Below are 51,867 nucleotides of genomic sequence, written 5' to 3'. Positions count from 1 at the left end.
ATCCTTGGTAAAAAATCTTAGCAACTTTTTCAGAGTCCTTCCGATACTTCCCACGAATCGCAAAAAAAAATTTCGAAGAGGACAAGGGGGGGGAAATGGATCCACTGGTACTAGATGCCCGAGATCTCACTGTGCTGATTTTGGCCGGCCAATATGCCCCCGAAATGCTTGCCGCACATGATCGCGACCCGCTCGACAGATATCCCGCTGAAGAATTTGCCTTCGATCGAGAAGATTTTATTTTCAATTATTTGAATCGCAGTTCCCTCACCGCTCATCCCAGACACACCCAAAACCATGTTGAAATTGATCAACGCAGCAGCAACGTTCCAGTGGATTCTGCTTTTGCTGAGTGTCTGAGAACCCATTTCACTCAAACAAATCCTGCACAAACTCTCAGAGAAATCACCCAATGTATCAATCAAACTAATCAAAGATTATGGACAAACCCGAATCCGGAAGCTGTTCGTGCGCAAATTTGTTTTGAACCCAACCTAGACAACCGTTTGGTCCCTGACACCGTACCCGCGGCCCATCTTTCGCGACACAATTGTTTGGTCACCCGGGATCAGAATGACCCCATTCAATATGAGGTAAGCGAAACCCCTTCCCATTTCAGTATTCCCAACCTGGATAACGAAGGACAACGTACCCTCACTACTGACCTTCAAGCAATTCGAGACGAATCGGAAAGGGCCCTTCGGGCAGATCAGGACAACCGTCTTCCTACCGAGCAACAATATCAAGACTGGATGCATCCCTCTCATGCGCAAAACCCCTTAAATGTTCGTGAGGCAAATGCTCACCTTTTTAGTGAAAGGATGCAACGACGCTTTAATCAAGACCTTCAGAGAGATGACACCCTTTCTCTATTTTTGGACAGCATCATCCAGTTTTATGCGCTGCGTATCAGTGAAGGACTCACTTATCCTCATCAACCATTCAATATGACTGATCCCCACCACCCCCTTGCCGTCACTGCCGGACCGGATGAAAGTATGGAGGTCTATTTTACAGCAGGTCACAATTGGCCTGTCCGATTTCAAGGAAATATGACCAACAACACCTGGCTCGCGCGACCTGCAGACCTCGCAGAGAATAGCCATGCCAGACGCTGGAATTTTTTGGGTTACGATGTGGCGGTGGCCACGAACGGAAGAATAATTAATAGTGCGATGTTGGGAAGCCTCAACTACAACCGATTTGATGGCGACAGTCTGCTTGCTTTGGGGGGCATCGGAGCAAGTGTGAGAATTTTCAGCGACCACACCCATCTTCGTGCGAATGTTTTAGCGGGAAGCTATTTAAACTCTGCGCAGGAGCAAGGAGACCTTATTTTGAATGGGGCCTTGGAACTGCTGGTCGACTCCAATCAATCGCTTTGTTCTCCGCTTTCTCTGACTGCCGTCTCCTTCTTGGCCTTGCCGCACACTGCTCGCTGTCTCAACAATGGTGATTATCACCCGAACTATCCTTCTCTAAACAGCGTGGCCAAATTGGGATTTCTCTGGAACACCCGTACTCAAGAAGTAATACCGACTTTTTCTATCAGTATAGAAGGCACTTTGCGAGCCCTTGGAGTTCGTTCGCGCGTGGCAGAATTTTTTGGCCCTCTTGATCTCAGCTTAGGTCTTTTTGCAGGATTTTTTCCGCCGAGCGGGAGATAAAAGGAGGATATTCATATGGGAAACAGACCGCTCTTTTCACTCACAGGCGACTTGGGATATCACTTAAGATTAGACGGCCCATTCTTGGCTTATCCTGAGGCTGGAATTACCGCGACCGTGTATCTTCCTGTGGGAAGCACTGCCCCTGCCTATGTGCCTGATTTGCCCAATTCGGGTAGAGCAGCGATTCCCCATAACACAGGACTGGTTTGGCAACCTTATTTGGGAGCCTCGTTCCTTACCAGCCACAATAGTTTTGCCGCGTTTGGAGCGGTGCCAGCAGAGGGCAGGGCTGGTGCAGGTTTCTCAGCACATGCTGGTGTAGCCCTTTCAGAATGCGAGGGTACCAATCCCGATCAGCCTTATGGAGCAGACTCTCAAGGACATGGGCATCATTTCAAAACCCTGTGGACTTACCGCTTGGGCGCTCGATTCGATTTTTTAAGTTTAAACCGAATGACCCTAGGACCTGAACTCACTTTTCAGGTGGGTCTTGGAGCCGCAAGCCCCAACCAATGGATAGGGGGATTAAACGTGTATATGGGCGTGATGGACATGAATACTCTTCGTCCAAACATAAGTGATATTCCCATTAATATATTTTTTGGGAGATTATTTTAATCTATGAAACTCTGGGATGACATTCTTCGCCATTTTATTTTCGGACACTGTGTGCCTGCGCCCGCTGGGCCTACTACCGTGGAACACAGGGCGGCAGCTCCAAACCACAATCCAACCCCAAGTCCCGTGCAGCCAATGGCTATCCCTCCCTGGTTGTCAGAACTGCGAACACGCATGAATAGCCATCACGATCAGCGCCTGGGCGAATTGGATAGCTGGCTAAACCGCTTGAGAACAGCAAACGAGGCCCGAGCCAGCCAAGACCGACCCAATCGGCATTTGATGTTCTCGCTACTGTATTACAGTTTATCCACTTATGTGGATGTAAACCGCGATGAGATTCCCTGGGGATGCCCGTCTCCCCGTTTTTATCTTCAAGAGGACACAGGAATTACTTTACGTCTGTCGGGGCACAATACTCAGTTCAACCCACAAAATACTTCTTCTCTTTCACAGCTGCCCATTGCACCTCTTTACTCAGCTTACTCAGCGGCAGAAAATACTCATGATTCTTTATTTCTAGTCACCCATGGAGTAGACACTATAAGCGGCGGGGATGGCTATGCGGCCATGGAAAATGGGCAAGTAACCCTTTACAAGCAGGATTTTTGGGATCTTCTAGAAGATCATGTGGCTCAAAATCTGGATTTTTTTATCCGAAGGAATTTTCACTTCACCCAACAGGACCTGGCCCATTTCTTGGGAACCTCGCTAGGAGAACAGGTCCTTTGCCAAGAAAATAATTCTCAAAGCAGCGCCTGCATGCTGAGTTGCGAGATGACTCAGAATCACTTCCAACATCCTGTGACAATAGACGACCTTGCGGATGAACTCCTTTATGAAAATCATCCCCACCCCACCCCTCTCCTGAGTCCAAGTCCAGCCTCCCAGGAAAGTGGCATTTTGAGCCGCATTATCAATTCTGTCTGTAACAGCAATGATGAACACCCCTTCGACATCACTCGCTTCTTTTCCCACATTCGGGAACAAATTGAATTGGAGAGCAGCGATGTTTATTTTGAGGATCTGCTCCTGCTGGCGCAAGGGACAAGAATCAACCACACAAATTTCAATATCGATTTTGATCTCCAAAATATCTGGCAAAGCTTCAGTGTAGAAGGAAACAGTGCCTTGAATTGGGATCTGCTCACCCTTTCCCCCGATTTGATCCTGGGCCCCGGAGGCCTGCGGCTCAGTGGAGAGCCTCATCAGCTCAACCTCAATATCAGTGATATTCAATTGAATATAGATCCTCTGCTCACTCCGCCAGAGGCCCTTCTTAGAAATGCTTTTCTTTCTACCGAAGACTTACAAAATATAAGCCTGACAATGAATACAGACCACAGCATTGAAATTGCCCCAGGCATTCATGTGAGACGCTTGTCAGAACGCTATCCCCTGGCGGACCCTTCTCCTCATGCGGTGCTGGAAGTGACGGGCAATCTGGCTTTTAGCCTGGAAGGAGGCTTCGGTCAAAGCCATGGACAATTGGTCTTTGCGGGCAGGCTGCGCTGGGATGCGCAGGGAATTGAACTCATCCCCGGTGAAACTCGGGTGGAGCTGCACCAATTTCACTTCAACACCCCCGGGCATTTCCCTCAATTTTTACAGTTTGATGGATCGGATTTTCTTTTGACCGACCTCCCCCATCTTGTTCAACAATATCAAACCGTAGAAAGCAGCAATTCTGCTCACACGCAAAACCAGAACCTCCCCAACACGGGTTTTCTTTTTCAGATCAACGACCGCGGACGCAGACTCAACACCTTTCTTCCAATGCATCTTATTCCGGATGAAAATCCTGCAAGAGGAAATTACTACAGGATTTCAGAGAGCTTTAATCCAAGTTTTCATGCCAACATCAATGCCATGTTGAACCCTGGTTCTGACACCCGAAACTTTGATCTTCAGATCCAATCCGACTTGAACTCCAACACCTGTAGTCGTGATTCCACGCTCACCTGGCTCAGCCGACAGATTGTATTCAGCCCTCGTGTAACTTTGGAAAGTGGACATGCCTCTGCCCATTTAAATCTGAGCTTGCTGGAAGCCGGTTTGGTAAACGCGGTGCTGGACGCCAATTTGCAAGGGGTGTTGTCAGGGCCAGGTTTCAATATCATTACCTCCCTATCCAATCTGCTAGGAATGAATATGAGGATGGGCTCCATCTTGAGAAACAATCGCTATGAGGGAACTCTTGGCATTCAAGGACAGGCCCGTATCAAACCTGAAACCTACGATATCCGAGGCGCTGCCGCTGTAAGACCTCGGGGAAACATCGTTATTCGGGATACACACGAGGGAAACATTCCTGTTTTCACCCCCGCTTCTTTCTTTCACCCAAGATTTTATGGACACCATATCGTGGAGGATACCGCTCTTATCGTGGATCCTCGCGGCGTAGAAGCCATCGCGAGACCCACTGGGGATTTTGCAGCGCCCAGCCCTCTGCCCAGTGTGCCCGGAATAGCTACTGTTCGAAACCTTCCTCTAACCAGCTGGCGGGGAGGACAACGATGATTCCTTCCATCGGCTTTATTCGAGGGGCGTTTCAAGTTCTTGGAGCAAGCCCCATAAATCTACCTGCTCGTGCAAATACAGCGGCCAACCCTGCGACAAACGTTTCGGCCAGACCTGCCCCCTCTGTTACAAATGCAAGCCGAGACGAAAACACCGCGCTTCAAAATAATGCCCGACGCTTCTGTACCCCCAGTCCCATGATTCTGGAAAGCTCGCGCCTGCCCTGGACTCCACTTTTGGCGGAGCATGAAGAAGCCTGGGTAAGACCCGTTCTTCGCCTCGCACAAAATATTTCGGGCTTGGATTTTCATGCCCTGGGGGTCTCTTCCAATGAGGGCAACCCCGGTTGTCGCTACAGTGAATTTCGCTACGATGGAACCGCCAACCACGATGGTGCAACTGTTTGCTGGCAAGCAAGAACACGGGCCGATGTCTCGGTGGGCGTTCGCATGAATCGCTTTGGGCCTGGAATTCCGGATGAAGCCATTATTTACCCCCACTTTCGCGTCCGCTATGTGGATGAAAGAAACCCGCCTACCATGGTTTTAGGCCAACGTCCCCCTCTCGACCCTTCAGGAAGAACTCCCCTTCCCATAGGGCCCTCGGTACTCAGCGTTCCAGGTTTTTGTGGACAGCTGGCGGGGATTCCGATTCCGGATCGGGAAACTTACGATCCACTATACCCCCCTATCACCCCTCTGGAGCAGGGAGTCTCCATCTGCCATGACCTGAACAGCTGTGTTTGGGCGCTACGCTATTCCTTTAATGGTGCCATCGAGGCCTTTGCCCGCGAGACCCAAGCCAGCTTTATCGACAGTTTTTGGGAATCTTTGGGTTGGGATTATGAAAATTTTTATACCCTGGCAGGCCTGCCTCGAGACACCATCGACATGCGTCTGGGATTGTTTATCGATCGCATCATCCGCCCCCTTATCACTCAGGAATCAAGAGATTATCTGGCTTCTCATCACCGAACCTGGACTCCCAATCTTATTTCCCTTTTGGGACCCGATTTCCAGGGAATAAACCTCGATTTTCAAAACCGCCCCGATACCTATACCTTCCCCAATTGCTCTCAGCTCACGCTTCATGCTGCCCAGCCTGTTCAAAATTTTATCCGTCAAATCCGCCATAACCCAAGTGCCTTGTTTCCAGAGTCTGCAGCGGCTGATCCCAATTTGGCAACGATACGTCCCGCAGATGCCCAGGCGTTTTTTGCTGGCCTGGCAGAGGCCTATCAAAACCCCTCGGAGCTCAATCAGATTCATCTTGAATCGCGAGATGACCCAAATGCATTGAGGGAATTAAGCAATCGCCAAAGGCTGGAAGGCATAGGCAGTGAAAGTGGCCCCATACGTGGACATCGATTGGAATCCCAATTGCAAATTCATGCCCCTGCCCTCAGTTTTGACTCCCCAAACTTTGGCTTTTCCAGATTCTTGGCCCGCCAGATTGAAGTGACTGGTCCCAGTCTTTCTCATATTATTCACAACCTCGCTTCCGGAAACTGGAACGATACGACTCCCATTCGAATTCAGCTGGATCACCCTTACTTTTCAAATCTATCCATGGATTTTGGAAATTTTTCCATGAGCCTTCCTCAAGTCTGGGCCGACCATTTGGAAATCACGCTTCCCTCTTTATCCGAGCTCGGACAAATCTTGGACATTGATCCGGACACCGAACTTTCGCTCAGTTTATTTGGCCGCTTGCTTGGCAAGCACCACGAGGAAATTTTGAATCGGATCCGAGTGAATGCCCAGGGGCTCAAAATAGCAGGGCATTTTACAGTCGATTACCAGGAAAATGAATCTCATCTTGAAGGAGATGGCGCTCAGGTGGAACAACTTCTCCTGGAAAGCCTTATCCCTTCTGGTTCTGCCAGTAATATCCCCCCGCACCCTGAAATTCCTGCACAGGCCTTTCATTCTGAACTGGAAGAACTGGGACATTTACGTTCAATGATTCCAGATTATCAAAACCGAAGCAATCCACAGCGCCCGATTCCCCTACTCTATATTTCGGATGCACGATTTCACCACGTGAGCAGCGCTTATCAAACCTTGGGGGCCCTGGTAGCTGTGGGCACTCGTATCCAAAATTTCCGTGCTTATTTCCCTTTGAAGCAACTCGCATTTTCTTCAGGTCTCATTTCAAATGAGGGCCGCTTTAGTTATCAAGGAATTCCTGCCGATCTGGAACACGTCCGATATTATAATTCTCCGCGTTCTCTCCATCCATCGATCCACACTCGTCTAAGGCCAAATCCTGTACCCCATCCACATCCTTTTTTTTCTGATCACCTTTTTCAAGGGGAAGAAGGCCTGAATTTAAATCCCCTGCCTTTCGTCCGTCCACTTTCGGTTTATGACTCTGCCCTGACCTCCTTGAGATTATTACTAGATCCTGCCCAGGCCCTGCAAAATTCTCTTCTCCAAATGCTTCATTTGCAACACAACGACTTTAACCTCGGCCCGAACTCCCAAGTGGAAGATTTAAGACTTACTTTTGATTTACGTACAGAAGAAGTCGCCTTTGCCAGACTGAGAAGAACGCGACTCAGTGGAAGCGTTGAGCCGGGTTCTATTGTCTATCCTTCTGAAAATATAAGGGTTGGATTTGGCCCCGGTACTTTTATTAACGGGGTTCAAATTGATGCCGATATTCAATATGGAAGAGGTGAAAATGGCGCAATGCCCAAGCAATTTGAGTTCACCTATTTTGGGAACATGTCCCTCAATCTCAATAATTTTGTCTATGGTCTCGAAGACCATTCCCCTTATTTGAGAATAAGCGAGGTCCGTGGAGGATCCCAAAATGCCTGCATTCGCGCGAACAACCGACAAATCTCTATCGTCAATCATGAAGCAACAGACAGGCCCTGTAACCTCGAAAATGGCCCTCTAAGTCCCCCTTTGGAGATGCCACAGATACTTCATCCTCCTCAAAGCGATCCTCGTCGAAACCCCATTGCCTTGAGCGTAGAAATAGCGAGAGCAAGCTGGGGGCTTGATGTCGATGGATTTCACTTTGAACACGATGGAACTGCACACCTGTCCGCAGGACTCCGCTATTTTCTTTTAAACAATTCTTCGGATGGAGCAATCACCTTTGCGATAGACATTCAAAACCCAACGATTAGTCATTTACGAGGGATCATTTCAGGGGTCTTGGGAGACAGGGTGTATAGAACTTTACTGGAAGCAGAGTCCACGGTAGACAACAGTATCCGCGCAGACCGCGCCTATTTAATGCTAAGAATTCCTCCGCAGGGGGAGCGTCATAGCCCCCCACCCATCCAAGAACTTCGTATCGAAAATTTCTTTGGCCACGTGAGTAACAACCAGCCAGGAAGAAATCTCAGGCTGCTCCATTTGGAAACCCCACTCTATCTCTTGTGGTCTCAAACTGGACAAGCCCGTTACTCCTTCTATCCCAATCTGATTGGAACCTGGCTTCAAGCCCGCTATCCTAGACTACCCGAAGTTGAATTGGACTTCAGGAGAAGCCGATAGATGGAGTTAAGCTTAAGGCATCATTCAATTGGACAAATTTTAAACCCCTTTGGTAAGTGCTATCAATATTTGACATTAAACGTAGAATAGTTACACTACTTCAATGCCCCATGAGAGAAAAAGACATGCATTGAAGCTTTTGCAGAAGTTGAGAGCCTTTTGGCCTGTAACCGGAATACTCGGACTTCGTCAGGTGGGAAAAACCACACTTTTAAGAAAATTAGCGGGGGTTGAAAATTTTGTTTCTCTCGACGACGAAGAAGTGCGCGAAGAAGCCCTGCATTCCTCAAAAAATTTTTTATCCAAACTCAAAACACCTGTCCTGATCGATGAAGTTCAAAAAGCCCCGGCCCTCTTTGATGCAATCAAATTCAAAGTAGATCAAAAGAAAATCCCCGGCAGCTATTTTTTGACAGGTTCTTCTACCTTCAGCTCCAAGTTGGGAATTCGCGAATCCCTCACAGGCCGCATTGGGCTGCTGCGGCTTTACTCGATGACTCTTTCAGAAATTCATCAAAAAAGTTTTGAAGCCCAAAGAGCCTCTTTATTTCACACGCTGCCCGTTCGATTCTCTATAGAAGATATATTACACCATCTCCCCGAAGGAGGGCTGCCCGTCCCCGTTTTTACAAGGGATGCTGCACAAAGGGAGCTTTATTTTAAAAGCTGGCTGGAAACCACGATTGTTCGCGATGTGGCGCGTGTTTATGGAAGGGCTTATGACCTGGATGTGAGTTGGTCCCTCTTGAGACAATTTGGACAAATTCTAAAAGAAGGCGAATGGGCCACGTTGCGTTCGTTTAAACAAAACTCTCGCGTTTTGCGAAACTACCTCAGCGCTTTTGAGGATGTGTTTCTCCTACGAAAAATCCCCGCTCATGAAGAAGCCTTGGGAGGAGATGCCTGGATGTTTACCGATTCGGGTATTGCCAGAGCCATTCTCGGTACCGAATTTGGAAAAGGCGTCACCCTTTCATTGGCTCGTATTTTTGTGATGAACGAAATCTGTGCCGCTTTCGAATATGCAGGAAAAACGCTGCATCCGGTTTATTACAAAAGTGCCCGCGGTTCTCCGGTAGATCTTGTAGGGCAAGACGTAGCCATCAAAATTACCAGCGAAACCAAAGGAGCTCTCAGCTACGAAGAACGGGCCTTGGCGGCCGCTATGAAGAAACTCAAGATCAAAAAAGGACTATTGGTAGCACCCATCGAGAGATTTGATCCCCCGGCGGGAAAAGGAATTTCATTAGTACCTTGGGGCTATTGGAGTTGATCTGAACTTACCCAAAAATCTTCTCCACCATCCGCTTAGTCAGCTCTCGTCCCACTTCTGCAATGGACGTGGTGAGAGGAATCTCTTTGGGACAAGCCTTCACGCAATTTTGGGCATTGCCACAATCGGCCAGACCTCCAGGGCCCATGAGGGCATCCAGGCGTTCGTGTTTATTCATGGCTCCCGTGGGATGCATATTGAAAAGACGCACTTGGGAAACGGCTGCTGCACCGATAAAATCGGAATGCTCGCTCACCTGAGGACAAACTTCCAGGCAGCAACCGCAGGTCATGCAACGTGAAAGATCATAGGACACCAATTGATCTTTTTCGGCCTGGCGGGGACCCGGGCCTAAATCGTGGGTACCATCCAGAGGCACCCAGGCTTTAACGCGCTTGAGTGCGTCAAACATTTGAGTGCGATCGACCCGGAGGTCTCGAATACAAGGGAACTTGCTAAAAGGTTCCAAAACAATAGGTTGTTCCAGTTGCTCAATGAGCGCCGAGCAAGCCTGCCGGGCCTTTCCATTGATAATCATCGAACAGGCACCGCAGACTTCTTCCAGGCAGGAAGATTCCCATACGACAGGGCGAGTCGTTTTCCCTTCGGCATTGACGGGATTACGGGCAATTTCCACCAAGGCCGAAATTACGTTCATGGAAGGCTTATGTGGAATTTCAAATTCCTCCCAATAAGAATCACTTTGAGGGGAATCTTTGCGTCTAATTTTTAATCGAATGGTGTTGGACATAATTTATTGTTCCCCCTCTTAAGCTAAGAGGGGGTTAGGGGGCGTTATGTCACTCGGGTGTACTTAGAGTGTTCTCATAACCCCTCCTGCCCTCCCCTTAGCTTAAGGGGAGGAAAGATTAAGAAGCCATATCGTATTTTCTTGGACGAGGCTTTATATGCTTCGGTTCCACCGGCTCATATTCAAACACAGGCCCCTTTGGCGAAAACTTCGCCATCGTTGTTTTCATCCAGTGTTTATCATCGCGATCGGGATAATCGGGTTTATAATGCGCCCCTCGGGATTCGTTACGATTCAAGGCCCCTATCGTAATGACACGCGCCAGCTGCAACATGTTATAAAGCTGACGACCAAAAATCAATTCCTGGTTGGCCCAGGGCCCCGTATCCGTAATCGTCACGCGGGAGTAGCGATCTAACAACTCCAATAATTTTTGATCCATCTTTTTCAGGCCGTCATTTTTACGAATGACCGTCACATGTTCGGTCATCCACTCGCCCAATTCCTTGTGTAACGTACGCGCGTTCTCAGTACCGCTACCGCTGAGCAGTTTTTGATTGAGTTCTTTTTGACGCAACACTTCTTGAGCGTAGAGACTCTCGCTTACATCGCTGGCTGTTTTTTTGATGCCTTTTGCGTAGCTCACCGCACTGTTACCGGCCAAGCCTCCTCCGAAAATGCAAGACACGAGAGAGTTGGCACCTAATCGATTTGCACCATGATAGGCAAAGTCACATTCTCCGGCAGCAAACACACCGGGGATAGTCGTTTGGTGACTATTGTCAATCCAAAGACCTCCCATAGAATAATGCACCCCAGGGAAAATCCTCATGGGAATTTTTTTAGGATCGACCCCCACAAACTTTTCGTAAATTTCCAAAACCCCGCCCAGCTTCACTTGAAGCTTATCGGGGGCAATATGAGTCACGTCCAGATAGACCTGCGGCTCACCATCAATCCCCAGGCCCAGTTCATAGACGACTTTAAAGATAGCCCGAGTCGCAATATCCCGAGGCACCAGATTTCCATATTTGGGATACCATTCTTCGAGGAAATACCAGGGCTTCCCCTCTTTATAAACCCAAACCCGTCCGCCCTCTCCGCGAACCGATTCCGAGATAAGGCGCAGCTTGTCTTCGCCGGGAATAGAAGTGGGATGAACCTGGATAAACTCACCATTCGCATAAGTGGCGCCTTGCTGATACAGAGAAGAGGCGGCTGAACCCGTGCAGATCATGGAATTGGTCGATTTTCCAAAAATAAGTCCCGGCCCGCCCGTGCAGACGATCACGGCATCGGCACGAAAGGCACGGATTTCGTTGGTGTCCAAATTGATGGCTGCAATTCCCTTTGCAACGCTGTCTTCATCCAACACGGCGGAAAGAAACTCCCAACCTTCGTACTTGGTGACCAACGATTCAGTTTCCTGACGTCGTACCTGTTCATCAAGGGCATAAAGCAATTGCTGTCCTGTGGTAGCACCCGCAAAGGCGGTGCGATGATACAAGGTTCCACCAAAGCGCCTGAAATCAATCAAGCCTTCGGGCGTACGGTTGAAGCGAACTCCCATGCGGTCGAGCATGTAAATGACCGCAGGCGCTGCTTCGCACATCAGTTTGGGCAGTTCCTGATCGGCTAAAAAATCTCCCCCGTAAATGGTATCGTCGAAGTGTTGCCAGGTGGAATCGCCTTCGCCTTTTGTATTCACCGCACCATTGATGCCGCCTTGGGCACACACCGAGTGAGAGCGTTTTACAGGCACCACCGAGAAAAGATCCACCGCATATCCGGCCTCGGCAATTTTAATCGTCGCCATTAAGCCGGCAAGCCCTCCACCCACCACAATGATTTTTGCTTTATTCGCCATATTAAAACCACCCTTTAAAATTTGCGATAATCTGTATCCACACCGAGCTAAAAGCCAAAAACAAAGCCCCGCACACGATGCCTGAAACTTTTTGAGCTCGGGGGGACACCGTAGCTCCCCAGGTAATCAGAAAGGTCCAGATCCCGTTGGTCAAATGATAGGTCAGGGCAATTGTCCCAATCAGGTAAACCAGGGCCATGTAGGGCTCATTGATTTCATTCTGCATGCTGATGAAGCTGGGGGGAATACCCGAAACCAGTGCTTCTACTCGCGTCGCCCAGACATGCAAGGCGATAAAAGCTATTCCAATAACCCCCGTAAGACGTTGTAAAAAATAGCGCCAGTTCGCGCAGAAAGGATATTGCACCACATTACTTTTGGCCGTTAGATAAATGACAATGCCCCAGAGGATGTGGAAGAGCAGAGGAATAGCGATGACACTAATTTCGATGGCGTGCAAAAAAGGCAGCTCGCCAATTCCCTTGATGAGGCTGTCATAACTTTCCGCGCCCAACAGAGATTTCGCATTGGCCATCATGTGGAAGGCAAAATAAAATCCTATGGGAAAAATGCCGGACAAAGAATGGAGGCGGCAAAGGAAAAAATATTTTTCGTCTTTTGTGAAAGAAAGTTTTTTAGATTCGGTCATGAGTCTGCTCCAAAAGATTATATTTTTACTTCAGCCACCAATTTCTTCACATGCTCCAAACTCTCCGCGATTAATTTTTTCTCATCTTCATTGAGTTTCAGTTCAATTACTTTTTCGATTCCCTGGGAGCCAATCACCACAGGCACTCCCATGAAATAGCCATTTGCTCCGTATTCGCCTTTTAAGTAGGCGGCGCAGGCCATGACGCGTTTTTGATCTCTGAGATAACTTTCCGCCATCGCAATGGCAGAGGCGGCAGGAGAAAAGAAGGCCGAACCGGTTTTGAGCAGGTTCACAATTTCACCCCCGGCCGTTTGAGTTCGTTTCACAATGGCCTCAAGTTTTTCTTTGGAGATGAGGTCCTGGACAGGAATTCCATTCACCGTGCAGAAACGGGTAAGGGCCACCATGTCGTCTCCGTGTCCACCCAGCACCAAGGCACTCACATCTTGCACACTCACACCCAATTCCATCGCCACAAAACAGCGCAGCCTTGCAGAATCGAGCACGCCGGCCATTCCGATAACCCGCTTGGGATCAAAACCGGAGAGTTTTTGAAAGGCATAGACCATGACATCCAAAGGATTAGACACAACGATCACGAAGGCGTTAGGCGCATTTTCTTTTACCCCTTGGGCCACCACTTTCATGATTTCCAAATTTTTGGAGAGCAAGTCATCGCGGCTCATGCCAGGCTTACGAGCCAAGCCGGCCGTGATAATTACCACATCGGCCCCCGCAATATCTTTGTAATCCTGAGTGCCCTTCAGACTCATGCTGGAACCATCCACCGGGGCAGTTTCCAAAAGATCCAAGGCCTTCCCCTGAGGCACACCCTCGCAAACATCCAAAAGAACGACATCCCCCAGCTCTTTCTGCATCACACGCTGGGCCAGTTCACCCCCGATATTTCCTGCTCCAATTAAGGCAATTTTTTTTCTCATACTCTCTCTCCTCTTATTAAATGAATGTTACTATTTTTCAAAAACTTCTTCCAAGCGAAGGCGAATGTCTTTTAAGAACGGCGAAGAGAGCGTTGCATTTCTTGGATAGATTTGCACTGTCTCAAAACCCCTTTCCGCCCAGGTCATCACTTCAATCACTTGAGTCTCCGGATTCACAATCCAATACTCTTGGACCGCAAATTTTGCGTAAAGGTGTTTTTTGACTATGAGATCCCGGTTTGAATTAGAAGGAGATAAAATCTCGATTACCAAATCGGGCGCTCCCTTGATGCATTCACGTTGGATGATGTGCTCACGCTCCCTGGAAATAAAGAACAGGTCGGGTTGCACTACATTTTCTTCTGAAAGATAAACGTCCATCGGGGCAGCAAACAATACCCCTTTTGCATGACTAAAAATGAAATTATTCAATAACCAACTCAACTTATTTGAGATCATCTGATGAATGGACAAGGGCGAAGGGGTCATAAAAAAATCTCCTTCAATAAGCTCATAATGCCTGTCCTCAGGTAAAAGCAGATAGTCCTGATAAGTAAGTTTTATTTGAGATTGACGCATCTGAGGAAGCATAAAATTCCTTTATTTCCCCTTCGACTTCTTTGCCCGCTCCGCCATCTTCATCCAATCTTCGGGGGTCATTTCGGTGAGCATATTCATTTCTCCTGCCCCCGAAATCCATTCCCCTCCATCGATCGTCACCACTTCACCATTAATATAATCGGCATAGTCCGAAACCAGGTAAGAGGCCAGATTCGCCAGTTCTTCGTGTCGACCCACACGCCCCAAAGGAATGCGACTTCTCCATTTTTCTTCAAACCCTGGAGGCACCAGATTTTCCCAAGCCTGCTCCGTGGGAAAAGGCCCCGGGGCAATGGCATTGAGACGAATTTTATATTTTCCCCATTCGACGGCCAGAGAACGCGTCATGGCCAGCACACCCGCTTTTGCACAAGCGGAGGGGACCACATACGCGGAGCCTGTCCAGGCGTAGGTGGTCACAATGCTTAAAACACGACCACCACTTTGTTGATTGATCCAGCGGCGACCTGCCGCCTGGGTGCAATGGAAAGAACCATTCAAAACAATACCGACCACGGAATTAAAGGCATTGGGAGAAAGGAGTTCGGTGGGAGAGATAAAATTTCCGGCCGCATTGTTCAGCAGCACATCAATGTGATCGAATTCGGATTCGGCCGCATCAAATGCAGCTTCCACTTCATCGTATTTTCGCACATCACAAGGCTTGGTAAAAACCTTCGCGCCCTTGGCCGCAATTTCCTTGGCTGCAGCTTTGAGGACTTCTTCGCGCCTGCCGGTAATCACCAGGTTAGCCCCGAGTTCGGCAAAGCGCAGGGCCATGGATTTTCCGAGGCCAGTCCCCCCACCGGTGATGAGGATGGTCTTATCTTTTAATAGATTGGGAAGGAACATTTAACGCCTGCCTTTATACCGCATACCGCTTACAAATTACTAATGACCGCATCGCCAAATTCCGAGCACTTCAGTTCCTTTGCCCCTTCCATCAAACGAGCAAAATCATAGGTCACTGTTTTATTCAAAATCGTCTTCTCGATCGACTTCACAATAAGATCGGCCACTTCCTGCCAGCCCAGGTATTCGAACATCATGACCCCTGAGAGGATCACCGAACCTGGATTGACTTTATCCAGCCCTGCATATTTAGGGGCCGTGCCATGCGTTGCCTCAAAGATGGCATGTCCTGTCTTGTAGTTGATGTTTCCACCCGGTGCGATTCCGATTCCACCGACTTGAGCGGCCAAGGCATCGCTGATGTAATCTCCGTTGAGGTTCAAGGTCGCAATCACATCGTACTCGGCGGGACGGGTGAGAATCTGTTGTAAAAAGGCATCCGCAATCACATCCTGAATCAGCAATTTTCCAGCGGGCACCTTCCCCTTGCATTCTTCCCAACTGACCACGCGATCGGCATATTCCTGCTTGGCCAATTCGTAGCCCCAACGCTGGAAGGCCCCTTCGGTGAACTTCATGATGTTGCCTTTGTGTACTAGGGTAAGATTTCGACGTCTATGATTCAGCGCATATTCGATGGCGGCACGCACGAGTCGTTTGGTACCTTCTTCGGATACCGGCTTGATGCCTATTCCAGAAGTTTCCGGAAAACGGATTTTTTTGACGCCCATTTCTGTTTGTAAAAAATGGATCACTTTTTTGACTTCAGGGGTTCCTGCTTCCCATTCCACCCCCGAATAAATATCTTCGGTATTTTCACGGAAGATGACCATATCCACTTTTTCGGGATGTTTCACCGGAGAAGGAGTCCCTGAAAAATAACGCACGGGGCGTAGGCAGACATACAAATCGAGTTCCTGCCTGAGAGAAACATTAAGGGAACGAATTCCCTTGCCCACAGGTGTCGTCAGAGGCCCTTTGATTGCCACCAAGTACTCCCGAATGACATCGAGCGTTTCTTGGGGAAGAAAATTGGGAGGACAGGTGTCGCCGTAGGTGGTCTTTGCTTTCTCACCTGCAAAGACTTCAAACCATTGAATCTGACGCTCGCCGGAGTAGGCCTTCTTTACCGCTGCATCGAAAACCCTTTGAGAGGCCCGCCAGATATCGGGACCGGTTCCATCGCCCTCAATAAAAGGGAGGATAGGTTGATGGGGAACTTGGAGTTTGCCGTCTTGAATACGGACTTTTTGCCCGCGTTGGGGACTTTTTAATTGAAATGACATAGCGCGGAGAAATAGCGAAGCTTTCTGCGCTGTGTCAAGTTGGAAGATCTTAATTTATATTTTTTGCTGCACAGTCGCATTAATCTGAGCCCAATGCGGATTTTGCGCAATCAGCTGAAGAATATCTTCTAAGTTGAAGAGAGGATTTTGAGGATAAATTGTAGAAAGAATTTTTTCGATCAGGCTAAAATCCTCCGGGGTATCCACGGTCCAACGATAATCACTGTGATTTTTGGGATAGGTCACCGACCCCTTGTGGGATAAATTTTTGGTGATATAGGGAGTCACATGTTCTCTTTCAACTGGATCTTTTGCGAGTTGATAGGCATTAACCAGGGCCTGATAAGAAAAGATTTCGATATCCATCCCTCGTGGAAAAGTCCTCGTTTCCACATTGGAGGCGTATTCAAATTGAGGGGCCTGCTGAACATAGTAACGAATCACCTGATCGATCACGTCGGGATCAATCAAGGGACAATCGGAGGTCACCCGCACCACCGCATCCGGACGATGTTTGACCGCCGCCTCATAATATCTGGCCAAGACATCCGACTCCGAACCCCGGCTGCACTCCACTCCCAGTTTGTTGCACAGGTCGACAATAGGTTCATCGGTCGCATGGATTGTGGTAGCAACAATCTGGCAATCGATATGTTTGACTCTTCTCAAACGTTCGATTTGATATTCCAGCAACGGCTTGCCCAAAACCTGTTTTAAAACTTTTCCAGGCAGACGCGTGGAAGTCATGCGTGCCTGGTTAATGAGAATAATTTTCATAGGCTTCAATAATAGACCTCTTACAAAACCGTCACCCTCAGCTCCTGGGGAAGCAATTCAAAACTGGCCGGCAAAATGCCCGGCTGCTCTCCATCGCAATCCAAAAGGATAGAAGGGGCTTGCAACGATTTCACTGAAATAAAACTACTTTGAAAAGAATGAATCCCTTTTACCGACAGCGCACGTCTTAAATAAAGTTGGGGAAGCAATTTTAGAAAATCCAGGGCGGCCATTTTTTCCACTAAAAGCACTTCAAATAATCCATTGTCCAATTTGGCCTGTGGCGCCACGCAAAGGCCGCCTCCGAAATAGCTGCCGTTGGCGATAATACCCAGAGTGATGTCGTGAAATTTCCTTTTTTTCCCTTCAAGGCTGGCTTCAATAGAGAAAGGTTTAAAATTCATTAAAGTTTCTAAAATAGAAGTCAGATAAGTGATTTTTCCACCGAAAAGTTTTGACGAACGATTTACCCGAGCCACCACTTCACCGCCCATTCCAAAATCACATATATTGAGGAAATAACGGCGAAGCTTTTTCCCCTTGAAGTCTTGATAATGTATCAAACCCACATCCACTTTTTGGCCTTGGTTTCGAAGGATCCCTTGCAGGCGTTGTTTGAAATCCTTGGGCCATAAAAGCGTTTTGGCAAAATCATCTCCCGAGCCCAGAGGAAAGAGACTAAGCGAAATATTTTGACGAATTTCAGCAGGCACTTGCATGATGCCATTCAGCACTTCATTTAAGGTTCCATCTCCACCCACCGATACAATTTGCCTATATCCCTGAAGGGCCGCCTTTTTGGCCATAAGCACTGCATCGCCTGATTTTTTGGTTTTATGAATTTGGGTGGAGGCAAAGAACTGAGGCAGCAAGGGTTCGATACGTTTCCATTCCCTGGCCGCTCGACCTCCTCCAGAATTGGGGTTGAGAATGAAGTAAGGGGTGTGGTTTGTTTTTTTCATAATCAAACCCCCCCTGTCTAACTCGTCTTCACCGACCACTCCGCCGTTCTCCACGACTCTTCCAAGATGTTTTCAGCCAGAAAACTGATCAAATCTTTCACAATCATCCCGGGCATGGCTTGCTTGAAATGATGCACGGATTTGGGGCAACTGCTCACTAAAATTTTCACCCCATTATCCAACATCTCCTGCAAATGCCGGGAAGAAATATGCTGGGCGTGCTCTGGCTCTACCAGGGCATAAGTTCCCCCCGCGCCACTGCATAGACTTTCTTTTTTATTCCATGAAAACTCGCAAGGTTCGAAACCCGTCACCATTTCCAATAATTCACGAGCCTCGTCATATTGCTTTAAATAGCGTCCCTGATAACAACTATCATGATAAAAATACTTGATGGGGGTCTTGGCCTTGGCCTTAAAGGGGGTGTTTTTGAGATAAGGGGCAAGAAATTCGCTCACGGTAAACACCTGGGCCCTGAGCGGAAAGCCTTGCTCCGGATAAAGATGTTTGAAGGCCCAGGCACATTCGGGGGAACCGACGATAATCTTTTCGGCATCTCTCAAGGCATGCCATTGCAATTCGGCAAGATCCAGAAAATCTTCCTTAAAGCCGGCATTCCACAAAGAAAAACCACAACACTGGATGTTCTCATTGAAAAGTTTTACATTCGAAATCCCTAATTTTTTAAACAATTCAAAATAAAGCTGCAGGGCCTCGGGGAGAAAAGCGGTAAGATGACAAGAAGGAAAAAATAGGATCGAGTCCTTCCCTGTTTCCAACGAGCTCGATTGAGCGAGCTTATTCAATTTTTCCTGCAAATCTTTTCCGTGAGGATTGGAGAATTTCTTAAACCGATCCAGAAAATCAAATATTTCTTTCGGCGCGGTGTGATTGGCAACCGACAACTCCCGCATTTCCTGAAGACAATCCGCCACCGGAATTTCATGTTCGCAAAAGCTTTCTGAAATTCGGCAACTCACACATTTAAAGGCAGGGAGAGCGGTTTGAGCGTTAAAGGGAAGCGCTTTTTCCAGGATGAGCTTGGCATTCTGCTGTTTTCCCCAGGGGGTTAGAGTTTCATTTTTTTCTTCCTCCGCCACGGGGCAAGAAAAATGACACATCTTGGGGCAGAAACTACAAAAGTTACGGTCTTGTGTGTGTGGACTCATTTTAATTCCATCCTTCAGCCAGTTTTTGTTTCATCTCTTTCAAAACAGGAGCCGATGGCTGGGAAATCAGCCCTCCCCAGGGAATTCGAGGATACTCTCGTCTCAAAAGTTTCGAAAAAAGTTTCTGGGTATCATAGCGTTCTATCTCCTGATAATTGGTATGCGCGGCCACACGATGGTTCCATTCGGCGCGAAGACGATTAAAAAATTTCTCACTCCCTTCCCACTCCAACACCAAAAAATATTCCCCTCGGAGAGAGCCATAAACCTCTTTTAAGTCCTGATACGAAAACCGCCCAAAGACCAAAGGCTGCATTTCATGACGTCTAATTTCCCGTTCGAGTTGATAGCAAGTTTCCAGATCGGGCAAAGCCACCAAAAAAAGGAGCGCTTCACTTTCTCTCAAAAAAACCTTGAGGGTAGCCTGATAGATGAGGCCCAGCTCGTCTTTTGCCCCCAGTACGATATTTTTCCAATTGGCCCCCGTCGCTTGCCTCGGAATCTTTTGAGTGCTCAAAAAGTTTCCAGACTTTGATTCCCAATCAATGGCCACACAGAGATCCCAGAGTTCCCCATACTTGAGGGCATACAAATTGGGAAGCAATTCAGAAAGGGCCTGTTTTAGACGGAGGGAGTTTTGCGGCGGTGAAAAATAGCCACAACTGTAGCCTAATTTTGCCAACTCTTGTTCGACTTCACTTAAAGTGTAATCGGTATCGAGAGTTAAGGTTTGAGAATAAGTATCGAGTGTAAACATATTTTTTACAGCCCCATCTTTCCTGGATTTAAAATTGCCTGCGGATCAAGCACCGCTTTTGCGTTCTTCCACCACGCATATAGGGGACCCAATTCTTGAACAAAGGCCTCTGCCTTAAGGGTTCCAATTCCATGATGATGGCTGATAGTCCCTCCTGCCTTTAAACTCGCTTCCATTCCCTTGTCCCAGACCCTTCGATGTTGCTTCAAAGTTTTTTCCTTACCAAGGGCATGACCCAAAAAAGTAAAATAGATGGAACATCCGTCGTGGTAAGCATGTGAAAAATGTGCCATGACCAAGGCCTCCTGACCAATGGCACTCTTAACCCCTTCATACAATTTGGCTAGATTTGTCCAGGAGCTGGCCACTTCCATCGTGTCGACAAAAAAACCTTGATTCACCAAGGGGGACATCTTGTAAGAAACGCTATAGCGACGTTTCAACCATTGTAGCCCCGGTGCTTCTCCCAGACTCTTTCCGCCTTCGCGTTTACAAATTTGCTGAACCCCCAACAACTCATGGTCCAGTTTCCAGGCGGCCCCTTCAAAACCTAAAATTAGCAAACTTTTCTTGAGCGCAAAATCAATGGCTTTGTTCAACAAAGAGGGTTGCAATAAAAGCATCTGCAAGGAATTCCATTTGGCGAAACCCAAAAACGAAAATATTTTTTCGGGAATGAAAGAAAAAGAAGAATTGTTTTTCTCTCTCGAGGGGTGAGTCGAAAAAATAAAACTGTCTAAAGGATCATATAAACGCACCACGGCCGGTCTAAAACCCTTTTGCATAAACAGTCGAATGGCTTCCAGGCCTTGTGCCACCGATTCAAACTGGAACCCCACATACTTTCTTTTCTCGGGCAAAGGGCGAACGTGAAGCTCGGCCTCAGTCACAACGCCTAAAGTTCCTTCCGAACCCAAAATCAGTTCCGAAAACCAAGCCTCTTTGTCTCTAGAACAATCCACTACCCCGCCCGTGGCGAGCACTACCTTCATCGAATGAAACAGGTCTTCAATTTTTCCGTACTTGGTCGAAAGCTGCCCTGCTGAACGACAGGCCAGATAGCCTCCCAAGGTAGCAGTATAAATGGAGGAAGGAAAATGCCCTAGCGTGTAACCCTTCCGATTCAGCTCCCGTTCTAAAATTTCCCCCAGTATCCCGCATTGAGCCCTCACCCGAAGATTTTTTTCGTCGAGGAATAAAATTTGATCCATCTTTTTTAAATCAAGCACAATGCCCTTGTGAATGGGAATGGCTCCCCCGCAGACACCTGACCCTGCTCCATAAGGCACTACCGGCATTTGGTGGGTATTTGCTAAAGCCAGCAAAGTAGACACTTCCTGATTATTTTTCGGCCAAACAATAATTTTAGGAAGTATTTCTACCTCCCCCCCCCTCAGGCGAATCATGGAAGCGCTGGAGCAATCGCGGGAATAGGCCAAGCGATCAGCCTCCGCCAAGCTATGCTCAAGGCCTTTATTTCGGATCTCTTTTAATAAATTGGGAGGGGGCATATTCTTAATTTCCTATTCACTCACTTCGACACTAGCCATTTCAAAGCCCTATTCAAGGGCACATTTTCCGGACACACTTTTTCACATTCCCCACAATCCTTACAAATATCCCAAGGAATCTGCACCTTATCTAGAAAATAAAGCGAGCGGGCATAACTTAAAGGCACCGCCATGGGGCCTAAAAAATGAATCTCATTTTTCTGTTTCAAGGCCGGGCAGATCTTGTCACAATCGCCACAAGCGGTGCAGCGTCCCAAACCCTGAAACATTTTTTTGTCTTCGAGACTTAAAATTTTAACTTCAAGATAATTTTTTTGGAAGCGCTGAATCCCTCCCGAACGAAGAAAAATTCTTCGCAACAGATGTAATAAAAAAAAACAAGCCAAGTTCAACCCTGAAATCATCTTTCGATGTAAATGATATCGGCTTTTCATCAAAAAAGTTTATGAATGATCCGCAAGATGTGCAAGATTATTCCTCTCACCTAAGAACCTACGCCAAAAACCTTAAAGTATCGGTTATCTTTCGTCTCATCGAAAAAAAAGCAGGAGGAAAACCACTCAAGATCCCCATCAGCAAAGCCAGCAGTACCACTGTTTTTAACAAACTCCAGTAAGGCCCAATCGCCAAGCCAGGACGGCCCTGCCCTCCGGGAATAGCCATGGGAATGAAGGTAAAAAGCAGACAGGCCGATATTGCCCCTAACAGTGCTCCAAAGAAAGACAAGGCCATCGATTCGCTGAGATACAAACGAAAGATGGCCCATTTCGAAAAACCCAGGGTACGCAGCACCCCCTGCTCCGTGGACCGTTCACGAATACTCATGGCCATGGTATTTCCTACCACCAGCAAGGTGGCCAGCAAGGTGACCCACGCGATAATTTTGATGGCCTCGCTAATCGCCGAAAGTTCACTCAGAATACTTTCTACAAAACCTTTTTCACTGACCGCCTCCACCGGGGGAGAGGAATTTTGAAAACGTTCTTCTATGATCTGAGTCACCCAAGGCACTTGATAAGGCGCCTCGACACGAAAAAGTAAGATACTAAAAATCCCCCATCTTTCATGAGGTCTTTCAAATAATCATAGTGGACTAAGATGCCCCCATTAAGGTCGGATCTCCCCTGGGGAACCCCGACAATATGGATTGGAAGATCGGGAAGACTTCGAAGCCCCTTCAAAATGACTTCGTCTCCCAGTTTCCATTCGTTTTCCTTCATCAGGTCTATCCCGACGAGGGCGGCCTTTCGCTCGCTCAGCATCTGATCCATTTGAAGGGGATCGACTCCTTCAAGATTCCTCATGTGATAAATTTGATCCACATAACTCCCCAGCACAAACACATTTTTTTCAGAAGATCGGCCGGTGCCTAAATAAATCTTGTAGGGGGCAATATATCGGATGAAGGGAATGTTTTTAAGCTTGTGAATAAAGGCCTCAGGAAGTTGCCCATCAATAAAGTTGCTCATGTAGGTGGGTCTAAAAAAAAGATTCACCTGAGCCGCCTCGCTCTTCAACTTGCTGTTAAAGGCCTCGAGTAAGGTAAAAATAGAAACAAAGAGAAAAAAGCTGATCACGATCCCCAACAAAGTGAGCAGGCTGCGCCGCTTGTTGCGAAAGAGATTGCGAAGGATCAGGGTGAAAAAGTTCAACTCACATCCTCCACCAATACCCCTTTTTCAAGGTGCACCCGCCGACGGCAATAAGAAGCGGCTTTGGGATCGTGGGTCACCAACACAAAAGTTTTTTTAAGTTTTTCATTTAAAAATTTCATCAACTCCAGCACCTCGGTAGAAGAGTGGGCATCCAGGGCGCCCGTCGGTTCGTCCGCCAAAATAATGGCCGGGTCGGTCACAATGGCCCGTGCCATGGCAACCCGCTGTTGCTGCCCACCGGACAGTTGCTTGGGCAGATGTTCTAAACGGTCTTCCAATCCCACCAAGGTAAGTGCCGAGATCGCATGCGCTCTTCGTTCTCGGGCAGAGAGCTGAGTGAGCAGCAAGGGCAGCTCCACGTTTTCACGCGCATTTAAAACCGGCAATAAGTTGTATTGCTGATAAATATAGCCGATGGTGTTGTTGCGCCAAAAATCTTTTTCTTCTTCGCTGAGTCTGGAAATATTTTTCCCCTGAATCAACAACTCGCCAGACGTAGCCTCATCGATGCCCGCAATGATATTGAGCAGAGTGGTTTTCCCCGAACCCGAAGGACCCATCAAGGCGGTGAATTCCCCCTCATGGATATTCAAATCAATTTGATGCAATACGACTTCCTCGCTGTCCTCAGCTCCGGCCTCGCGAGAAAAACTTTTTTTCAGATTTTTGATTTCGATTAAGGGTTTCATTTTGAACTTACTTTCACCACGACCTTCATCCCCTCCTGAAATCGTTCTTTGGGATTGACTACTACCGACTCATCCCCCAGCAGACCTTCCGCAATTTTTGCAAAGCCGTTTTCAACGCTACTGACCTTCACCTGTTTTTCCTTCAACACATCCTTTTGTAAAATAAAAACGATTGTCTGAGTTCCTCTTTTGAGCAGGGCAGACTCGGGGATTTTTACTCGACGCTCCACGCTCTGGCTGGGAAAATTCTTTAGAAGATAGACTCGGGCACTCATCTCGGGTTTCAAAAGATGGCCCGGATTTTCTATCCTCACTTTCACCTGCACGATACTTTTTTGTTTGTCGGCCTTGGGGGCGATATAAAATACCTTGGCCTTGTAAGATTGATCCGGCAGGGCATCGGGAAAGGCCATGGCAGGGCCGTCTAAGACCACTTTAGGCAAATCGGATTCCAAAATATCCATCTCCACATTCATGACGCGCAGGTCGGCCAGTTTAAAAAGCGCCGTTCCAGGAACTCCTTCGGAGGTAATCCCTGGCAGCAAAAATTCTCCGGGCTCCTTTTCTTTTTTGATAATGGTGCCTTCGATGGGGGCCCGCACTTGGGTGTTGCCCAAAAAATATTCCGCGCTTTTGAAGGAAGCTTCAGTGACAGAAAAAGTCTTCAGTGCTTCATCGTATTCGGCGCGGGAAATCACACCGGCCTGATAGAGGTTTTTCTTTCGATTTAAAGTTGCCGCGGCCAAATTGAACTCGGCCTGGGCCAGATTGTATTTCGAGCGATAATCATCCTCTTCAATCTCAGCCAGCACTTCCCCTTTTTTCACCCATTTTCCTTCCTCTGAAAAAATAGTTTTGATTTTTCCGTTGATCTGGCTGGAGACCAGAATGGTGCTATCTGCTTCGACATAGCCTCCTGCTGTGAGTAGAATATCTGGCAAACCCTCTTGCACAATTTCGGAGCGAATGACTTCTACCCCAGGGGCCTGATTCCATTGGCGAAGAAAAAATAATAGAAAAAGAGCCAAAGCAATGCTGAGAACCAATGCCACTTTTTGCTTCTTGGAGAGGCCCGCTTTTTTTTTCGCTCGCTGCGCCTCTTCAATCTTCAAGGAATAAATCAGATCTTCTTTTTCATTCATACGAAGTCCCCATGAGGAGTGATTTGATCCAGGCCATTAACTCATCTCACACAATTTAACAGCCCTTTTAGCTCAATAGCCGCCATTTTTCCACTTTTGACGGCACCCTCAATTGTCGCGGGTAAACCCGTGCTTGTCCAATCTCCTGCTAGGAAGAAATTGTGGAGAGGCGTTGTCGCTTCGGGTCTCAGCCTCTCGGAACCGGGTCCAAAACTGGGAGTGGCTTGAAGTTCTTTGAGAATGCGATGGTGAACGGGTTTTATATTTTTAGATTGGGGGAAAAAATCGCCTAGTTCTTTTAAAGCTAAAGCAAGTAATTCTTGGGAATTCAAATTCTTTAGAAAATTCGCCGCACTAATAGTCAATGAGAGGTACTGAGTTTTGGGAATATCTTCTGCATGTAAAAGTCTGCCTTTATTAAAAACCCAATGAATAGGGCTGCCCAACAATCCTGCAAAAAATTCCGAGAACCAGGGTTTTTCGTACCAAAGGTTGATATTGTAGATGGCCGAGTATTGAACCTCATCCAGTTTAGAAAAATAAGCCTGTTGTTTGAGAGCGTCTGGGAGGATTTTCCAAAGGGCGTTTGCGGGGAGAGTGGAGAGATAGAAATCGGCGATGATTTCTTCTCCATTATCTAAGATAAGTTTTTCAATTTGATTGGGCCCCTCACCCTGCCCTCTCCCCCAAGGGGAGAGGGAGGAAATGCCACAACGAGTAAAAATCTTTCCCCCACGATCTTCAATAAATTTCTGAGCGGCGTTCGTGTACAAATCCGATAGTCCCACCGTCGAAGTCACCATTTTGGATTCTTCTTTTCCTTTGAGCAGGGCTTCCAGAAAAACGGTGGCAAGTAGTTTGGCCGAGGCCTTTTCGGGGCTTTCATTGAGGGTGGCGAGAATTAGGGGTTCTAGAAAATTTTTGAGAATTGTTCGATCTAAATCTTTCAACCATTCGGCACAGGAGAGTGAATCCAAGGCCTTCAATTCCGCCACAGAGCTTCGTCTGAGTTTGTTGAGAAATAAAGCAAGGTTGAATTTTTCTTTGAGAGAAAAACCTGAGTAAGAAAAAAGTGCAGACACCAAGTGCAGAGGAGAAGGGAGATCGCTGGCTTTTAATCGATGAATTTTCCCTCCGCGTTCCACCAAAGGCACTTCCATTTTTACCTGGGTTTGTAGAGGGGTCTCGCGGCCAATTTTTTTCAGGAAATCGAAGGTGTGGTGATAACAGCCCATCATCAGGTGTTGCCCGTTATCCATCACGTCGCCCGTTTTGGAATCCATCACCGAATAAGCCCGGCCACCCAAGACGGGTCTGGCTTCGAAAAGCCTTACCTGAAATCCTGCCTCCACCAAATACACGGCGGCGGAAAGTCCGGCCAGGCCTCCCCCTAAGATGGCGATGGATTTCACGAGAAAAAACTCCTGAGGACTTCGGACACTAGAACTCGAATTTTGGCCCACCTGGAAAGGGACACTTTTTGTTGAAGTGGAAGGCGAGGATGTTTTTTGATTTCTTTGAGGATACGATAATAAATTCTTCCCATCATCCAGGCCGCTAGTACCTTTCTTCGAGGAAGTTCTTTCAGAAGATCAAAGGCCTCCGAATAAATGGCTTCAGTTTGGCCAATTTCATAATACATCAGCGAATCCATACGTACTGAAGGACGGCCCTGAAGCACATCTTGCTCGCTCAGTGAAAAATGTTTCAAATCGCTGAGAGGCAGATAAATCCGGCCCAGGATGGCATCGCTGCGGATATCCCTTAAAATATTGGTGAACTGCAGCGCGCGACCCAAAAGAACGGCTGCCTTTTCGGCACTTTCTCCTTCCACTTCAAAAATGCGCATGCACAGCAGACCCACGGTGGAGGCCACTCCATAGGTATATTCCAGCAACTGCTTTAAGTTTTCGTAGCGATTTTTGTGCAGATCGTGTTCGACGCCTTCGAGGAGTTCTACAAAATGTTTTTTGGAGAGATGAAATTGATCTTTGGCCCAGCTGATTTCCTGCAGAATCGGATGCGTGGCCTTATTTTCGTAAGCCAGGTCCAACTCTTGTCTCCAGAATTTTAATTTTAGGGCAGCCTCGCCAGGAGAGGCCGATTCGTCGACTGCATCATCTACTTCCCGCGAAAAAGCGTAGAGGGCCTCCATCGCACGGCGTTGATCTTTCCGTAAAAAAAAGAAAGAGGCCGCAAAGTTGGATTTGCTCTTTGCGGTAATCGTCTGGGCCAGTTCTTGGCCTTGATTGAAATTGTCTCGATATTTCCTCAAAGTCCACTCATTATAAGCAAAAAAACTTCTTATCAGTAAGGAGATTTTATCCGATTTCTCAATTTTGGGTCTTCCAAAACCTTCTCGCTCCAAATTGTCACAGGCCTTCTCTAAAATTTTTATACCCCCTAACCAGGTGAGCTTGAGTTCCCAGGCCAGTCTCCCTTTGACTAAAAAAGGAAGATCAAAGCCTTTTTCGAAAAAGGGCCAGGTGAGGGTTCCCAGTTTTTGGAGCAAAGAAACGGTGCTTTCCCTCTCCTTTGTAAGGAGAGGGTTAGGGTGAGGTAGAAAATCCAACGGCACATACACCCTGTCTTTTTGCAAATCGACCTCAATATCCTGCCAAAAATTAGCCAGCTGTAATCCAGTACAAATCGCATCGGAAAGCTCAAAGAGTTTTTCATCCCGATACCCAAAAACCCAAAGCACCAAGCGTCCCACCGGGTTTGCGGAGTAATGACAATAATCTAGCACTTCTTCCCAGGTGTCTTTTCGACGCTCGGTCACATCTCTTTCAAAGGCGATGAGAAGGTTGTTGAGAAGTTCGTAGGGGATTTGATGCCGCTCAATCGTGTCTTGGAGGGCAATGAAAATGAGTGAGGGTTCGACGGGCTCACCATGTCCCATTGGACAAGAGCCGGACATGGTAAGCTCAGTCGAACCCTCACTCTCATAACAATTTTTTAATAACTTCCTCCATCCCGCCAATTTCTCCAAACGCTCTGGCTTTTGCGCATCAATTGCTGCGCGCCATTCTTCTTCGGTTGCAAAGTCCGAAGCACGAGGATAGCCTTCATCCGCAAAATCATCGGCCGTTCTGGCAAAGGCATAGATGGCCCAAATGGCAGGGCGCATGGGTTTGGGAATGAGCATTGAGCCCACTGGAAAATTTTCGTAATGCCCCAAGGCAATTTTTTTACAATGATGGTAAGCGCCTAGAATGAAATCCATGCTGGGCTTATAGGAGAAAAAACTTTATTAAGGCAAATTACTTTTGTCGAGGATCCCAGAGACGGTTTGGCGTGCTTCTTTGAGGTTGAGGATATTGAACACCAATGATGGAGCCTTGCGTAAATGTATCGGGGTTGCGATCTGTAGGGGGAGGAGTTTGAGGAGCGGGATGAAGCAAAGATTCATAGTTTGTAATTTTAGACCCAGGAGTGAAAGGATTACTCAAAATTGAATTTCCCATTGTTTGATTCCTCAGTGTCTGATAACTGCTCTCAGGCTTCTCGGCCGCAAAGAAGCCCCGGTTGCTAATTCTACTGAAAAAAATGTTTTTTAACAGCTTTAATTTAAAAAAGAGATAACGCGATGAGTCAAGAGGCGGATAAAATTTTAGAAGAAATGATAGACCTTCAACGAAAAAAAATACGCCGTGTGGCCGATGAACTCGGGGTGCATTTAACGGGGGAAGATATCCTGAACGCCCATGATTTTCCTCAACTCATCCGATCCTCCCGTTTTAATTTTGAAGATGGCTATTTGGCCGGTTTATTGGCTGCCCAAATGGCATTCCGGAGCTTATGAAAACGATTGCCTTTTTTGATGTCGATGGCACCCTGGTGAATGGCTATACCGGTTATTATGCGAGCGTGGAACTTATTCGACGGAAAATTATTAAAAAAAGACGATTACCACTAGCCCTGCTTTACCGAGCCTTGAGCGCCGTGTTTTTTATCAAAGATGTGGCCAAGATGTACGAGGTGGCCCTGCAAGATTTGGCAGGAACTCGCGTGGAAGAGATCATGGCCATTGGTCAGTTGGTGTTTGAACGCGACGTGAAAAAGCTTGTTTATCAAGAAGGCCTGGGCCTCATCAAACAACACCAAAATGCGGGAAACCAGGTGGTGCTTATCTCTTCAGGCCCCTATCTGGTAATTAAGGCCCTGGAAAAATTTGTGGGGGCAAACACTTCTTTTTCCATAGGCCCTCAAATTGAAAATGGAATTCTGCAAAAAAAACTCGATCTCCCCATTGCCTACATGGAAGGCAAACGCCAGCTGGCCGAGCGTTACGCAAAAAGCCAGGGCCTTAATCTCGAAGACTGTTCCCACTATGCCGACACCCGCCACGATTTGCCCTTACTCGAAGCAGTGGGACAACCTCACCTCGTGAATCCCGACGCATCTTTCACAAGACTGGCCGAACGGCGATCCTGGCCAGTGCTGAGATTTAAGACGATGTTGGGGTGATTTTTTTGAAATAATCAAAAGGTCCACTTTTAATTTTTAGAGGACAAGTTCAAAAATTTCCCTTGAAAAGCCCCACTTGAATGTTATCGCCTCCTTTGGGTTATTTATTATCCTTAGTCCTTTTTAAAGGAGGTTTTTATGGAAACTTTATCGGTGGCAGAAGTCGTGAAATTTGTTCTGCGTTGGTTCCACTATATTTTTGGTATTCTATGGATTGGGCATTTGTACTTTTTTAATTTCGTAAATGCCAATTTTCAAGCGGCCATTGACGCTGAAACCAAGAAGAAGATTGTCCCCGAATTAATGCCTCGGGCCCTCTTTGCCTTTCGTTGGGGGGCGATGATGACTTTCATCACCGGTTGGATTTATTTTGGGATGCAGCAACAGGCCTATCTCGGAAGCCCCAGCATTTATTGGATAGGTTTGGGGGCACTTTTTGGATCTGTCATGTGGTTTAATGTATGGTTCATCATCTGGCCTAACCAAAAGAAGATCATCACGGCCGTTAAAACGGGAGAAAAGCCCGATCCTAACTTAGTAGAAAACGCGCGAAAGGCCTCTAAGCTCAATACCTTCCTCTCCATGCCGATGTTGGCCTGCATGGCAGGTGCCTCTCATGGGGCCATCTTTGGGCAATATTGGACTGTGGCCATCCTCGCTTTTATAGTGCTTGGTTTTGGCCTGGCCCAACATTTATATCAAATCGCCCCGAAAGTGGGTAAATCGGTTTAGTGCATTTAATATTTTATGGATGGCGCCCCGAAGAGTCGGGGCGCCTTTTTTTATATGGCTATTCGTCGAAGAAGAAAAAAAAGTGGGTTTGCTTTCTGGAAATTATTGGGGGTCTTGGTTTTAGTAACGGCCCTGGTGTGGTATTTTCAAAGCTTCAAGACCAAAACAACTAAGCCCTCAAATGTGATGACTCAAACTTCGGAGGATAGGCAAAAAACCAATCCGGCAAATACTCAGGCGCAAAAGAATCCGAATGTTTTTCCGGAGACAGTTCCTGTAAAAAGTCCTGAAAGCAAAGCGGCAGAAAGCCAGAAAACGGAGACCCAAAGGTCAGAGACCCAAGCCTCTACCTTGCCGGATATCCCTAAAAAAACAATCAGCAAAAACGTCTTGCCGGAGCATGCCTGGCAAGACGACTATATCAAGCTCGATTATCCCGATAAAAAAGGAGGGAAACAACTCCTGCTGATCTCTTATGGCCTAGTGCCGGAAGGCAAGTCTGCAGATAAGATCCGCAATCCGGATGTGCTGAAACCGGTGGTGGCCATGGTGCAAAGAAGTGCGGAAGGTTACGATAAAATCAGCGAAATCAATTTGCTTAAAAGTAGCGGTGACAAGCATTTGAAAGGCATCGCCCGTTTTAAAAGCGCCGATTTGGTGGATATTGATAAAGATGGCTTACCGGAAATTATTTTGCATTTCGATAGTTCGGGGGAGAGCACGGAAAAAATTGGTCTCTTGAAATGGGATGGAAAAACCTTGCAGTGGATGAAAAAGAAGGTGGATAAAACAGAAAAAGCCGCTCTTTGGAATACGGGGACGAGTGGGACAAGCAAGAAAAGCATCAAGTTGGAAAAAACGAAAATCATTGAACAAGTCACCGGTTTTGATGCAGCTCATCCCAACAAGGGGTTTGAAACCAAAAAAACCGAGTGGAGATTTGAGGATGGGGTTTGGGTGAAGAAGTAAATCTATGCACGCCATTAAAATCAATCAGCTCTGCAAAAAATATAAAAGCCTGCAAGCCCTGAAAGGCCTCGATCTGGAGATCGAAGAAGGAGAATTTTTTGGTCTGCTGGGTCCTAATGGGGCGGGCAAAACCACTTTGATCGGATCGGTCGTCGGTTTGGTGAAACCCGATTCAGGACAAATTTCAGTCTTCGGCAAACAGGTGAGTCCACAGACTATTGACACTCGCCAGATGATTGGCTTTGCCCCTCAAGAAATCAATGTCGATCGCTTTTTTAATATCCGAAAAACGCTGGAATTTCAGGCGGGTTTTTACGGATTCTCGCACAAATATGCCAGAGAGCGCACCCAGGATTTACTTACCCAATTTCGGTTAAAGGAAAAATCCACCGAGCCATTTTATAAGCTCTCCGGAGGCATGCAACGGCGCTTGCTCATCGCGCGGGCCCTCATCAGCAAGCCCAAAATTCTGATTCTGGATGAACCGACGGCAGGTGTGGATGTGGAACAACGTCGCGAACTTTGGTCTTATCTCCAAAATTTAAATGAGGATGGCACCACTATTTTACTCACCACTCATTATATTGATGAGGCGGAGCTGCTCTGTGAGCGGGTGGCCATCATCAACCATGGTCAGATCATCGAAATGGGAAGGCCTAGGGAACTGATCGCCAAATACTGCAAAGAAAAAGTGGAGATTACATTTAGAGATAAACTGCACTACGGTGATTTTAAAGGATTTTCTGAAATAAAGATGGAAGACAATAGGCTCACTTTAACCCAGGCAAAAGTGGGGATACAGATCAGCGAACTCTTGGAACGGGCCAATCTTCAGGGGGCAAATCCTGTACTTGATATGCAAGTGTGCCACGGTTCTTTGGAAGACGTGTTTGTGACGCTGACGGGAAGAAAGTTATGACCCAAAATTTTATCGGATTTAGGACCTTGATCGAACGCGAATATTACCGTTTTGCACGCCTCTCCAAGCAAACAATAGCCCCTCCCATTATTACGACCGCGCTTTATATTTTTATTTTTGGTTTTTCCCTGGGCTCGCGCATCAAAGAAGTAGGTGGTTTTCCTTACATCGTGTTTATGCTCCCAGGACTTGCGGCGATGGGGGTTATCAACAACGCTTACGCCAACACTTCTACCTCGCTTTTTATGGCGCGTATGGATAGATCCATCGAAAATATTCTGGCCGCTCCCTTGTCCCCTTTTCAGGTGGTATTTGCCTTTGTGTTGGGAGGCATCCTCCGCGGGGCCTTGATTGGAATTCTGACTTTGGCAGTTTCCAAGATCTTCATCCCCCTGCCTTTTTATCATTTTGGCTACCTGCTGCTGGTTTTACTGATGAGTTCGCTGTTGTTTTCCTGCCTGGGAATCATTTCTGCCCTGTGGAGCGAATCCTGGGACCAAATTGCCACTTTTACCAATTTCGTCATTTCTCCCTTCATTTATTTAGGCGGAGTTTTTTACTCCATTCACATGCTGCCCCCGCTTTGGCAAAAGGTCAGCCTCTTGAATCCCATCTTTTACCTGGTGGATGCCCTCCGCTGGGCCACCTTGGGGAAGGGGGATGTCCCTTTCGCTATTTCCATTTCTTTTATTTCGACTCTCGCCCTGCTTTCCCTGGCACTTTGTGCCTATTTATTTCGTCGGGGTTATAAGTTGTTGAGTTGATATTAGACTTCTTTCGTAACCTACTGCGCAAATGCCCTGCGGCGTTGCGGTTCCCCCGTTTGTCCTCACGTACATATCGTACGCTGCGGGAAACGGGTCCCACCGCGCCTTGCAGGCCAATTGCTCGTGACGGTTACGAAAGAAGTCTATTGCTGTTTTCCACAATTTTATTACTCCTATTGCGTTTTTCGATTATTTCGAATAGCATCAAACGAAAGGGTTTCTGGATGTTAAATAATGAAAAATTTGAGGGTGAATTATGAATAGTATGAAGTTCCAAATTTTACCTTCTGAAGAGGACGTTTCCTTGGCACGAACAAGTGCAGAGGAATTGAGCAGGCTCCTTGCCAAAAAAACTCAAGCACCCCGAGCGAGAGTGCAAATGGATGGCCAGGATCTAATAATGCCTCGTCAGGCTTTGGCCTTATTGCGGGATTTATTAGCTGAAATGGCTCAGGGTAATGTTGTGAGCATTGTCCCTACCCATCATCTGCTCACTACTCAAGAGGCGGCAAATATTTTAAATATTTCACGCCCTTTTCTTATACAATTATTAAAAAGTGAAAAAATTCCCTTTTCAAAAGTGGGAACTCACCGGCGTATTCGCTATCAAGACTTGATGGAATATAAATTGAGGCGCGATCAAGAAAATCAGGAGATGCTGGAGGAATTAACACGTCAAGCTCAGGAAGAGGATATGGGGTATTGATGCGATTTATTGTTCTTTATGATGCCTGTGTTTTATACCCGGCTCCGCTCCGTGATTTTTTGTTGCGCTTAGCCCAGTCCGGGAAAAAAATAGAAATCAAGAAACTTCTCGCCTTATCAAAAAAAACTACCCCCAGTAATTAAATGCATCTCCAGTCCGGTCTATTTGCAGCCAAATGGACCGAACGGATTCACGAGGAATGGATAAGAAATCTTTTAAAAAATCGTCCCGATTTGAAGGATAAAATTAAACGCACGAGAACTTTAATGAATGACGCCATTCCGGATTGTTTGGTGACAGGATACGAGCCCTTGATAGGAGAAGGGAATTTACCCGATGCAAACGATCAGCATGTTTTAGCTGCCGCTATTCGTTGTGGGGCCCAGATTATTGTGACCTTCAATTTGAAGGATTTTCCAGATAACATTTTAGAAGTTTATGGAATCGAGGCCATGCATCCCGATGTGTTTGTAGAGCATCAAATGAGTTTATATCAAGGCGCTGTGATTAGTGCTGTCAAAAATCACCGGACTGCGCTTAAAAACCCTCCAAAATCAGCAGAAGAATATTTGGCTACAATGGCAGCACAAGGACTGATAGTGACCGCGGATAAACTTAAGGAATTTGTTGAGTTGATATGATTTTTTTCGCATTTCTTTTATTTCGACTCTCGCCCTGCCTTCCCTGGCGCTTTGTGCATATTTGTTTCGGAGAGGGTATAAGTTGTTGAGTTGATATTGACTCTTGTTTTGTTCTTAAATTTAAGTACAATCATGAAAAGAAAAGAATTGGAAGCAAAGTTAAGTCAGCTAGGTTGGTGGTTTAAAAAGCATGGTGGGAGTCATGATATTTGGACCAATGGGGAATATATTGAAACAGTCCCGAGGCACAAAGAAATTAATGAATACACCGCAAAAGGAATTTTAAGGAATGCAGAAAAAGGTCGTGTGAAAAAGGAGAAATAAGATGTTTTTTAAAGGACAAGTTTGGAAAGACGACAAATTTTGGATTATCGAATTGCCTTGTTTAGAAATCAGCACTCAAGGCAAATCTTTAAAGGATGCATTAAGTATGATGGAAGATGCCGTAAAGTGTCATGTCGATAAGTCGGGATTTAAAGTGAAAGCAAGTTTGTTAAAAAGCAAAAATGTCCAGAAAAGGGATTTTAGCCTCTCCAGCTCTGAGGAAACCGAGCTGGTGGCATTATTTTTAAAAAGACAAAGGCAAATTAATCATCTCACCGTGAGGGAAGTCGCTCAGCGCTTGGGCTATGCTTCAGCGAGTGCCTATGCTCAGTACGAGTCTGGCAAACATTCACCGGGTTTAGAAAAGATTTCTAGGTTTATTGAGGTAATGAATCCCAAACGGCATTTTACCTTGGAGATGCTGAGCCTATAATTTAAGTTGCTCCAGACAACTTTAAAAACCCAAAACCCGATAAGGACAATATGGGTGTTCCAAAAGTAGAGGCCTCACTTTCTAAATTACAGCCCTGGATGCCGTCACCGAATGTGATTACGGCTCCGCGTTCTCCCTCAACAGGACCCACGCAAAATGTGCCGGGTCGCGTAGGGATAGGTGAAATGGCGCCTATTTTGGCTAGTTTTGCGGCCCATCCCGATTTGGCCAATCTCTTTACCCAATATGGTCTCGTGAATCGTATCCGGCGCAAGCTCAGTACCTTGTCGGGTAAAAATGCCCAAATCGTGCTGGCCGAAAATACCATCGGCGCGGCGGACAATCAGGGTTTGGTCTATCTGGGTACTGATTTTTTAAGGGCCCATCAAAACGACACGGCTCTGGTGGCGGGGGTCGTGGCCCACGAGTGGGGGCATCTGATGTCGCTGCTGATTAAATACGCCAACTTTGACCGCTTTAAATGGGATGAATTGCTGAAGATCCGCCAGGAAGAAGAGGCCTCTGCCGATGCCTTCTGTGGCAGGATTTTACCTCTGATGGGTTATTCGGTCGAGCCTCTCATCGAATTTTTGCAGCACATCCATGATGGTCGCGAATCGCATAAATATTTTCCTGTGGAGATGCGCATTAAAATTTTGCGCGAAGCCTCTCAATGCACCTTTGACCGGCAAGAGTTCGCGCGCGAACTGTTTAGCAAAGATCGGGTGATTTATCCGAATCCTTATACTTCTATTTTATTAGCTTCTGAGTAGTGCGTCATCTCGAACAATAGTGAGAGATGACGAAAGGATTTTTTTGACGCAGCGTGTTGTTCTGGCCTGCATTTGCGGCCATAAAAATATTGCCAAAATTAAATCCTGCTGTTATCTCCGCCCCTCGCTTCTGAAAAAAATGAGAAAAACTTATGAAGAAAATATTTCGCTTTGCCTTCTTTGGGTTGTTTTCACTCAGTCTGCTGCCTTCTTGCGGTCTTAAAAAAACGGCGGCGGGAATTACGGCGCAAGTTTTTAAGGACGGTTTACCGGCCATCGAAGAAGAACAAGATGTAGGTTTTGCGAATCAGTCTTCCCTCGCCTCCCTCAAGATGCTGGAAGCCCTGCAGCGTTCTAATCCTAAAGACAAATCTATTTTATTCATGCTGGCCCGCTCTTATGCGGCTTATACCTTTGGCTTTGTGGAGCAAGATATTTTGGAAGCAAAAGGCGTGAATGAAAACATGGAAAAAATGGCGAGCGACCGGGCCAAACTGTTTTATGGTCGGGGAAAAAAATTTGGCCTGCTGCTTCTGAGTCAGAATGCCTCGTTTAAAAAATCTTTGGAAGGCACTTTGGATGCGTTCAAAAAGTCTCTCCTCACTTTCAATAAAAAAGATGTCCCTAATTTATTTTGGACGGCCTTCAATTGGGGATCCCTCCTCAATTTCTCAAAAGATTCTCCCGATACCATTGCCGAAATGCCACGCATTGAGGCCCTCATGATGCGAGTTGCTGAGCTGGATCCTCATTACTACTACGACGGGCCGGGTCAGTTTTTCGGGGTGTTTTATGCCGCACGCCCCAAAATGTTGGGAGGGCAGCCCGAGGCCTCCAAAAAGGCCTTTGATACAGCGATAGAAGCTACCCAAAACAAATATTTGATGATCAAGGTACTCAAGGCTCAATTTTATGCGGTGCAGATTCAAGACAAAAATTTGTTTCGATCTCTGTTGCAAGAGGTGTTGAATGCCGATGCCACTGTGCTTCCTGAGCAACGTTTAGCCAATGAAGTTGCGAAGAAAAGAGCGGCGATTTTACTTTCTAAAGAAAAATTGTTTTTTTAATTGGAGGATTCCATGAAAATCTCGAAACTCAGCAAACTCTTTACCGCAGCCTCTCTGCTGCTTTCTCTTTCTTTACCCCTTCAAGCCGCCGAGCATGAAATCAAGGTTTCGGTGCTGGCCCCCGAAGGTTCCACCTGGGTGAATATCATGAAGGAGATGGATAAAGAATTGCAAACGGCCTCTGGCGGAAAAGCGGCTCTCAAGATTTATGCGGGCGGGGTCTCCGGAGATGAAAAAGACGTCATTCGCAAAATGAGAATTGGCCAGGTTCATGCGGCAGGTCTTACCGGAGTGGGTTTGGGCGAAATTAATCCTTCGGTGCGAGTGCTGGAACTTCCGATGCTCTTCAACAGCTATCAGGAAGCCGATTATGTAAAATCAAAAATTCAGGGCGATTTTGAAAAGCAGTTTGATGCGAAAGGTTATGTGCTACTCGGTTGGGCCGAGGCGGGTTTTGTGAATATCATGTCCAATAAACCCATCAAATCGAAAGCTGATATGGTGGGAACCAAATGGTGGGCCTGGGAAGGAGATCCTCTGGTAAAAGAAATGTATGCGACTTTAGGAATTACCCCAACCCCTCTGGCCTTGCCGGATGTGCTCACGTCACTTCAAACCAACCTCATCGACGCCGTATATGCTCCTCCCTTAGCGGCCATTGCACTTCAGTGGTTCACTAAAACTAAATACATGACGGATCTTCCCTTGGCCAATTCCACCGGGGCTTTTGTGATGAGCAAGACGGAGTTTGCAAAGCTCCCCGCCGATCTTCAAACTACCCTAAAAACGGTCTCTGAAAAATATTGCACCAAACTGGTTGCGGCCATTCGCGCAGACAATGCCAAATCGATGGAAACTTTAAAGAAAAATGGAATTCAAGTGATCACGGTTGCTCCGAATGACAAGGCCGAACTGGAGAAAGTGTCTGCAGAGGTTCGTCCTAAATTGGTGGGTAAATTGTACTCCCAGGAACTTCTCAACAAAGTTCAGGGCTTGATCACAGAGTATCGAAGCGGTCATAAATAATCATTCAAACAAAATTTTATGTTTCTTACAAAAGTTGACCGCGGCATCGCCAAAGTGGAATCCCTAGTGTTGACCTTATTGGTCACTACGATGATTCTGCTTTCTGCTTACCAAGTTTTGGCTAGAAATTGGGGGGTCTTTCACCAACTTCCTGAATCGCTCCTTTTAAAAATGCACCTTGGAATCGGGTCCTCCTGGCTTCTTCCAAAATTAAAGGCCTTTTCCGAATTTTGTGGTGCAAAGCTTCCTCCTCTTGTTTGGGGAGATGCGGTTGTACGGAGTTTAGTGCTGTGGGTAGGCTTTGTGGGCGCTTCTATCGCCGCGCATGAGGGAGGACATTTGGCCATTGATTTTATTAACCATCTTACCCCCACATGGTTTAAACGTTATTCTTCGCTTGTTACCTCTTTGGCTTCAGCGGTCGTTTGCTACTTTCTGATGTTAGCGGCCTATAAATTTTTTCAAGACGAAAAATTATCGGAATCTTTTCTGATTCCTAATCTTGTCCCTAACTACTGGGCTGTGGTCATTATTCCCTTTGGTTTTTTGATGATGATGCTGCGTTTTGGAATTAAGGCCGTCGAATCCATTCATTCTCTCATTTGGAGTAAAGAATGAATCTCAAACTAATCGTTTTTGGGATCATTCTCATTGCTCTTCTGGGAGCCCCGCTCTTTGTTATTTTTGGTGCGGTCAGCTTAATTTGTTTTCATCAAGCTGGTATTGATAGTTCAGCCATCATCATTGAAATGAATCGCTTGGCCTCCGCGCCTGCCTTGTCTGCAATTCCGCTCTTTACCTTTGCAGGTTATCTGATTGCCGAAAGTAAAAGCCCCGAACGCCTCATCAACCTTTCCAAGGCCCTATTTGGTTGGATGCCCGGTGGCTTGGCTTTTATGACCATTATCGCTTGTGCCTTCTTTACCGCATTTACCGGGGCATCGGGAGTAACCATTATTGCCTTAGGGGGCTTGCTCTACCCTATCTTGGTCAGGGAAAAATATCCGGATGGTTTTTCCATGGGCCTGGTCACTACCTGTGGCAGTGTAGGCTTGATGTTTCCACCGTCACTTCCCCTCATTCTCTATGGTCTCATCAGTGGTGCGAGCATTGACCTACTTTTTAAGGCCGGGGTTTTACCAGGCGCTTTTATTATCGCTACCTTGGGAATTTATAGCTTATTCGTGAGCGGACGCTCCGAAGTCGTCCGTCATCCTTTTTCATTCAAAGAACTCTTCAAGGCGCTGCGCCAGGCTATTTGGGAAGTGCCGCTTCCCGTTATTATTTTGGTGGGAATTTATGGAGGCTTTATTACCGCCTCCGAAGCGGCCGCCGTAACGGCTTTTTACGTGTTTGTGATTCAGGTTTTTATCTATCGCGATTTAAGTATACACAAAGACATCCCCCGCATTGCCAAACAGTCGATGGTACTGGTGGGAACTATTATTGTGATTTTCGCCGTCGCCATGGGTTTTACGAGTTATTTGATTGATGAGCAGGTCCCCAACAAAATATTCGAATGGATACGTCAATACATCCACAGTAAATGGGCCTTTTTGATTGTTCTTAACACCTTTTTGCTGATTGTTGGATTTTTGATGGACATCTTTTCGGCCATCATTGTGGTGATTCCCCTCATCATGCCCATCGCAAAGGAATTTGGGGTGGATCCCATTCATCTGGGAATTATCTTCCTCACCAACCTGGAAATTGGTTATCTGCATCCCCCGGTAGGTCTTAATCTTCTGCTCTCCAGCATTCGTTTCAAGCGAAGCATCCTCAATCTGGCCTGGGTGACTCTGCCTTTTTTACTGCTGCTTATTTTCTGTCTGATGGTGATTACTTATGTGCCACAGCTGAGTTTGTATTTGGTGGGGCCTCATTAGACAAGCTTTTGTAATTGCGAATTTATCTGGGAACAGATCGCCGATTGAGTTAAATTATGGGAAGAATTCGAAGAGGTGGATATTTAATTGAATGGTGGATAGGAGATCATTTGCCGAAGCATGTGCATGTTTACAAAAATGGTAAGGAAATTGCCAAAATTCAGGTCCCTGAGTTGCTTGTTTTGAGTGGAACCTTGAATAAAAAACTGGAGAAAATTTTAAAAGAAATCTCGAAGGAAATAAGTATATGAAAGATCTGAAAATTAAATCTGTGGAAGCAGATAATAAAAAAAAGCTTATTCATCTGACTTATTCTTCTGACAAAAAAATCAGTATTACTTATGAATCATTGGGTATCAGGATTCCTATTGAACGCATTTGGGTAGATGCAGAAACCAGGGGAAAGAGCGTTGGTTTTTTACTCAATAATGGAGAAACAAATTATATGCCTTATGATCAAGCCCTGGCGATCGTAAAAGACCCTGAGTACATGATTCAAAATCAGATGGAAATTATCGTCGCCAAAATAAAATTACTCTTAGAAAAAAAGATTTCTGGGAAAAAAATTGATCTGAAAAATAATTTATCCAAAACTAAAATTCATACTTTATTAAAGTCTCTTGCTAAAAAAAATCTGGTTCAACTTTATCAAATTGCTTCTTCTCTAGGTTTGGAAATAGAAATAGCCCTCAAAAAAGCCGCTTGATCAAATCACCACCACTTCTTCCTCTTGAAAAACAGCACCATGCTAATTGTGAATGCGAGCATAAATCCCCAAACTCCGTAATAGCCCCAGGGGAAATCCAGTTCGGGCATGTGTTTAAAGTTCATTCCATAGACCCCGACGATAAAAGTAAGGGGCATAAAGATGGTGGTCGCAATGGTGAGGCGTTGCATCACGTAATTGAGTTGCTGCGAGGCCTCGTTGTTTCTGAGGGTTAGCGTGGCAACATAAACCTCAAAGACCGATTTGATGTGCTCTCTCAAGGACTCCAAGCTGTGCAGCAAGTCATCCATCTGATCAATCAAATTTTTGAAATAGGTTTTGGCTTCTGCGTTTGAATAAATCATCGATCGCTCCAAAAGAGATTTGAGAATATCTCGTTGGGGGATCAAATTTTTGAGTAGGAGCAGCACCAGTTTTTTAAATCGCAGAATTTCATTCAGGATTGCCTTTCCATTTCCTTTTAAAACTTCCGTTTCAATATGTTCCAGGTCTTCTTCACAACGTTCGATGAGCGGATGATAGTCACTGAAGGTCATTTTTAACAAAGCATACAGAATAAAGAGAGGGCCTTTTTTCAGGGTCTCTTCGCTGTTTTGCTGGATTAAATTTCGGGCGACATTAAAGGTGCGTGAAAGATTAGGGCCATGAACGGTCACTAAATATTTTTCGGAAATAAAGATTTCCACCTCGCGAGCTTCACAGCGTTCTTCTTTTAAATGATAGAAAATGCGGTGCAAAACGAGAAAGAGATAGTTGCCCTGGGCGTCAATCTTGGGGACTCCCAAATCGAGTTTTATGTCCTGGATATGCAGAGGATGAAAATGAAAATTTTCTTCCAGAAGCGTAAAGTCTTCTTCGTCTGGATTGTCCAGATCCATCCAGAAACGGTAGCCCTGTTGTATGGCCCTTTTCAGCCAATCGATATCCTGGCTGACGATGGAGTTGCCGTTCTCATCCAAAATGAGAAGATTAATCATTTTTTCACCTCACTTCAAATTCGTTAGAATAAATGGTTGCGGGCATTTTGCTCCATGAAGAATTTGAAAAGTTGATTTCAATGTAATATCGACCTGTTGGCATTTTTTCGGGTTTTATCTCGATGTTTTTGAGTTCGCTCGCAGAAGAGAAAGTTTTTTTGGAAAACTGTTTGAGGTCAAAAAAAATGGAAGCCTGTTTGACATTTGCCGGGGCAATTTTCTGAATGCCAAGCGATTTGATCTGGATGGGAAAATTCGTTACACGTGCTAAATCGAAACTTATTTTTTCAGAAGGCGAATAGAGGTCGTATTGAGTCATCGCAATTATTTTCTCATTTTCCTGAGGCTCTTTGCTTTCGGTGCCTGAAGTTTTTTCATCCCACCAACGTTTGGGCCCGGTATCTAAATGGATGTGACGTCCGTGGTAATAACCGACCCCACAACAATCCAGGCCTTGGGCATAGTCACGCAATGCCTCTGCGCTCACGCCCTCTAAATAAAAATCGGCTGCGGCCGCTTCTTTGTGCATGCTCGATTGGGCAGCCAGTTTGCCTTGCTCCCTCAGTTTCTGGTTTGTATTGGGGCTTCGGTATCCTGATTTAATATAAATAGAGGCATTGTTAAAATGGGCCTGGATGGCGGATAAAACTTCTAAAAATCTCAGAGACATTCTTTCCGCCGGATTTTCAAAATTGCTTCCGTAAACGGCATTAATTTTTTTTAAGGCCTTTTCATCATAGTTCTCTCCCTGGCGATATTGAGCTTCAAGGGTTTTCCCATTTTGACTGAAATGAATTTTTCCAGAACCCAAGATAAAAAAACGGTCCATGGCATTTAAAGGAAAAGGAATAAGAAGTAAAAGGCAGAGAATAAAGAAAAAAGTTTTCATTCCTTAGTCTGCGCGAATCCTTCCAATATTTTCAAGCCAATTTCCTGACTTTTTTCGGGATGAAACTGGGTGGCGAAAATATTATCCTGGTGCAGGCTGGAACAGAAATCAAAGCCGTAAGGGGTGGTTGTAGAAATTATTTTTTTATCTTCGGGGACTACATAATAAGAATGAACAAAATACACGTAAGCAGAGTCTTCGATGTCTTGAAGAGGAGATCCTTTGGCCGCTGGGAGTTTCTTGATCGAGTTCCATCCCATGTGAGGGACTTTGAGTGCTTCACTTTGAGGAAAACGCAGCACTTTTCCGGGAATGACATTGAGGCCTTTGTGAGATCCAAACTCTTCACTCTCAGTCAGCAATACCTGCATCCCCAGGCAAATGCCCAAAAAAGGTTTGCCCGATTGAATGCCCTTTAAAATAGGTTCAATCAATTTCTTCTCTTCCAGATTTTGCATACAGTCGCGAAAAGCACCTACCCCGGGCAAAACAAGCTTGGAGGCATTTTCAATTTTTTTGAGGTCGTGGGTAACGCAGCATTTGACGTTCAAATGCTCAAAGGCCTTTTGAACACTGCGTAAGTTGCCCATGCCGTAGTCGATGATTGCTATCATGGCAGACCGGTAGACTGGTGAACTTGTAGACTGGTTTTCATTATTACGAGTTCACCAGTTTACGAGTTTACCAGTTTACGATATTAAAGTTTCCCTTTGGTCGAAGGCAAAGCGCCCTTCATTCTCTCGTCAATTTGAGTCGCCCTATCACAAGCCTTGGCAAACGATTTAAACATCGATTCCACAATATGATGCTTATTGCGGCCATACATCACATTAATATGCAGATTGATTTTGGCGGCGTTGGTGAAGCCCTGAAAAAATTCGTAGACCAGTTCCACATCAAAATCTTTAATCTTTCCAGTCTTAAGCAGACTGTGAAAAACGAGGGCAGGGCGATTGCAAAAATCCAGTGCGACGTTGGTGAGGACTTCATCCATCGGCAAACTGAAGTGGCCATAGCGTTTAATGCCGGCCTTATCGCCCAGGGCTTTTTCGAAGGCCTCTCCCAAGGTAATGCCTACATCTTCTACCGTGTGATGATAATCAATGTGCGTGTCCCCCTTGGCCTTGAGCGTGATATCAAACAAACCGTGACGGGAGAATTGCTCCAGCATGTGATTGAAGAAGGGGATGGGAGTGTCGATTTTGTATTTTCCTGTTCCATCCAGGTTTAAATCGACTTCAATTTGTGTTTCTTTGGTGTTGCGTTGAATCGTGGATTTTCGGGCCATAGAGAATCAGGCTAGGAAATTAATAGATATTTTTCAAGAAGGCTTTTTGAAAAAAATAGCAACAAATTCCTCCCTCTACCGATAAGTTTTTAAGCCTGAGAAAGTGCTAATTTTCAGGATTAAAACTTATGGTAACAATAAACAGAACTTCACAATTTTTTACTTTGCCTTCACACAATCCATTGCAGCAGCCTGTTGAAGCGTCCCTGCCAAATATTAGCCCGTCTCACTTTCCCCATTTGAGCCAAGCCTTGGGTGCCTTGCACGAAATTAAGCATTCGATTTTTTCATCCCTCTATTCTTCCGTAGGGTCGGGCCTCTGTGCCCGACCGACCTTGGAGTTTTTAGACCATGAGATTTTCACCGAATCCTTCGCATTACAATTAGGTATTGCAGTCGCCGCTGGTATCCCCGCGGGCTTTGCAGGAAGGGCGGCGGGGCAAGGTTTGATTGCCTTTGTCGGCAATAACGCACTCGGTAGAGTGGCGGCATTCTGTATTCGTATTCCAGTGACTCATCTGGTGAATCAATATCTTTCCGGAAGCATCCAGGCCAATTTGTCTCATCAAGCCTATGTTGCCCCCGACTTTGAAGCCCAAGATTTACTCAGCGTGGGCAACCTGGGAGCCGCGGAGGTGCTGGGCCATACGCTGGGTGGAAGCACAGGTAGTTTTATTTTGGGAAGATTGATCGGTGGGGCGACGAATTGTTTGGCAACAGGGCTAGAGATATTTGCGGGGCATCAAATCAATAAAATATCGCGCCAGATTTTGCATCGCAATTTGTTTGAAGCCGTGGAGCAGCGAGAAATTAGAGATGCCTTGAACTGGAGAGAGCTGATTAAGAATACGGTGATGGATACGGCCTTTTGTGCGGGGCATGGGGTGCTAGGCTTTGGTGCCCATCTTCTTCGTAGGGTCGGGCCTCCGTGCCCGACCGCAAATAGGAACGGGCGGCCACAGAGGGCCGCCCCTACGGTAGAATCCCCCACACCTCGCGACTTCATCGAATTTGCACGTCAAACCCCAGGGATTGCACGGCAGACAAGATGGATGACATTGATGCTGGCCATGGGAACGGTGGGAGGAGGAGCCAGGTCTCGTCCAAGAACGACGTTTGAGCTTGAAGGATTGAAAGCTCATCTGGAACATGCTCGAAATCGATTGGCTGCTGCAGAAAGAAGAGGGGATGAAAGAGATCAAGGCACTTCTCGTGTGGTGATTTGCGCATTGGAACACGAGATTGCTGGCCTTGAAGCTGAAACTGTTCAAGCGCTTGCCAAAGCCCACCCTGTAGCTAGTTTGATGAGCCTAGTGTCTGTAAAAGGTGGTAGATTCCGTATGGGAGGAGAGGATGTAGGTGCTTATGATGATGAAAGCCCTGTTCAAGAAATCACCCTGCCTGGTTTTGAAGTGACCGAGACCGTGGTGACGAATAGAGTCTTTGAACTTTATAGAGAGGCGATGCAAGACAGACCCTTTGCAATCATTGCTACAGAAAGAGAAAACCCATATTGCTGGGTGATTGGGCGCTTTGCTAGCGATGAAGAAGCTAGAAAGTACGTGGGTGAAGGAAGTAAGGGAAATATTGACGAAATCATTGAAAGTGAATCCGCTGGAAATAATCCAAGGGCTTACGAATTTTTTAGTCAAAGAAGGTTTGTGACGGGTTTTAAAGGTGTAAATCTTGAAGACAACCCCAACGGGCTGCAGATTGTCCGAGGGGTTCCCGAAAGCTATAGAAGAGAAAAGAACTTTGACAGACCCAATCAACCTGCCACCGAAGTCGATTGGTTTGAGGCCTTGGGCTGTGCCGATTGGTTGGGGCGTGCATTAAGAAGTGGTCTTCCTGGTCGCCTTTCCGCAGCGGCGGAGAGTGAATTTCTGAGACGAGGGGGGATAGATCCAAAAACCGGAACATGTCGAAATAACAACTATGGAACCAGTGATGGAAACCCTCCTAACGGGAGCAATGCTGATTTTGCTAGGCCCTATGACGAAGGCCCGAAAGATGTAGATGCTGTTCCAGTGAGTCCCTTAGGTGTAAGAATTAACGGAGTATGGGAGTGGTGTAATGGTTGGTATGGGAATAGTTTAGAGGGACTGGCTGAGACAACGGCAGGGTTTCTAAATCCGAAAACGTTCGGACGCGAGCTGCGTGGTGTTTCCTGGTTTAGCGATAATGCCGGGTACGCGCGGGCGGCCAGTCGGGAAGGCCACAGACCTAATGAGCGCAGCGATCGTATCGATATCGGGTTTCGTGCCGTTGTTGTGCCCCAGGACTAAAAATTACCCTTTGTTTTTTTAAACTCTTACACTTTTTTATGAAAAATCAGATGCCTGAAATTTTTGAAAGGGAGGGGAGGTGTTTTTCATAGCTATTATCAAGAAAGATCCAGTGCAAAAGCAATGGCTTCATTAACCTGTTTGAGTAAATTTTCCGGAAGATCTCCTAAGTAGCGAAGCAAACAATCTTTTGGAATAGTGTGTAGTGCTTCTGAAGAAACAAAAGATTGTTTTTTTAAGTTTGCTGAAAGATGGATGTCAATCTGTGTAGGGTAACCCTTCCCTTTTGTTGTGATCTCTGCCACCACAATTTTAGAAAGATAGGGAATAATTTGGGATCGCGTTAAAACGAGCACGGGTCTTTTTCCTGCTTTTCCGCCTAAATCCGCTTCCCAAATTTCTCCTTTTTTCATTTCTCACCCCAAGCTTCAATATCCATCCAGGCCTTTGCTTCCTGAGGATCTTCAGGATTTTTACGAAGAGCTTTGATCCATTGCTCTTCCCGTTTTTTATCTTTTTCTCGCTTTAATTTCTCTTGGATGGCCTCGCGAATGAAACTCGATTTAGATTGCTGAGCAAATTCTCTGATTTGTTCTTCGAGTTCTTCAGGAAGGCGAATTTGTAGATTGGTTTTTGCCATACAAAAAGCATTACATTTTTGAATGATTTTTTCAATGCGTTATTATGTATTTTCTCTTAAATATTTCTATATTTCTTATTGTCAAAGCTTGGCAAGTTCTAATAAGGCCTTAAGTTGAGATCTGTATTATAAGGAGTAATCCATGTTTCCCAAAACTATCCAGGCTGCTGATCTCTATCCCCAAGGGGCGGATGAAGATCAGGTTCGGGCCATTATTTTTGCTACTGAAGAAGAATATTTTAATATCATTTTACCCCTGGCCAATGAAGTTCGAAAAATTGCCTTTGGAAATGAGGTGAGTTTTTGTTCCATCGTGAATGCCAAATCGGGTGCTTGCGTGGAGACCTGTAATTTTTGTTCTCAATCGGCGAGCTTTAAAGGGACCCAGGCTCCCCTTTATCCTCTGATGAAGGCCGATCAAATCTTAGAAAAAGCCAAAGAGGCCGAAAGTTTTGGAGGGACCGAATTTTCCATCGTCACCAGTGGCCGGGCCATGAACAAAAAACAGGAACTGGATATTATGGTGGATGCCCTCACGAAAATTAAAGAGCAGACCAAACTCGAAAGCTGTGCCTCGCTGGGTCTTATGAAGCGCGAGGATCTACTGCGGCTCAAGGCAGCGGGCATGCAGCATCTGCATCACAATATCGAAACAGCAAAATCATTTTTCCCGAATGTAGTCCAATCCCACACCTGGGAAGAAGAAGTCGAAACCATAAAAGTTGCCAAAGAATTGGGTCTCGAAACCTGTTGTGGCGGCATTATGGGGATGGGGGAAAGTCTGGAACAGCGCGTGGAATTCATCCTGCAGCTCAAAGAGATTGATCCTCATTCTATTCCTATCAATTTTCTAAATCCTCGCCCTGGAACTCCTTTTGCGGGCGTGAATGAACTCACACCTCTCGATTGTCTAAAAATTATTTCTGCGCTTCGCTTGGCCATGCCCAGCAAAGATCTTATTGTTTGCGGCGGGCGGGAAGTGAATCTGAGGAAATATCAAGACAAGATGTTCGAAGCGGGTGCTTCGGGGACCATGCTGGGCAATTATCTGACGACGCGTGGACGGGATGTGGAAGACGATCGGGTCTTAGTGGCGCGTTTGGGTTTGAAGGCCGTGGCGCCGCATCGAAGGGCTCAAGGTTTAGTGATAAACGAGGGTTGTCATCTCGAGCGGAGCATCGCGGAGTGAGAGATCCAGTGGATGTAATTGAAAAACCCACTGGATCTCTCATTTCAATCGAGATGATAGATAATTTATATAGTTCCCTATATGGAATATTGGTCCTGTAAGAAATGTGATGAAAAAGTTTATGATCGGGAAGCGATGCAGCAAATCCAAAAATATTCACCTGCGTATAAAAAAACTTACAAGATGAAAAAGATAGCTTAACTCATTTCCATGCTAAATATTTCTCAGGAGATTCAGGAACTCCAATCCAATAATTTATATCGCTCTCTCAAAACCATCTCCTCCGACATAGGCCCCTATGTCGAATTTCAAGGCCGCAAACTTCTCAACTTCTCCTCCAATAATTATCTGGGTCTCGCGAATGACCATCGTCTCAAAGATGCCGCGATTCAGGCCACCGAGCAGTTTGGAACCAGCAGTGGCGCTTCTCGCCTCATTACTGGATCTATGAGTCTGCACCAACAACTCGAAGAAAAAATTGCCCAATTTAAAAATACAGAAGCCGCTTTGGTTTTTAATTCGGGTTATCAAGCGAATCTGGGAATTATTACTGCGCTGCTGCGGGAGGGAGATGAGATTTATTCGGACGAATTGAATCATGCGTCCATCATCGATGGGTGTCGTTTATCGAAAGCGACTACGAAAGTGTATCGGCACAACGATATGAATCATTTGGGAGAGTTGTTGAAATCCAATTGTCACCCTCACCCTGACCCTCTCCCCTCAAGGGAGAGGGGGCAATATTCTCTTTCCTCTCCGGATGGTGGACAATATCATTCCCCCCTCCCTCGAGGGGAGGGGGCTGGGGGGAGGGTGAAACGCCTCATCGTTACCGACTCCATCTTCAGTATGGATGGCGATTTGGCCCCGCTTCAAGATCTTGCAGCTCTTGCTGAAAAATATGATTGTTACCTGATGGTGGACGAAGCCCACGCCACTGGAGTTTTTGGTAAAAATGGCAAAGGCTTGGTGGAAGCTATTTGGCCAGATGGCCGTCCTTCTTATCTTCAAGAAAATTTAATCCAAATGGGTACTTTCGGAAAGGCCTTAGGCAGCTTTGGCGCTTATGTGGCTGCGGCAACAGACGTGATTGAATTACTCATCAACAAGGCCCGATCTTTTATTTATACGACTTCACTTCCACCCGGCGTGCTGGCGGCTTCGCTCAGAGCGATTGAAATTGTGGAACAAGAACCCGAACGGAGAGCAAAATTATGGGAGAATATTCATCATTTTTCTAAAGTTTTAAACGCCTCACGTCTCACGTTTCACGCTTCACAAATATCAAGTCCCATTATTCCTATCCTCATGGGTTCTTCCGAAAAGGCCCTCGAACTTTCACAAAAATTATTTGAGCAAGGCTTTTGGGTCAGTGCCATCCGCTATCCTACGGTTGCTAAGGGCAGTGAGCGCTTGCGCCTTACTTTAATGGCCTCACAGGAGAAAGAGCATCTAGACGCACTAGCGCAGCTTTTGGATTAATTTCCATTACACTATTTTTTACGTTGTCGTCTCATCAAACCCAGAGCCAAGCCAGAGAACAGCCAAGCGGTTAGACTGTAATCTGCTGCGGTGGAAACCAGAGAGAGTGAGCAGCCACCACTGCCGCCTGAACCAGGTCCTGTTGGGGGAGTTTCAGATCCAGATCCATTTCCAGCACCCGGAGTGGCTGATGGTGATGGTGGTGGTGCTGGTGGTGGTGGGGGGGCACCGTTTGTGTTTGACTGAATGTTGTTTGGTATCTCTGCTCCTCCTGCAGGGGCAGGGGTTGCAGTTGCAGTCCCAGCCGCAGGGACTGGGGTTCCATCGGTTCCAGTTCCACTGCCACCATCACCTGCTGGAGGAGGCGTGCTGTCTCCACTGAAAATATGAACAATGGTATCTGTAATTGCATCAAAGGCTCTACGCACAAATGTTCTTGTATTAACAGTCACGTTTATCGATCTGTTTACGTGCTGAGTTGGTAAGGAACATTGGCACCCTCTTCTCGCGCACCGAGATCTGCTTCATGTGCACCTGTTATTCGCACAAAACCCCTCTGATCAAAAGGTGTTGCTGGAACGTAAGAAAGCCAGCGTCGGGCAACAGGGGTTTGATAGGCATCTCTTGCGCGGGACGCGGCTGCAGAATCTAAACGACAACTGGTCGAGGTGCCCTCGTCAGTCATGACTCCGGTAATGCCAACAGGCGTGCCTCCGGTGGTGTTGAAAGAGTCAAAGCTAGAACCCCCTGCTCCAAAAGGATAAGAGAGGGCATTTGCGCAGTCATTTGTAGACCTGCCAGTAGCTGGAGGTCCTTCGTTGTCAAAAACATTATTGAGAAGGGATTTTATTTTATTGCTGTCACCATCCATCGCCCAACAATTGCTGGTGGTATCTGCTATGGGGAAAGCAACACCAGGCTCACCGCCTGCGGGTGTGGTTAAGGTTCCCCCCAAACTCAAAGATTCAATGGTATTTTCGGCTACAATAGAATTTCCTATTTTAAAAAGAGCCCCAGCACTCATTCGATTATCCACCGGATATCCAAAAGTAGGCACCGCCCCGTTGGAAAGGCCTGCGTTGTAATAGGCCTTGTTTTGGTAAATGGTAGAGTGAAGAATCACAATCTCTGCCCCATTGGTATTGAGGACAGCCCCTCCCACTCCCAGAGGTCTGTATTTTTCAGTCGTTGATCCTGCGTCAGTCACAATAAATTTTGCAATGCCCGCTGCTTCATTTCCTTGCAGGGTAACATTGTTTAAAAAGGCCAAAGCCGCGGAACCCTCATTAAATATGCCTCCCCCATTATTTCCAGATCGGTTATTCGTAATGGATGAATTGACTGCATACAACTCGCCAGCATTGTAAATGCCTCCCCCATTTGCAATTCCATAACGACTGTAACTGGGGGTGGCGCCAGGCCCTGCTTGCGTCGCAATACGAATGGGCTGACTGTAAGATCCCCTGGTGCCAGGGCCTGTGTAATTATTATCAATGCTGCTGTTGACAATACCAAGTTTTCCAAAATTTGCTATTCCGCCCCCGCCCCCGCAGGTGACGTGATTGCCACTCACTACCACATTTTCTAAAACCACTTCAGCATTGGGATGGATGAGCAAACCGCCGCCCATCACGTTTTCATTTTAGCACAGTCATCGGCATGGTCGGAACCTCGTGCCTCATTAGAAAGTGCCCAAATAGTTCCACCGGAAATAGTGATATTTTTGAAATGAATTTTGCCATAATGGATGTCAAAAATCCGGTCTGGATCACCATTATTATTAATAGAACTGGCATTAATAGTAAGGCGACCCTGTGCTTGAATGGTTACAAAAGGAGCATCTCCTGTTGTGGGGGTATGGCAGGTAAAACCAATGTCCAAATCACCCAATAGGAGTGGAGCTGTTGCTTCCAAAATCCAGACTGGCGTTAGGATGATTGCGATCGGCTATAATATTTTGAATTCCCAAACTCATGGATCCATCGGGGACATTAATGACATAACTTAATGATTCCGCACTGGCGCCAGCGATGGGGTCACGTAAACAATGAGTGGGGTCATTAATGTAATTGATTGCACTACGAAGAGTAGGACAATTCATCTCATTGCCACCGCTTCTAATCGCATCGCTCTGACAAGTTCCGGGTGTTACAGGATCATCAGACCCAGTCACTTGAATGTTAACGATACCTGCCCAAGCCGCGCTGCTGCTCGCCATTAGAGTGAGTAACAGTAAGAGTTTGGTGATTTTGAACTTCATAGAGGCTCCTCAGAAAGAGTTAAAAAATCTCATTGGTTGGCTTATCGATACTTCTTCAAAAAAGTTGCGTGATATTTTGAATATGGATGCATTTAATTACTGGGGGTAAAAAAGAGCAAAAAGTAAGAAAAGTTTAATTTTGCTTAGAGATAAAAAGAAGGCGAGGATTTCTTGGTTTGAAAAGGAGAAGAAAGGAGCCTCGCCTATGAT

At 46.3% G+C, this 51,867-nt stretch carries 54 protein-coding genes and 1 pseudogene; 25 read left to right on the top strand and 30 right to left on the bottom strand.

What is annotated here, in order from left to right:
* Positions 1-95 precede the first annotated feature (95 nt).
* The 5 genes from HQM15_07875 (at position 96) to HQM15_07855 (ending at position 9,596) form a co-directional block, all read left to right on the top strand.
* Entirely contained in the window at positions 96-1,667 is a 1,572-nt protein-coding gene (locus tag HQM15_07875; GenBank protein MBF0492682.1) for a hypothetical protein, read from the top strand.
* 15 nt (positions 1,668-1,682) lie between these two features.
* Positions 1,683-2,288: a hypothetical protein gene (locus tag HQM15_07870; protein ID MBF0492681.1), complete on the top strand. Its 606-nt coding sequence runs from the start codon at positions 1,683-1,685 to the stop codon at positions 2,286-2,288.
* 3 nt (positions 2,289-2,291) lie between these two features.
* A complete protein-coding gene (locus HQM15_07865; GenBank protein MBF0492680.1) occupies positions 2,292-4,808 on the top strand; it encodes a hypothetical protein in 2,517 nt (838 codons plus the stop codon).
* Entirely contained in the window at positions 4,805-8,323 is a 3,519-nt protein-coding gene (locus HQM15_07860; protein MBF0492679.1) for a hypothetical protein, read from the top strand. The genes HQM15_07865 and HQM15_07860 overlap by 4 nt, the downstream gene beginning before the upstream one ends.
* Positions 8,324-8,426: 103 nt before the next feature.
* Positions 8,427-9,596: an ATP-binding protein gene (locus tag HQM15_07855; GenBank protein MBF0492678.1), complete on the top strand. Its 1,170-nt coding sequence runs from the start codon at positions 8,427-8,429 to the stop codon at positions 9,594-9,596.
* Positions 9,597-9,603: 7 nt separating this feature from the next.
* On the opposite strand, the gene sdhB is transcribed toward HQM15_07855, so the two are convergent.
* The 20 genes from sdhB to HQM15_07755 form a co-directional block, all read right to left on the bottom strand.
* Positions 9,604-10,347, bottom strand: coding sequence for a succinate dehydrogenase iron-sulfur subunit (gene sdhB, locus HQM15_07850; protein ID MBF0492677.1), 744 nt, complete (start codon positions 10,345-10,347; stop codon positions 9,604-9,606).
* Positions 10,348-10,465: 118 nt separating this feature from the next.
* On the bottom strand, positions 10,466-12,214 hold the full coding sequence (sdhA, locus tag HQM15_07845; protein MBF0492676.1) for a succinate dehydrogenase flavoprotein subunit: 1,749 nt from the start codon (positions 12,212-12,214) through the stop codon (positions 10,466-10,468).
* Between the two features lies 1 nt (position 12,215).
* Positions 12,216-12,863, bottom strand: a complete 648-nt coding sequence (locus tag HQM15_07840; GenBank protein ID MBF0492675.1) for a succinate dehydrogenase — start codon at positions 12,861-12,863, stop codon at positions 12,216-12,218.
* 17 nt (positions 12,864-12,880) lie between these two features.
* Complete coding sequence (gene mdh, locus HQM15_07835; protein MBF0492674.1) at positions 12,881-13,807, bottom strand: malate dehydrogenase; 927 nt, start codon at positions 13,805-13,807, stop codon at positions 12,881-12,883.
* A 30-nt stretch (positions 13,808-13,837) separates the two neighbouring features.
* The gene (locus tag HQM15_07830; GenBank protein ID MBF0492673.1) at positions 13,838-14,398 is read right to left on the bottom strand and encodes a Uma2 family endonuclease; all 561 of its coding nucleotides are present in this window, start codon (positions 14,396-14,398) and stop codon (positions 13,838-13,840) included.
* Between the two features lie 9 nt (positions 14,399-14,407).
* Complete coding sequence (locus tag HQM15_07825; protein ID MBF0492672.1) at positions 14,408-15,259, bottom strand: SDR family oxidoreductase; 852 nt, start codon at positions 15,257-15,259, stop codon at positions 14,408-14,410.
* 29 nt (positions 15,260-15,288) lie between these two features.
* Entirely contained in the window at positions 15,289-16,545 is a 1,257-nt protein-coding gene (gene icd / locus HQM15_07820; protein ID MBF0492671.1) for an NADP-dependent isocitrate dehydrogenase, read from the bottom strand.
* Between the two features lie 54 nt (positions 16,546-16,599).
* A complete protein-coding gene (locus HQM15_07815; protein MBF0492670.1) occupies positions 16,600-17,322 on the bottom strand; it encodes a glycosyltransferase family protein in 723 nt (240 codons plus the stop codon).
* A gap of 20 nt (positions 17,323-17,342) precedes the next feature.
* Positions 17,343-18,284: a diacylglycerol kinase family lipid kinase gene (locus HQM15_07810; GenBank protein ID MBF0492669.1), complete on the bottom strand. Its 942-nt coding sequence runs from the start codon at positions 18,282-18,284 to the stop codon at positions 17,343-17,345.
* Positions 18,285-18,301: 17 nt separating this feature from the next.
* Complete coding sequence (locus tag HQM15_07805) at positions 18,302-19,453, bottom strand: (Fe-S)-binding protein (GenBank protein MBF0492668.1); 1,152 nt, start codon at positions 19,451-19,453, stop codon at positions 18,302-18,304.
* A gap of 1 nt (position 19,454) precedes the next feature.
* Positions 19,455-20,210, bottom strand: coding sequence for a hypothetical protein (locus HQM15_07800; protein MBF0492667.1), 756 nt, complete (start codon positions 20,208-20,210; stop codon positions 19,455-19,457).
* A gap of 5 nt (positions 20,211-20,215) precedes the next feature.
* Positions 20,216-21,721 (bottom strand): FAD-binding oxidoreductase, encoded by a 1,506-nt coding sequence (locus HQM15_07795; GenBank protein MBF0492666.1) that lies wholly within the window; start codon positions 21,719-21,721, stop codon positions 20,216-20,218.
* Positions 21,722-21,741: 20 nt separating this feature from the next.
* On the bottom strand, positions 21,742-22,155 hold the full coding sequence (locus HQM15_07790) for a 4Fe-4S dicluster domain-containing protein (protein MBF0492665.1): 414 nt from the start codon (positions 22,153-22,155) through the stop codon (positions 21,742-21,744).
* Positions 22,156-22,213: 58 nt separating this feature from the next.
* Positions 22,214-22,723 (bottom strand): FtsX-like permease family protein, encoded by a 510-nt coding sequence (locus HQM15_07785; protein MBF0492664.1) that lies wholly within the window; start codon positions 22,721-22,723, stop codon positions 22,214-22,216.
* Positions 22,720-23,373: an ABC transporter permease gene (locus HQM15_07780; protein ID MBF0492663.1), complete on the bottom strand. Its 654-nt coding sequence runs from the start codon at positions 23,371-23,373 to the stop codon at positions 22,720-22,722. The genes HQM15_07785 and HQM15_07780 overlap by 4 nt, the downstream gene beginning before the upstream one ends.
* Complete coding sequence (locus HQM15_07775; GenBank protein ID MBF0492662.1) at positions 23,370-24,065, bottom strand: ABC transporter ATP-binding protein; 696 nt, start codon at positions 24,063-24,065, stop codon at positions 23,370-23,372. The genes HQM15_07780 and HQM15_07775 overlap by 4 nt, the downstream gene beginning before the upstream one ends.
* A complete protein-coding gene (locus tag HQM15_07770; GenBank protein ID MBF0492661.1) occupies positions 24,062-25,207 on the bottom strand; it encodes an efflux RND transporter periplasmic adaptor subunit in 1,146 nt (381 codons plus the stop codon). Before HQM15_07770 ends, HQM15_07775 begins: the two co-directional genes overlap by 4 nt.
* Positions 25,208-25,248: 41 nt before the next feature.
* The gene (locus HQM15_07765) at positions 25,249-26,619 is read right to left on the bottom strand and encodes an oleate hydratase (GenBank protein ID MBF0492660.1); all 1,371 of its coding nucleotides are present in this window, start codon (positions 26,617-26,619) and stop codon (positions 25,249-25,251) included.
* Positions 26,616-28,433, bottom strand: a complete 1,818-nt coding sequence (locus HQM15_07760) for a squalene/phytoene synthase family protein (GenBank protein MBF0492659.1) — start codon at positions 28,431-28,433, stop codon at positions 26,616-26,618. Before HQM15_07760 ends, HQM15_07765 begins: the two co-directional genes overlap by 4 nt.
* Before the next feature lie 37 nt (positions 28,434-28,470).
* Positions 28,471-28,674: a hypothetical protein gene (locus tag HQM15_07755; protein ID MBF0492658.1), complete on the bottom strand. Its 204-nt coding sequence runs from the start codon at positions 28,672-28,674 to the stop codon at positions 28,471-28,473.
* 122 nt (positions 28,675-28,796) lie between these two features.
* Between HQM15_07755 and HQM15_07750 the strand changes: the two genes are divergently transcribed.
* The 17 genes and pseudogenes from HQM15_07750 (at position 28,797) to HQM15_07670 (ending at position 40,626) form a co-directional block, all read left to right on the top strand.
* Complete coding sequence (locus tag HQM15_07750; protein MBF0492657.1) at positions 28,797-29,012, top strand: hypothetical protein; 216 nt, start codon at positions 28,797-28,799, stop codon at positions 29,010-29,012.
* Positions 29,009-29,677 carry an HAD-IB family hydrolase gene (locus tag HQM15_07745; protein MBF0492656.1) on the top strand — a complete coding sequence of 223 codons (669 nt, stop codon included), beginning with the start codon at positions 29,009-29,011 and terminating at the stop codon, positions 29,675-29,677. Before HQM15_07750 ends, HQM15_07745 begins: the two co-directional genes overlap by 4 nt.
* A gap of 138 nt (positions 29,678-29,815) precedes the next feature.
* Entirely contained in the window at positions 29,816-30,409 is a 594-nt protein-coding gene (locus tag HQM15_07740) for a urate hydroxylase PuuD (GenBank protein MBF0492655.1), read from the top strand.
* 54 nt (positions 30,410-30,463) lie between these two features.
* On the top strand, positions 30,464-31,378 hold the full coding sequence (locus tag HQM15_07735; GenBank protein MBF0492654.1) for a hypothetical protein: 915 nt from the start codon (positions 30,464-30,466) through the stop codon (positions 31,376-31,378).
* A 4-nt stretch (positions 31,379-31,382) separates the two neighbouring features.
* On the top strand, positions 31,383-32,297 hold the full coding sequence (locus tag HQM15_07730; protein MBF0492653.1) for an ABC transporter ATP-binding protein: 915 nt from the start codon (positions 31,383-31,385) through the stop codon (positions 32,295-32,297).
* The gene (locus tag HQM15_07725) at positions 32,294-33,061 is read left to right on the top strand and encodes an ABC transporter permease (protein MBF0492652.1); all 768 of its coding nucleotides are present in this window, start codon (positions 32,294-32,296) and stop codon (positions 33,059-33,061) included. Before HQM15_07730 ends, HQM15_07725 begins: the two co-directional genes overlap by 4 nt.
* A gap of 259 nt (positions 33,062-33,320) precedes the next feature.
* Complete coding sequence (locus HQM15_07720; GenBank protein MBF0492651.1) at positions 33,321-33,770, top strand: helix-turn-helix domain-containing protein; 450 nt, start codon at positions 33,321-33,323, stop codon at positions 33,768-33,770.
* Positions 33,770-34,411 (top strand): annotated as a pseudogene (locus HQM15_07715) (PIN domain-containing protein). The gene HQM15_07720 and the pseudogene HQM15_07715 overlap by 1 nt, the downstream one beginning before the upstream one ends.
* A 132-nt stretch (positions 34,412-34,543) precedes the next feature.
* The gene (locus HQM15_07710) at positions 34,544-34,735 is read left to right on the top strand and encodes a type II toxin-antitoxin system HicA family toxin (protein MBF0492650.1); all 192 of its coding nucleotides are present in this window, start codon (positions 34,544-34,546) and stop codon (positions 34,733-34,735) included.
* A 1-nt stretch (position 34,736) separates the two neighbouring features.
* Positions 34,737-35,168: a helix-turn-helix transcriptional regulator gene (locus tag HQM15_07705; GenBank protein ID MBF0492649.1), complete on the top strand. Its 432-nt coding sequence runs from the start codon at positions 34,737-34,739 to the stop codon at positions 35,166-35,168.
* 50 nt (positions 35,169-35,218) lie between these two features.
* Positions 35,219-35,941, top strand: a complete 723-nt coding sequence (locus HQM15_07700; GenBank protein ID MBF0492648.1) for a hypothetical protein — start codon at positions 35,219-35,221, stop codon at positions 35,939-35,941.
* Between the two features lie 152 nt (positions 35,942-36,093).
* Positions 36,094-37,008 (top strand): hypothetical protein, encoded by a 915-nt coding sequence (locus HQM15_07695; GenBank protein ID MBF0492647.1) that lies wholly within the window; start codon positions 36,094-36,096, stop codon positions 37,006-37,008.
* Positions 37,009-37,020: 12 nt separating this feature from the next.
* Positions 37,021-38,034, top strand: a complete 1,014-nt coding sequence (dctP, locus tag HQM15_07690; GenBank protein MBF0492646.1) for a TRAP transporter substrate-binding protein DctP — start codon at positions 37,021-37,023, stop codon at positions 38,032-38,034.
* An 18-nt stretch (positions 38,035-38,052) separates the two neighbouring features.
* Positions 38,053-38,652: a TRAP transporter small permease gene (locus tag HQM15_07685; protein MBF0492645.1), complete on the top strand. Its 600-nt coding sequence runs from the start codon at positions 38,053-38,055 to the stop codon at positions 38,650-38,652.
* A complete protein-coding gene (locus tag HQM15_07680) occupies positions 38,649-39,920 on the top strand; it encodes a TRAP transporter large permease subunit (GenBank protein MBF0492644.1) in 1,272 nt (423 codons plus the stop codon). The genes HQM15_07685 and HQM15_07680 overlap by 4 nt, the downstream gene beginning before the upstream one ends.
* A gap of 56 nt (positions 39,921-39,976) precedes the next feature.
* Positions 39,977-40,171 (top strand): DUF4160 domain-containing protein, encoded by a 195-nt coding sequence (locus HQM15_07675; GenBank protein MBF0492643.1) that lies wholly within the window; start codon positions 39,977-39,979, stop codon positions 40,169-40,171.
* Entirely contained in the window at positions 40,168-40,626 is a 459-nt protein-coding gene (locus HQM15_07670) for a hypothetical protein (GenBank protein ID MBF0492642.1), read from the top strand. The genes HQM15_07675 and HQM15_07670 overlap by 4 nt, the downstream gene beginning before the upstream one ends.
* Positions 40,627-40,631: 5 nt before the next feature.
* Here HQM15_07670 and corA read toward each other — a convergent pair whose 3' ends face one another.
* The 4 genes from corA to hisB all read right to left on the bottom strand — a co-directional run bounded on the left by corA (position 40,632) and on the right by hisB (position 43,801).
* Positions 40,632-41,624 carry a magnesium/cobalt transporter CorA gene (gene corA, locus HQM15_07665; GenBank protein MBF0492641.1) on the bottom strand — a complete coding sequence of 331 codons (993 nt, stop codon included), beginning with the start codon at positions 41,622-41,624 and terminating at the stop codon, positions 40,632-40,634.
* Positions 41,625-41,628: 4 nt separating this feature from the next.
* Positions 41,629-42,513 (bottom strand): DUF882 domain-containing protein, encoded by an 885-nt coding sequence (locus HQM15_07660; protein MBF0492640.1) that lies wholly within the window; start codon positions 42,511-42,513, stop codon positions 41,629-41,631.
* A complete protein-coding gene (gene hisH / locus HQM15_07655) occupies positions 42,510-43,127 on the bottom strand; it encodes an imidazole glycerol phosphate synthase subunit HisH (GenBank protein MBF0492639.1) in 618 nt (205 codons plus the stop codon). Before hisH ends, HQM15_07660 begins: the two co-directional genes overlap by 4 nt.
* 83 nt (positions 43,128-43,210) lie before the next feature.
* Positions 43,211-43,801 (bottom strand): imidazoleglycerol-phosphate dehydratase HisB, encoded by a 591-nt coding sequence (gene hisB / locus HQM15_07650; protein MBF0492638.1) that lies wholly within the window; start codon positions 43,799-43,801, stop codon positions 43,211-43,213.
* Between the two features lie 128 nt (positions 43,802-43,929).
* Between hisB and HQM15_07645 the strand changes: the two genes are divergently transcribed.
* Positions 43,930-46,086, top strand: coding sequence for an SUMF1/EgtB/PvdO family nonheme iron enzyme (locus HQM15_07645; protein ID MBF0492637.1), 2,157 nt, complete (start codon positions 43,930-43,932; stop codon positions 46,084-46,086).
* Positions 46,087-46,184: 98 nt separating this feature from the next.
* On the opposite strand, the gene HQM15_07640 is transcribed toward HQM15_07645, so the two are convergent.
* Positions 46,185-46,499, bottom strand: coding sequence for a type II toxin-antitoxin system PemK/MazF family toxin (locus tag HQM15_07640; protein ID MBF0492636.1), 315 nt, complete (start codon positions 46,497-46,499; stop codon positions 46,185-46,187).
* On the bottom strand, positions 46,496-46,726 hold the full coding sequence (locus HQM15_07635; protein MBF0492635.1) for a ribbon-helix-helix protein, CopG family: 231 nt from the start codon (positions 46,724-46,726) through the stop codon (positions 46,496-46,498). Before HQM15_07635 ends, HQM15_07640 begins: the two co-directional genes overlap by 4 nt.
* A 142-nt stretch (positions 46,727-46,868) precedes the next feature.
* Between HQM15_07635 and bioB the strand changes: the two genes are divergently transcribed.
* Both bioB and HQM15_07625 read left to right on the top strand, forming a co-directional pair.
* Positions 46,869-47,915, top strand: coding sequence for a biotin synthase BioB (gene bioB / locus HQM15_07630; GenBank protein ID MBF0492634.1), 1,047 nt, complete (start codon positions 46,869-46,871; stop codon positions 47,913-47,915).
* A gap of 210 nt (positions 47,916-48,125) precedes the next feature.
* Positions 48,126-49,397, top strand: coding sequence for an 8-amino-7-oxononanoate synthase (locus HQM15_07625; GenBank protein ID MBF0492633.1), 1,272 nt, complete (start codon positions 48,126-48,128; stop codon positions 49,395-49,397).
* An 11-nt stretch (positions 49,398-49,408) separates the two neighbouring features.
* On the opposite strand, the gene HQM15_07620 is transcribed toward HQM15_07625, so the two are convergent.
* The 4 genes from HQM15_07620 to HQM15_07605 are packed head-to-tail and all read right to left on the bottom strand — an operon-like array spanning position 49,409 to position 51,657.
* On the bottom strand, positions 49,409-49,825 hold the full coding sequence (locus HQM15_07620) for a hypothetical protein (protein MBF0492632.1): 417 nt from the start codon (positions 49,823-49,825) through the stop codon (positions 49,409-49,411).
* A gap of 38 nt (positions 49,826-49,863) precedes the next feature.
* Positions 49,864-51,027 carry a hypothetical protein gene (locus tag HQM15_07615; GenBank protein ID MBF0492631.1) on the bottom strand — a complete coding sequence of 388 codons (1,164 nt, stop codon included), beginning with the start codon at positions 51,025-51,027 and terminating at the stop codon, positions 49,864-49,866.
* Positions 51,027-51,311: a hypothetical protein gene (locus HQM15_07610; protein ID MBF0492630.1), complete on the bottom strand. Its 285-nt coding sequence runs from the start codon at positions 51,309-51,311 to the stop codon at positions 51,027-51,029. The genes HQM15_07615 and HQM15_07610 overlap by 1 nt, the downstream gene beginning before the upstream one ends.
* Positions 51,280-51,657 carry a hypothetical protein gene (locus HQM15_07605; GenBank protein MBF0492629.1) on the bottom strand — a complete coding sequence of 126 codons (378 nt, stop codon included), beginning with the start codon at positions 51,655-51,657 and terminating at the stop codon, positions 51,280-51,282. The genes HQM15_07610 and HQM15_07605 overlap by 32 nt, the downstream gene beginning before the upstream one ends.
* Between the last annotated feature and the right edge of the window lie 210 nt (positions 51,658-51,867).

This window comes from Deltaproteobacteria bacterium (genome assembly GCA_015233135.1).
Lineage (GTDB): Bacteria > UBA10199 > UBA10199 > JADFYH01 > JADFYH01 > JADFYH01.
The sequence above is the reverse complement of the archived record's forward strand: the minus strand, read 5'-3'. Positions and strand labels throughout refer to the sequence as shown.

Excerpts from the sequence above, each read along its gene's own strand:
- HQM15_07875 (MBF0492682.1), top strand. The coding sequence starts at position 96 with ATGGATCCACTGGTACTAGATGCCCGAGATCTCACTGTGCTGATTTTG.
- HQM15_07870 (MBF0492681.1), top strand. The coding sequence starts at position 1,683 with ATGGGAAACAGACCGCTCTTTTCACTCACAGGCGACTTGGGATATCAC.
- HQM15_07865 (MBF0492680.1), top strand. The coding sequence starts at position 2,292 with ATGAAACTCTGGGATGACATTCTTCGCCATTTTATTTTCGGACACTGT.
- HQM15_07860 (MBF0492679.1), top strand. The coding sequence starts at position 4,805 with ATGATTCCTTCCATCGGCTTTATTCGAGGGGCGTTTCAAGTTCTTGGA.
- HQM15_07855 (MBF0492678.1), top strand. The coding sequence starts at position 8,427 with ATGCCCCATGAGAGAAAAAGACATGCATTGAAGCTTTTGCAGAAGTTG.
- sdhB (MBF0492677.1), bottom strand. The coding sequence starts at position 10,347 with ATGTCCAACACCATTCGATTAAAAATTAGACGCAAAGATTCCCCTCAA.
- sdhA (MBF0492676.1), bottom strand. The coding sequence starts at position 12,214 with ATGGCGAATAAAGCAAAAATCATTGTGGTGGGTGGAGGGCTTGCCGGC.
- HQM15_07840 (MBF0492675.1), bottom strand. The coding sequence starts at position 12,863 with ATGACCGAATCTAAAAAACTTTCTTTCACAAAAGACGAAAAATATTTT.
- mdh (MBF0492674.1), bottom strand. The coding sequence starts at position 13,807 with ATGAGAAAAAAAATTGCCTTAATTGGAGCAGGAAATATCGGGGGTGAA.
- HQM15_07830 (MBF0492673.1), bottom strand. The coding sequence starts at position 14,398 with ATGCTTCCTCAGATGCGTCAATCTCAAATAAAACTTACTTATCAGGAC.
- HQM15_07825 (MBF0492672.1), bottom strand. The coding sequence starts at position 15,259 with ATGTTCCTTCCCAATCTATTAAAAGATAAGACCATCCTCATCACCGGT.
- icd (MBF0492671.1), bottom strand. The coding sequence starts at position 16,545 with ATGTCATTTCAATTAAAAAGTCCCCAACGCGGGCAAAAAGTCCGTATT.
- HQM15_07815 (MBF0492670.1), bottom strand. The coding sequence starts at position 17,322 with ATGAAAATTATTCTCATTAACCAGGCACGCATGACTTCCACGCGTCTG.
- HQM15_07810 (MBF0492669.1), bottom strand. The coding sequence starts at position 18,284 with ATGAAAAAAACAAACCACACCCCTTACTTCATTCTCAACCCCAATTCT.
- HQM15_07805 (MBF0492668.1), bottom strand. The coding sequence starts at position 19,453 with ATGAGTCCACACACACAAGACCGTAACTTTTGTAGTTTCTGCCCCAAG.
- HQM15_07800 (MBF0492667.1), bottom strand. The coding sequence starts at position 20,210 with ATGTTTACACTCGATACTTATTCTCAAACCTTAACTCTCGATACCGAT.
- HQM15_07795 (MBF0492666.1), bottom strand. The coding sequence starts at position 21,721 with ATGCCCCCTCCCAATTTATTAAAAGAGATCCGAAATAAAGGCCTTGAG.
- HQM15_07790 (MBF0492665.1), bottom strand. The coding sequence starts at position 22,155 with ATGAAAAGCCGATATCATTTACATCGAAAGATGATTTCAGGGTTGAAC.
- HQM15_07775 (MBF0492662.1), bottom strand. The coding sequence starts at position 24,065 with ATGAAACCCTTAATCGAAATCAAAAATCTGAAAAAAAGTTTTTCTCGC.
- HQM15_07770 (MBF0492661.1), bottom strand. The coding sequence starts at position 25,207 with ATGAATGAAAAAGAAGATCTGATTTATTCCTTGAAGATTGAAGAGGCG.
- HQM15_07760 (MBF0492659.1), bottom strand. The coding sequence starts at position 28,433 with ATGGATTTCATTCTAGGCGCTTACCATCATTGTAAAAAAATTGCCTTG.
- HQM15_07755 (MBF0492658.1), bottom strand. The coding sequence starts at position 28,674 with ATGGGAAATTCAATTTTGAGTAATCCTTTCACTCCTGGGTCTAAAATT.
- HQM15_07750 (MBF0492657.1), top strand. The coding sequence starts at position 28,797 with ATGAGTCAAGAGGCGGATAAAATTTTAGAAGAAATGATAGACCTTCAA.
- HQM15_07745 (MBF0492656.1), top strand. The coding sequence starts at position 29,009 with ATGAAAACGATTGCCTTTTTTGATGTCGATGGCACCCTGGTGAATGGC.
- HQM15_07740 (MBF0492655.1), top strand. The coding sequence starts at position 29,816 with ATGGAAACTTTATCGGTGGCAGAAGTCGTGAAATTTGTTCTGCGTTGG.
- HQM15_07735 (MBF0492654.1), top strand. The coding sequence starts at position 30,464 with ATGGCTATTCGTCGAAGAAGAAAAAAAAGTGGGTTTGCTTTCTGGAAA.
- HQM15_07730 (MBF0492653.1), top strand. The coding sequence starts at position 31,383 with ATGCACGCCATTAAAATCAATCAGCTCTGCAAAAAATATAAAAGCCTG.
- HQM15_07725 (MBF0492652.1), top strand. The coding sequence starts at position 32,294 with ATGACCCAAAATTTTATCGGATTTAGGACCTTGATCGAACGCGAATAT.
- HQM15_07720 (MBF0492651.1), top strand. The coding sequence starts at position 33,321 with ATGAATAGTATGAAGTTCCAAATTTTACCTTCTGAAGAGGACGTTTCC.
- HQM15_07710 (MBF0492650.1), top strand. The coding sequence starts at position 34,544 with ATGAAAAGAAAAGAATTGGAAGCAAAGTTAAGTCAGCTAGGTTGGTGG.
- HQM15_07705 (MBF0492649.1), top strand. The coding sequence starts at position 34,737 with ATGTTTTTTAAAGGACAAGTTTGGAAAGACGACAAATTTTGGATTATC.
- HQM15_07700 (MBF0492648.1), top strand. The coding sequence starts at position 35,219 with ATGGGTGTTCCAAAAGTAGAGGCCTCACTTTCTAAATTACAGCCCTGG.
- HQM15_07695 (MBF0492647.1), top strand. The coding sequence starts at position 36,094 with ATGAAGAAAATATTTCGCTTTGCCTTCTTTGGGTTGTTTTCACTCAGT.
- dctP (MBF0492646.1), top strand. The coding sequence starts at position 37,021 with ATGAAAATCTCGAAACTCAGCAAACTCTTTACCGCAGCCTCTCTGCTG.
- HQM15_07685 (MBF0492645.1), top strand. The coding sequence starts at position 38,053 with ATGTTTCTTACAAAAGTTGACCGCGGCATCGCCAAAGTGGAATCCCTA.
- HQM15_07680 (MBF0492644.1), top strand. The coding sequence starts at position 38,649 with ATGAATCTCAAACTAATCGTTTTTGGGATCATTCTCATTGCTCTTCTG.
- HQM15_07675 (MBF0492643.1), top strand. The coding sequence starts at position 39,977 with ATGGGAAGAATTCGAAGAGGTGGATATTTAATTGAATGGTGGATAGGA.
- HQM15_07670 (MBF0492642.1), top strand. The coding sequence starts at position 40,168 with ATGAAAGATCTGAAAATTAAATCTGTGGAAGCAGATAATAAAAAAAAG.
- corA (MBF0492641.1), bottom strand. The coding sequence starts at position 41,624 with ATGATTAATCTTCTCATTTTGGATGAGAACGGCAACTCCATCGTCAGC.
- HQM15_07660 (MBF0492640.1), bottom strand. The coding sequence starts at position 42,513 with ATGAAAACTTTTTTCTTTATTCTCTGCCTTTTACTTCTTATTCCTTTT.
- hisH (MBF0492639.1), bottom strand. The coding sequence starts at position 43,127 with ATGATAGCAATCATCGACTACGGCATGGGCAACTTACGCAGTGTTCAA.
- hisB (MBF0492638.1), bottom strand. The coding sequence starts at position 43,801 with ATGGCCCGAAAATCCACGATTCAACGCAACACCAAAGAAACACAAATT.
- HQM15_07645 (MBF0492637.1), top strand. The coding sequence starts at position 43,930 with ATGGTAACAATAAACAGAACTTCACAATTTTTTACTTTGCCTTCACAC.
- HQM15_07640 (MBF0492636.1), bottom strand. The coding sequence starts at position 46,499 with ATGAAAAAAGGAGAAATTTGGGAAGCGGATTTAGGCGGAAAAGCAGGA.
- HQM15_07635 (MBF0492635.1), bottom strand. The coding sequence starts at position 46,726 with ATGGCAAAAACCAATCTACAAATTCGCCTTCCTGAAGAACTCGAAGAA.
- bioB (MBF0492634.1), top strand. The coding sequence starts at position 46,869 with ATGTTTCCCAAAACTATCCAGGCTGCTGATCTCTATCCCCAAGGGGCG.
- HQM15_07625 (MBF0492633.1), top strand. The coding sequence starts at position 48,126 with ATGCTAAATATTTCTCAGGAGATTCAGGAACTCCAATCCAATAATTTA.
- HQM15_07615 (MBF0492631.1), bottom strand. The coding sequence starts at position 51,027 with ATGGGCGGCGGTTTGCTCATCCATCCCAATGCTGAAGTGGTTTTAGAA.
- HQM15_07605 (MBF0492629.1), bottom strand. The coding sequence starts at position 51,657 with ATGAAGTTCAAAATCACCAAACTCTTACTGTTACTCACTCTAATGGCG.